This window comes from Pelagibacterium lentulum, assembly GCF_003992625.1.
GTDB lineage: Bacteria > Pseudomonadota > Alphaproteobacteria > Rhizobiales > Devosiaceae > Pelagibacterium > Pelagibacterium lentulum.
Map to the genome: position 1 here is coordinate 1 of NZ_RZMW01000012.1, position 43,499 is coordinate 43,499.

Sequence of the window (43,499 nt, forward strand, 5' to 3'; positions counted from 1 at the left end):
CTGTTGATTTCCATTGAGAAGTGACCCGGTTTTTTCACCGAGAATTGACCCGCTTCATTGATATGATTTGGGTTCGGTCACGTGGTCAAGTTCGGTGTTTTCTCCTTTTTGGTTTTGTCGGTTTTCGCCGAGCTGTTTTTGAACCGGAAGCTGTCATTGCCGGTTTCGAGGATGTGGCAATGATGGGTGAGCCTGTCGAGCAATGCCGTTGTCATTTTGGGATCCCCGAACACGCTGGCCCATTCGGCAAAGCTCAGATTGGTGGTGATGATGACGCTGGTGCGCTCGTAAAGCCTTGAGAGCAGATGGAAGAGCAAGGCGCCTCCAGACGCGCTGAACGGCAGGTATCCGAGCTCATCGAGAATGACCAGGTCGGAATGAATGAGCCTGTTGGCGATCTGACCGGCCTTGCCCTGGGCTTTTTCCTGTTCGAGCGCATTGACCAGCTCAACGGTTGAGAAGAAGCGCACCCGTTTGCGATGATGCTCGATGGCTTGAATGCCCAGGGCCGTTGCGATGTGGGTCTTGCCTGTTCCCGGACCACCCAGGAGGACGACGTTGTCGGCTTTCTCGATGAAGGCGCCGATATGGAGCTGACGCACCAGAGCTTCATTGACCTCGCTGCTGGTAAACTCAAAGCCCGAGAGATCCTTATAGGTGGGAAAGCGGGCGACCTTGAGCTGATAGGCGATCGACTTCGTCTCGCGTTCGGCCATCTCAGCCTTGAGCAATTGCGAGAGGATGGGCACAGCCGCCTCAAAGGCTGGAGAACCCTGCTCGGTGAGTTCACTGACCGCCTGAGCCATGCCTGCCATTTTAAGGCTCTTGAGCATGATGACCAGAGCTGCACTTGCCGGATCATGACGCATGGCGCACCTCCCGATCAGTGCGAAGGGTGTCGTAGCGTTCGACATTGGCCTGCGGCTCCTTGCTCAGGGCAAGCGCCTGCGGCGCCTGGACCGGAGGAACGGTTCCCGGTTTGGCATCGATGAGCCTGTGCAGCAGATTGAGAATATGGGTCTTTGTGGGCACCCCGGCGTCGAGCGCCATCTCGACAGCTGCGAGCACTGCCTGTTCATCATGATGAAGAACGAGGGCCAGAATCTCGACCATCTCCCGATCACCACCGGGTTTGCCCAAAAGATGGGTCTGGAGGTGACGGAACGCTGCCGGCAGTTCGGCAAAGGGTGCACCATTGCGCAATGCACCGGGCTTGCGCTGGATCACGGCCAGGTAATGACGCCAATCATAAACAGTTTGCCCGGCCCCATGATGCCGCTCGATGATCCGCGTGTGCTCGCAAACAATTTGCCCTTCGGCGACAACAACGATGCGGTCTGGATAGACCCTGACGCTGACGGGTCTGTTGGCAAACGAGGCGGGTACGCTATAGCGCACGCGCTCGAGGTGAACCAGGCAGGTGGGCGAGACGCGCTTGGTGTGCTCAACAAACCCATCGAAGGCCCGCGGCACGGCCATCAGATATTGGGCTTCAACCCTCCATGCATCGGCAACCGTTCCCGGTTCGGTGCCATGAGCCATCTCTTCCCATAGGGCCACGCAGCGCTGCTCGAGCCAGAGGTTCAACTCATTGAGCGAGTTTGCACGCGGCAGGGGTTGGAAGAGCCGGTGACGAACATCCTGCACGTTCTTTTCCACCATTCCCTTTTCCCAGCCGGCTGCGGGATTGCAGAACTCGGGCTCGAACAGAAAGTGGCTAGCCATGGCCGAGAACCGGGCATTGACCTGACGCACCTTGCCGCGCCCGACCTTGTCGACCGCACTTCGCATATTGTCGTAGATCCCCCGACGCGGAACGCCACCAAAAGCCTTGAAGGCCTGGTTATGGGCATCAAACAGCATCTCGTGGGTCTGGAGCACATAGGCTCTCACGACAAAGGCTCGGCTGTAGCAGAGCTTGGTGTGGGCCACCTGAAGCTTGATGCGCTCCCCTCCAATCTGCGCCCAGTCCTCGCTCCAGTCGAACTGGAAGGCCTCTCCGGGATCAAAGGCCAGAGGAACGAACACGCCCCTTCCGGTCGTGTTCTGTTCGCGCAGGCGCTCCTCTTTCCAACGGCGGGCAAAGGCTGCCACACGGCCGTAAGAGCCATCGAAGCCCAAAGCCACGAGATCAGCGTGGATCTGCTTGATGGTGCGCTTCTGTTTGCGCGGCTTGCGGCTCTCAGACCGCAGCCAAGCGGAAAGCTTCTCGGCGAAAAGATCGATCTTGCTCGGTCGATCGGGAACACGAAACTTCGGCTCGACAGCCTCAGCCCTGAGGTATTTGCGGATGGTATTCCGGGACAAACCCGTGCGCCGTGCAATCTCCCGGATCGATAGGCCGTCTCGGAAATGCCAGCGCCGGATAACGCTCAAAAACGCCATGTCCAACACTCCATAAACTCCCGCCCAAAACGAGCAGGATAGCGTTCAAACATGGGTCAGTTCTCAGTGAAAATACCCCCCAAAACCGGGTCACTTCTCAGTGGAAATCAACAGGCGACAGGGATGGAACGGGCGCACGCAGCGGAGGTGCTGCTACGGACAGCTATTCCGCAGGCTAGAATCGCGCGTGTTTGGCCAGGTATTAGGGTAGCCCGGCCGAGTCTAACATCCGCTTCTCGCAGTTGACGCCCAGAAGCTGCCCGTCCGCGTTCAGCCCCGAACACGCCATTCGGCGACCGGCTTGGCGACGGCGGCTCTGCCCCAAGCGTCGGCTTGCCACTACGTCTGAGGCGATCTGAGGACCCTGTCGCTCATGGTCAATCCCCATGGCGCTCGATGCGTGACAAAAGAATCACTTCCAGGACGACAGCCGCCCGATCTGGCGTCCCCTCTGGGCCGGGCTGTTGGCGGAGCTGAAGCCCCAAATGGGTCTTCACCCATTCGGGCGGCCATCCCTGACGGGGGGAAGGAAATGGGGGGCACATTCGAGACGGCCATCCCCAACACTTAAGCACATCGTCGACCAGATAAGCGTCGCAGCCGTCCAGTGAGGCGCCGTGCCGCTTGCGTGCTGCAACGCGCAAGGGAAGCTGACGCCGCGGCGGTCGCTTCATTGTCGACCGGCACAATTGCCGGATTGACCCCCGCGCCCTTGCCCGCCTTGCTCTTCGCGGCCTCCGGTGTCCGCCCCCGAATGATCGGGAGCGGGAATCGGATAAGAGGAGCACGAGAGGTGCTGGCACGAAGAATGGAAAAAGCAGATCTGGAAGAGTTGAGGGGGAAGGTGCCCTGTAACGCCGTGCTGGAAGAGGCGGGGTTCGCGCTCGACCTCAAGGAAAGCACGCGCAAGGCGATCAAATATCGCCGCGAGAGCGAAATTATCATCGTCATCCATGAGGGGAAGGGCTGGTTCGACCCGCTCGGCGAGGGCAAGGGCGACGTGTTCAGCCTTGTCGAACACCTGCAGGGCGTGCGCTTCGTGGACGCCATGTACGAGGTTGCCAGCCTGGTCGGCTTCGTGCCTTCGGAACCGGTCTGGAAGCGGGATTCCAATGATCGCACGCCGGACCTGTCTATCCCCGAACGCTGGTCGTCCCGCCGCAAACCCTGGCGGGGTTCTGCAACCTGGCGCTATCTGCGCGACGCGCGCGGTCTGCCCGAGCGCATCATCCGCATGGCGATCTCCACCAATTTGCTGCGGGAAGGTCCCCATGGCAGCATGTGGGCCGCTCATACCGATATCGACGGCGCCGTCACCGGCTGGGAGGAACGCGGACCCGATTGGCGCGGCTTTGCCTCGGGCGGGGCCAAGGTGCTGTTCCGCCTTGGCCAGCGGGACGCCCTTCGCCTTTGCGTAACCGAAGCGGCGATCGACGCTATGAGTCTTGCCGCAATCGAGGGCATGCGGGAGGGCAGCCTCTATCTCAGCGCCGGGGGTGGTTGGTCGCCGGCCACGTCCGATGCCCTCCGTCTGCTCGCCGCCCGGCCGGGAACGCAGCTTGTCGCGGCGACAGACGCCAACAGCCAGGGCGAAGTGTTCGCCGAACGCCTTCGTGAGATCGCCGAAGAGGTCGACTGCGACTGGTTCCGACTGACGCCGCCAGCCGAGGACTGGAACGATGCGCTGCGCGAGCAGGTGAGGGAAAAAGAGAAGAGGGAGGAGGGAAAAGGCCTGCCGCATGCCCGCCGGCCGCGTCAAGGGTGAAGCTTCGCCCGGCTGACGCCGGCCCTTGACCCGCCCGGACGGAGAGGCGGCCGGGGTGGAGGGGTCATCGAAGGGCTGAAAGATGATGGTGATCCACGAGGGATGAACCGCGCTCCGGCCCGACAAGGCCAAAGGAGCCGCCAATGACCGTCTCTCCGATCCGCAAAATCTATCAGGGCGTCGCCGACCGCCGGCAGATGTTCCGCCTCTTTGATCGCCATGCGCAACGGCCGAACCGTTGGGATGGCGATGACGGCGCGCTCTATTGCGGCGAATGGTTCGAGATCGCCCCGCCTGAGCACGATTACATGCTGGAGATCTTGCCGCCGCTCTGGATGCGCGGGGAAATGTTCGCCCTGCGCGAGTTCCTTACCGCCTCGATCACCAGCATCTTCTATACGCTCAGGATCGACGGTCGCACGCGGCATTTCCACGGCTATTGCGATCTGTTGCAGGCCCGGTCCCCGGTCGAGATGCGCAACGCCATCGTCGAACGCGAAAGCTGGCCGGTAAAGGCAATGACGCATCAGGAGCGGCTCGAACACATCTGGAGTGCGACCCATGACGACTATCGTGGCTATGCCGGCGAGCGCTGGATGCCCGAGCATCGCGGCAAGCGCACCGTCCTTGTCTATGGCCGGCGTGCCGGCACAGCGCTGAAGCTGCTGGAGGACCTCACCGAGGACGAAATCCAGGCCAAGCTGCCGGTGCATCTGCGGCACCTGCCCAACAGACAAGCGGCGTGAGGTGCGAGGAGATGTTCACCTTTCCCATCCTCGGCGTTCGCAAGGTCATCGAACGCGGAATCAAAGATGCCGCCGCCAATGGCGGGTTCCGCAATCCCTATTACGGCACCCGCCCAGGCGAGGGCGAAAAGCCCGGCCTGTGGCTGGTCGGGGACCAGGGCGTCTACATCATGTCCAATGGCAAGCTTGGCGAGGGGCAGAAGGCCCTCGTCATCTATTCCGCAGAGTGCCACCCCGCCGGTAACCCGGATTGGTGGGACTACAAGCGCCGCTGGTTCGGGGGCGATGACGGCATCGAATTCATCGAGGCCGACCAGCTCATCCCGGACTTCGACCGCAATTTCCGCGCGACACACCTGCAGGTGTGGCTCAGCGAGACCGAGATCAGGTTCTCGCTGATCACCCGCTGACCTTCCCCAAAAAGAAATGCGCTGCCGTCGCCAGCCGACCCGATCGGCTGGGCGCTTTCGCACGCATTCGCACATGGAGAAATCCCAATGTCCCACGACGATCCCTTCACGCTCTCGCCTTTGGGCAACACCTCGCTCTCGCCTGGCCTCGGTCTTGGCGTCACGGCGTTCGGCGGAGATATTTCCGCCGACGACATCGATGACGACCCGCCGACGGCCGCACCGGCGCCGAAGACGACATCGACGGTACGGCTAGCCGCGACATCGGCTCCAGGCGTCAATCTCTATCTCTCCGGCAGCCGCACCCTCGCGAAGGGCTGGAAGGGCCGAGCGAAGGACAATCTCACGGCTATTCGCCTCGCAGCCGAGATCGAGGCGCAGGACCGTCCGGCGACGGCGGACGAACAGGCGCAATTGATCCGGTTCACCGGATTCGGGGCCTCGGACCTTGCCAATTGTGTCTTCCGTCGACCCGGCGAGAACGCCTTCCGCGACGGCTGGAACGAGATCGGCATCAATCTCGAAGAGGCTGTCTCCGGAGCTGAGTATGCGTCGCTCGCGCGCTGTACGCAGTATGCGCATTTCACACCGGAATACATCGTCCGGGCGATCTGGTCCGCCCTCGCGCGGCTCGGCTGGCGCGGGGGCAGGGTGCTGGAACCCGGCATTGGCACAGGCCTGTTCCCGGCGCTGATGCCGGAAACCTTCCGGGACGCTGTCCATGTCACCGGCGTCGAGCTCGATCCCGTGACAGCCCGTATCGTCCGGCTGTTGCAACCGCGGGCCCGCATCGTCAACGCCGATTTTGCCCGCAGCGATCTGCCGGCCAACTTCGACCTCGCCATCGGCAATCCACCCTTCTCCGACCGCACCGTGCGCTCCGACCGAGCCTATCGATCGATGGGGCTGCGCCTCCACGACTACTTCATCGCCCGGTCGATCGACCTGTTGAAGCCGGGCGGGCTGGCGGCCTTCGTCACCAGCTCCGGCACTCTTGACAAGGCGGACAGCACCGCGCGCGAGCACATCGCCAAATCAGCCGATCTCGTTGCGGCCATCCGACTGCCCGAAGGCAGTTTCCGGGCGGATGCCGGCACCGACGTCGTTGTCGACATCCTCTTCTTCCGGAAGCGAAAGCCGGACGAGCCGATAGGCGACTTGTCCTGGCTCGACCTCGATGAGGTTCGTCCCGCCGATGGGGAGGAGCCCGCGATCCGGGTGAACCGCTGGTTCGCGCGCCATCCCGATTTCGTGCTCGGCACCCATGCCACCACGTCGGGGCCGTTCGGGGAAGCCTATACGTGCCTTCCGCGACCCGATGTCGATCTGGAGCAGGCGCTCGACGCCGCGATCTCCCTCCTGCCGGAAGCGATCTACGACGGCAAGCCGGAAGAGGTCGATCTCGATGCTGACCATGATGCCGATCGGCCGAGCAGTGAGGTTCCCGAGAGCGGTTCGGTTCGTGAGGGCAGCTTCTTTGTGGCCAGGAACACTGCCCTCATGCAGATGATCGACGGTGTTCCCGTCGCCCTTGTGATCCGCAAGGGCCGGGGTCATGAGGGGATTTCCGACAAGCACGCCCGGATCATCAGAAAACTGATCCCGATCCGTGAGGCCGTGCGCGAGGTCCTCAACGCCCAGGAGTTCGACAAGCCCTGGAAGCCGGCGCAGATCAAGCTGCGTATCGCCTGGTCGAACTTCGTGCGTGAGTTCGGCCCTATCAACTTTACCACGGTCTCTGTCTCGGAAGATGCCGAAACCGGCGAGGTTCGCGAAACCCATCGCCGGCCGAATCTGCAACCTTTTCTGGATGACCCGGATTGCTGGCTGGTTGCCTCGATAGAGGATTATGACCTCGAGACCAATACAGCCAAGCCCGGCCCGATCTTTTCCGACCGGGTCATCGCGCCGCCCTCGGCGCCGGTCATCACCTCCGCGGCGGATGCTTTGGCTGTGGTGCTCAACGAGCGCGGCCATGTCGATGTCGATCACATTGCAGAGCTGCTGCATGCCGATGTGGACACCTGTATTGCCGAACTTGGCGACGCCATCTTCCGCGATCCCGAAACCGGGTCATGGCAGACGGCCGATGCCTATCTTTCCGGCCAAGTCCGCGACAAGCTCAAGGCGGCCGAAGCTGCCGCGGCACTCGATCCGGCCTTCGAACGCAATGTCCGGGCCCTTGTCGAGGTCCAGCCCGCCGACCTTGGACCTTCCGATATCACCGCCCGTCTCGGCGCACCGTGGATACCGGCCGCCGACGTCGTTGCCTTCGTCAAGGAGACGATGGGTGCGGAAATCAGGATTCACCACATGCCGGAACTGGCGTCATGGACCGTGCAGGCAAGGCAGTTGGGCTGGATGGCCGCCGGCACATCGGAATGGGGCACCGAGCGCCGCCATGCCGGCGAGCTGATTGCCGATGCCCTCAACAGCCGGGTGCCGCAGATCTTCGACACCATCAAGGACGGTGACAGCGAGAGACGGGTGCTCAATGTCGTCGACACCGAGGCGGCCAAGGAGAAGCTTCAAAAGATCAAGACCGCCTTCCAGAGCTGGATCTGGTCCGACCCCGATCGCACCGACCGGCTTGCGCGGGTCTACAACGATAGGTTCAACAACATTGCCCCGCGAAAATTCAACGGGGATCACCTGCAGCTTCCGGGCGCCTCTGGCGCCTTTTCTCTTTATGGGCACCAGAAGCGCGGCATCTGGCGCATCGTCTCGGCGGGCTCCACCTACCTCGCCCATGCCGTCGGTGCCGGCAAGACCATGACCATGGCGGCGGCCGTGATGGAGCAGAAGCGCTTGGGGCTGATCGCCAAGGCGATGATGGTTGTGCCTGGACACTGTCTGGCGCAGGCGGCGCGCGAGTTTCTGGCGCTCTATCCGACGGCCCGCATCCTCGTCGCCGACGAGACCAACTTCACCAAGGACAAGCGACACGGATTCCTGTCGCGGGCGGCGACGGCCAAGTGGGACGCCATCATCATCACCCATTCGGCCTTCCGATTCATCGACGTACCTTCTGCCTTCGAGCAGCAGATGGTCCACGATGAGCTGGAGCTCTACGAGAGCCTGCTCACCAAGGTCGACAGCGACGACCGCGTGTCGCGCAAGCGGCTCGAGCGGCTGAAGGAGGGTCTGAAAGAACGGCTGGAGTCGCTGGCGACCCGCAAGGACGATCTTTTGACCATCTCCGAGCTCGGCATCGACCAGATCATCGTCGACGAGGCCCAGGAGTTCAGGAAGCTTTCCTTCGCCACCAATATGAGCACCCTCAAGGGCGTCGATCCGAACGGCTCGCAGCGGGCGTGGGACCTCTACGTGAAATCGCGCTTCGTCGAGACGAAGAACGCAGGCCGCGCACTCGTGCTGGCCTCGGGCACGCCGATCACCAATACGCTGGGCGAGATGTTCTCGGTGCAGCGGTATCTCGGCCATGCAGCACTCGCGGAGCGCGGCCTGCACGAGTTCGACGCCTGGGCGAGCACGTTCGGCGATGTCACCACCGAGCTCGAGCTGCAGCCTAGCGGCAAATACAAGCCGGTGACGCGGTTCGCGACCTTCGTCAACGTGCCTGAACTCATCGCCATGTTCCGCTCCTTCGCGGATGTGGTGATGCCCGAGGACCTGCGAGACTATGTGAAGGTCCCCGCGCTCTCGACGGGCGCACGCCAGATCAGGACGTCAAAACCGTCCGCCGCCTTCAAGCGCTACCAGATGGTGCTCGATGCCCGCATCAAGGCCATCGAGGAACGTGACCGTCCACCCGAGCCCGGCGATGACATCCTGCTCTCGGTCATCACCGATGGCCGTCATGCGGCAATCGATCTGCGGCTGGTCGATCCCGACAATGACCATGAGCCGGACAACAAGCTCAACGACCTGATCGCCAATGCCTACCGCATCTGGACGGAAACGGCCGAGAGCACCTATACCCGCTCCGACGGCAAGCCGTTCGAGTTGACCGGCGCCGCCCAGATGATCTTCTCCGATCTCGGCACCATCAGTGTCGAAAAGAGCCGTGGCTTCTCGGCCTATCGCTGGATCAGGGATGAACTGGTCCGTATGGGCGTTCCGGCGACGGAAATCGCCTTCATGCAGGATTTCAAGAAGTCGGAGGCCAAGCAGCGGCTCTTCGGCGATGTCCGCGCCGGCAAGGTCCGCTTCCTGATCGGGTCCTCCGACACGATGGGCACCGGCGTCAACGCCCAACTCCGGCTCAAGGCACTGCATCATCTCGATGTGCCCTGGCTGCCCTCGCAGATCGAGCAGCGGGAAGGCCGCATTCTGCGGCAGGGCAACCAGCACGATGTCGTCGACATTTTTGCCTATGCCACCGAGGGCTCGATGGACGCACAGATGTGGCAGAACAACGAGCGCAAGGCCCGGTTCATTGCCGCGGCGCTTTCTGGGGACACGTCAATCCGCCGCCTTGAGGATCTGGGTGAGGGCCAGGCCAACCAGTTCGCCATGGCCAAGGCGATTGCGAGCGGAGATCCACGCTTGATGCAGAAGGCGGGTCTGGAGGCCGATATCGCCCGTCTCGAGCGCCTCCGGGCGGCGCATCAGGACGATCAGTTTGCCATTCGCCGACAGATCCGCGACGCCGAACGGGACATCGAACATGCGACACGGCGCATCGGCGAGATCGGGCAGGATATCGAGCGGCTGGTGCCGACGACGGGCGAATCGTTCCAAATGGTGGTCGGCAATGAGTCGTTCACCGAGCGCAAACCCGCCGGTCGGGCGCTGATGAAGGAAATTCTCACCCTCGTGCAGCTCCAGCAGGAGGGTGATGCTGTCATCGCCTCGCTTGGCGGCTTCGACCTCGAATATGCCGGTGAGCGTTTCGGCAAGGATGGCTATCGCTACACCACCATGCTGATGCGCACCGGCGCCGATTACGAGATCGAACTCCCGGTGACCACGACGCCACTCGGCGCCATCTCCCGCCTCGAGCATGCGCTCGATGGTTTCGCAAGCGAGCAGGACCGGTATCGCCGGAAGCTGGCCGACGCCGAGCTGCGCCTCTCCACCTATCGCTCCCGGCTGGGTGGCCAATTCGCCTTCGCCGACGAACTGGCGGCCAAGCGCCTGGAACTGACCGGGATCGAGACGTCACTCTCGGCTGATGGCGAGCGAATATATGCCATCGACCAGCAACGAGCGGCGTGACCGGCTTGGCCCCCACCAGTCAAGACCGCAGGGCATTGACTGGTGGGGCCATTGCGCTACCCTCGTGCGGTCCGAGCTAATGACGGCGCCGGACATTGATTGAAGCCGTCCTGATAACCGGCGATCGGGTTTGCCCGAAACGCCGAAGATAAAAAGAAACAGCACCAGCCAATGCTGGCCGCGCTGCGCACCGATTTCCATCAAAGAGAACAATCTGGCTGCTGCCAACATGGCGGTCGCCTCAACCCATATGGAGATTCCATGCGGTACGCATTGGTACGAGACGAACGGCGCGAAGCCGAACCCGGCCTTTCCGGTACCTGTCCCGGCTGCGGGCAGGCGATGATCCCGAAATGCGGTGATTATCGTGTTCATCATTGGGCGCATCGGGGTGCCCGAAACTGCGATTCCTGGTGGGAGCCGGAAACGCCGTGGCACCGGAACTGGAAAATGCGGTTCCCCAAAGACTGGCAGGAGGTCCTCCTGCGCGCGAGCTCAGGCGAGAAACACATCGCCGATGTGCGGACAGAGCATGGACTCGTACTTGAGTTCCAGCACTCGCATATTCGTCCTGACGAGCGCCGCGCGCGCGAGGCGTTCTATCCAAATCTGGCGTGGATCGTTGATGCCACGCGCAGAAAGCGCGATCGTCCGCGCTTCGAGGAAGGCCGGCGATCACTCCGGCTCACAGCGTGGCAAGGCATCTATACAACGCCCTTTCCCGACGGGTGTTTCGCGCAAGACTGGCTCGACAGTCGTGCTCCCGTCTTCTTCGATTTTTCGGGAACGGAGCCATCCGGTCCCCGCGCTCCCGCCGACCGAGAGGTCCTGTGGGGATTGCTGCCCGGCCGCGCGGCGGGCAACGCGGTAGTGATCGCGATGCCTCGCAGGCAATTGGTCCAGGCCGCGCATCGGCGGCCGCAGATCCTCGCCTCCCGAAGAATCGTCGAGACAATTGATGCGTTGTTCCGCGCCCAGGCAAGGCTCGACGCACGCCGCGTCGCGGTCAGATCGTCATGGCGCTTTCGTGGATCGGGTCCACGACGGCGGAGGGCGCGGTTCTAGACCCAGGAGGGGAGGCGGGAAGAAGCAAGAGAGGGAAAGATGGCCCGCTCGCAGATCGGGCAAGCCGCTGACGCTGGCGCTCAATCGCGGCAAACGCGATCCCGGCCCGTCGTCCTCTCGCAGGGCTCACGAGCCCCGCTGGTCCGGCCGGGCAGGGATGCTCGGCCGCAATTGCACCGGCCCGCCCCCTCCGCTGGCCGGGGGAAGTCTTGGAGAAAAAGACGAGACAGGGACCGGCGTGGTGCCGGTTCCCGACCCCGAACAGGAGCATCCCTCATGGAAATCAAGCTGGTCGATCCGCGTTCGCTCGTGGAAAACCCCGACAGAGCCCGCCGTTCGAAGTCGAACCCGCAGTCCGACGCGCTGCTGTTGGCAACGATCAAGGCTGTCGGCATCGTGCAGCCGCCAGTCGTGGCGCCGCAGGCCGATGGCGGTAATGGTTATCTCATCCAGTCCGGCCATCGGCGCGTCAAGCAGGCGATCGCGGCGGGTCTTGAGGAGATCGCGGTTCTTGTCGGCGAGGCGGCCGAGGATGGCGGCGCCATGCGCTCGATGGTCGAGAACATTGCCCGCGAGAACCTCAACCCCGTCGATCAGTGGCGCGCCATCGAGCGGCTGGTTGCGCTCGGCTGGACCGAGGAGGCGATCGCCGTCGCATTGGCTCTGCCCGTGCGCCAGATCAGGAAGCTGCGCCTGCTCGCCAACGTGCTGCCGGCCATGCTCGATCATATGGCCAAGGGCGATATGCCGAACGAGCAGCAGCTGCGCACCATCGCTGCCGCCTCGCTCGAGGAGCAGAAGGAAGTCTGGAAGGCGCACAAGCCTTCCAAGGGCGATCCCCAAATCTCCTGGTGGAGCCTCGCCAATGGCCTTGCCAAGACCCGCATGTATGCGCGCGATGCCAGCTTTGGCGACGATCTTGCTGCGGCCTACGGCATCGCCTGGGTCGAAGATTTGTTCAGGCCCGCCGACGAGGACAGTCGCTACACCACGGATGTCGAGGCCTTTCTCGGCGCCCAGCAGGAATGGATGACGCAGAACCTGCCGAAAAAGGGCATCATCACCGAAGCCAACACTTGGGGCCACCCGGAACTGCCCAAGAAGGCGGAGCGGGTCTATGGCAAGCCGGCAAAATCCGACCACGCGGCCATGTATCTGGACCGGGACGGCAAGGTGCAGACGGTCCACTACCGCATGCCCGAAGACAGGAAGAAGGCCAAGGGCAAGGGCCGATCACCGGAGGCTGTCGATGAACCCGTTGTGGTGTCCAAGCCCCGTCCCGATGTCACGCGCTTGGGGCTAGACATGATCGGCGATCTGCGCACCGATGCCCTGCATGAGGCGCTGTCGCGGGCGCCGATCGAGGACGACACGCTGATGGCGCTGCTCGTCCTGGCGTTTGCCGGCCAGAATGTGCGCGTCGATTCCGGCGCCGGCGGCGATTTCCGGTTCGGGAACCGCTTTGGCCGGCATGCGGCGGCACTGTTCGATTCCGATGGCAAGCTCGCCTTCGACATGGACACGCTGCGCATTGCCATCCGTGGCGTGCTGATCGATGTGCTCTCGTGCCGGGAGAATATCAGCAAGTCGGGGATTCTGGCGCTTGTCGCCGGCGAGGTCGTCGGTGCGGACGGGTTCCTCGCCAATATGGGCACCGAGGAGTTCCTCTCCTGCCTGTCACGCCCGGCGCTGGAAGCCTCGTGCGAAGGCACGTCCGTTCTGCCGCGGCAGCGGGTCAAGGACACCCGCGCGGCTCTGGTCGAGCATTTCAAGGAGGGGCATTTCGTACATCCGTCGGCGCTCTTTGCGCCAGACGCGACCGCACTCGGCCAATGGCTCACCGACCATAGCGTCAACGATGACGAAGACGGCGGGGACGGCTCGTTGCCCGATCAGGACGAGGCCGGCGGCGATGTGTCCGTCGAGCCGATGCACGACCACGTCGAACCGGCCTCCGAGGCCGTCGCCACACGCGACCCCGATGAGGAAGGCGACGAAGACTACTCCGAGGGTTTTCGCGAAGCCGCCGAGTAACGGCTCTCCTTTTCCCTTTCGAATGCCCTTCTCCGCCGCCGGTCGTCCCGGCGGCGGTTTCGTTTCCACCATCACGAACAGGAGGACAAGATGTCCGCACTCACCATTTTCGACGACGCCCCGATCGGCTCCATCATTGCCTGGTCTGACGGCACACCACGCCCGCCGGAGCGACACCGCAAGAAGCTCTCGGCCTGGCGGAACAACAACAGCCAGGGCCGGCTGATCCGCAAACAGGGCGAGCAGGGCAATGGCACTATTGCGCTCGCTGCCTGCTTCACCCTGCATGAAGCGGATTTTGGCGCGGGCGGGGTGATCGCCATCCGTGTGCATCGCACCTTCTCGGTGGAGTCGGATCTGCAGTTCGCAATCGTCGAGCGGCCCACCGTGGGTTCGGTGCGCGTGTTCGACCGGGCCGGGGACAATGCAGAACTCGTCCATCTGGCCCCGCATCGCGCGGCGGCAGAGGAATGGCTGTCCCGGCACGGTTATCCGAATGCGGTCCTCGACGAGGCAACGGCCGATGAGGTTGCGGCCGATGAAGTTGAGGGAAGGACAGCAGCATGAGCGCTCACTCTTGTGCTGCAGGCACCACACACACCACCCCCGGCACGCCGGGGGTTTTGTTTGGCCGCAGCGCCGACGGCATGCTGGTGGCGTTGATCGGCGATCATGCCTTCGCCATGGCGCCGGCGCGTGATGGCCGCCACTATCTCGTTACCGGCTGGCGCATCCGTCGCCCGATGACCGAATGGACCCGTGACGATTTCTACGGTCATTCCGGTGAACTCGCCGACGAAGATGCCTTCCGTGCCAAGGTGCTCGAACAGGCCGAGCACACCCAAGAGAAGGCTGCACTCGGGCGCCGGGATATTCGTTCCTCGGCACATACGCCGTGGGGGTCGTCGCAGGGCGCCACCGTCTTTGCCGAAGGCGTGATCTGCCATTCAACCGCCGGTCACGGTGGTTTCCACCTCTCGGTAGAGCGCAATGCCAAAGTCCATCCGTTGCTGCGCGCGGCGGATGGCTTTTACGAAGAGGACGCGTGCTGGTCGATCGTCGCCATCACCTTCCCGCATCTGTTCACTGCCTTCGAGCGGCGCTGTGCGGAACGCACCATCAAGGACGGCTTTCCCGATGCGTGGGAGTCGATCACCGGTACCGTGCTCCAACCTGGGGAATCCCGAAGGAAGGACGAATTGGCCTTCTACCGGAACCATGCCAGCGATTGGATCGTCATATCCGCCATCCGGTCCGATCACCATCCGGGCTTCACAGAAGTCGTTGCAACGCGGGGCGGCAAGCGCGAGCGCGGCGCGGACGAACGGCGATTCCTTGTTCCGTCCGGCGAGTACCGTGTCGGCCGCTTCGGTTTCATCGTCGATGAATCGCGGCACCGGCCCTATGACGGCCCATCCAGCTTCATCGGATGGCAGGGGAGGGGGAAGTGAGTATCCGCCCCGATATCGAAGGCCAGCTCTTCCGCATGGAGGAAGCCCGTCGCCAGACCCAGCGTCAACTCGACATCATCGATCTTCAGATTATCCGCCGCATGACGGCATTGATCCCCAGGCTCCAACCGAAGCGGACGGCCTATCGATGTGGGAAGGCGCCTGATCCGGAGGCCTTCCTTGAACGCTATCGGTCGCATCTGGCAGCGCTCACCGCCGAGCGGCAGCCCGAGATCGACGCCCTGTCGCGCAAGCTCGCGCGGCAGGACCGGGCGATTGCCGCTCTGCGCGCGCGGCAGCACCTTCACCACGAGCGCGCCGCCTGATCGCAGGCCGCACTCAGCGTTTACGGACGAACTCCGTGCGCAGTACAAGGCCCTTGATGGTGTCGTGCCGGCAATCGATTTCCTCGGGATTGTCGGTAAGGCGGATCGCGCGAATGACCGTGCCCTGCTTCAGGGTTTGTCCGGCGCCCTTGACCTTGAGGTCCTTGACCAGCACCACGGCGTCGCCATCGGCCAGCACAGTGCCGGAGGCGTCACGGACTTCACTCATTGCCGCGGCTTCAGCGGCAAGCTCCGCGGCCGGCCGCCATTCGCCCGTCACGTCGTCATAGACATAGTCATCATCATCGCTGCTCATGGATGCCGCTATCGCAGATGCGGATCTGCTTGCCAATCCTCATGTCACAGTTGAGGTTGAGGCAGGCCGGATCAGATCAGGGCGTGGTGCGGTCAAGCCGTCATCCGGGAGAACCGTGTGACGCGTGCGATCCTGTTCCCGGTCCTTTCCTGTTGCAGCCGGTCCGCTCACGCACCCGTGGCCGGTCATCCCCTCGGGTTCTGGAGCGGTCTAAACCGGCGGGCGTCGCCTTCAAGGCCGCGTTCCGCGCCGCGGTGCGGCCGGGCCCGCCGGTCTCGGCACGCCAGGCCCCGCGTCCTTCGCGAGGGCTATCGCCCTGCTGGTCCGCAAACCTGGCCTGCTCGCCCCTGGCGCCCCCGGACCCTGAAGCCGCCGCCGTCCCGCCGGTTTGTCGAGACCGCACCCGAAGGGAAGACCGGCACGGGGCCGGTCCGAGCCTTGGGCAAAGAAAAAGGACCACCCACATGACCAGAACCGCCCGCACCACCCGCTCTTCTTCCAAGGTCGTCCAGTTCCGCAAGGGCACGACCCTCGAAATGGTCCGGCTCGCCTGTCCCGACAGTGCGCAGGCCTCGCTGATCTCGGAAAGCTTCGGCCTTCCCGTCCTCGATAGCGACGGCATCCGTGAGCTGCATCAACGCCTGATCATCGAGACGGCGGACAGCCTCGGCGAGGGGCTGGGCGACCGGGCCATGCAGATCCATCTGCAGCGCATCGTCGGCGCCTATGTCGGTTCCGCCCATGGCGCCGGCCAGTTCTACTCGCGCGCGGTGAGCGAGGCCCGCGATGCCACGGCCAAGTCCGCCAACGACGCCCGCGACGAGGACCTCGACGGCCCGGTCGGCTTTGACAGCGCCGCCCAGCGCAAGCGCGAATTCGCGGCCGACATGGGCATTCAGGCCCATGCCCTTCGGATGGCTGCCGAGGGCGCCGTCGCAGCCTACGAGACCGTCGTCGGCGAAGGCTGGAAGCCTTTCGAGCGTGCCGTCGAGAACCCCGGCCAGACCGTCGACCGCAAGGCGGCCGAACTCCAGATGGCGGCTCTCGGATAGCGGATCGTCAGAGCGGAGCTTCGGCTCCGCTCTACTTCATATCCGCGTGGGGTATTGACCAAATGACGTAAATTACCTACTTTACGTGAAACGATGGAGTTGCCCAATGAAGCAGTTCACGTTCTCGGAAATGAACCGATCCTCCGGAGAAATCCTGGAGGCGGCCCTGATCGAGCCGGTCGTGCTGACCAAGCACGGCAAGGAAAAGCTCTACGTGCTTTCGGCGCGAGAATACCACCGGCTGCGCGGTGAACCCAGCCCCGCCAGGGCCTATTCCCTGCATGACGCGCCCGAGGAGGTCCACAACGAGCTCATGTCGGGGATAGACGCAATTCTCGAGAACAAGAAGCCCGATGTTTGAGCAGGGGGACGTCGCCGAGTTCTATTATCTCTGGCATCGAGAAGCACAACAGGGCGAGGAGTCCGGTCGTAAGCCTCGTCCCGTCTGCATCGTCATCAGAACGCCCGGCAATCCGGATGTCCTGTTCCTTTTTCCCTTCACCTCAAAACCACCCCTGCCCGGGCAGTTGACGTTGAGCGTACCCGAAACGGAATGCCGCCGCATCGGACTGGCCGCTCCCTGCTGGATCATCCTCGATGAATACAATCGCGTCGAGATGGACAAGGACTACGATTTCACTTCGACCGAGCCAATGGGATCGGTGAGCGCGGCCTTTCTCCGCGAGATCGCCGCAACCATCAAGCACGCGGCCCGAACCGCTCCCCTCAAGGCTGTCAAGCGCACTTGATATCGCCATCGGCGTCTCCCGCGACGGATCCGGTTCTCCAATTGGCGCTCCTGATGCGCAGCAGAGCGGGGCGCTGGTAAGCAGGTCTCGATGCAAGTGTCTCTGCGTCTCCAGTGGCGCGCATAGGGGGCTCCATGTCCCGAGGCGCTCCAATCCCGCTCTCATGCGATGGCGTCCTGGTCCGGCCCCGGATCTTCCACGATCAACCCATGAAGGGTCCGCTACGCAAAGCGTGCGGCCGCGCCGGCTTCGCCTCTGCGGTGATCGCGCCCGGGTGCCGGACCTTTGAGGAGCCATCGAGCGGGATTGGCCCGCTCCAACGATGGAGCCCTCAGATGTCGCACAACCTGGAACTCGCCCAGAAGCACGCCTGGAACCTCGCCCGCACCCTGATGACCACCGTCATCCTCTTCAAGTCCGACGACGAATACGGCGTCCTGCCGGCCGACGAGATCGAAGACGCCGAAGTCACGCCACTCTTCGAGTACGATCCTTTCGCCGGTGCGCGGTCGGTTCACTGAACCGGCCTCGCCCTTGATGCAGCCGGCATCTGCTGCACGCCGCGCCAGGCGGAGCGCCCCGGCGCCCGCCAATGCCCCCCTCATGGCCGCGCCTTCGAATGCGTATCGAACCGATGAGAGACAGTTTGTGGGTTCTGCCGCTCCACGCCCCCGTCCCGGACGACGCTCCTGCCGGGTCCGGTGTCGCGCGCAACGGCTTCGCCGTCCTTCACTGACGTTCCGGCCCGTAACGGGTGCGCCCGCCTCCTGATTCCCCCGGCTGACGGATCGTCGTGACGGGGCCGCGATCGGCGCGGCCTCCAGAATGGAGGTTCATGAAAATGAGCAGGAAAGACAAGCAGTCCCGCGTCGATCTTTACGCGAAGATCACCGACCGTATCGTCGCGGACCTGGATAAGGGCGTGCGCCCGTGGGTGAAGCCATGGAGTGTGGGCAACGGAACGGGCCGCATCACGCGCCCGCTACGCCACAACGGCCTGCCCTACCAGGGCATCAATACGCTGCTTTTGTGGTCGGAAACGGTGGCCCAGGGTTTCATGTCGCCGATCTGGATGACGTTCAAGCAATCCGTCGAGCTTGGCGGTCACGTCCGCAAGGGCGAAACGGGCACGACTGTCGTCTATGCCAGCCGCTTCACGCGCACCGAGGTTGACGCGCAGGGCGATGAAGTCGAGCGGGGCATCCCGTTCCTCAAGGCGTACACGGTCTTTTGTGCCGACCAGATCGAGGGTCTGCCCGCACATTATTATGCGGCGCCTGAGCCCGTCGCCGATCCTGTCCAGCGCATCGAGCATGCCGACCGCTTCTTCGACAACACCGGAGCGGTCGTTCGCTATGGCGGAGACAAGGCTTATTACGCGCCTTCGTCCGACCATGTGCAACTGCCGTCGCCGGAATTCTTCCGGGATGCCGCTTCTTTTGTCGCCATCAGAGCGCACGAAACCCTGCATTGGACAGCCGCTCCCCACCGGCTGAACAGGGATCTCAGCCGCTACCATAAGGACGCCACAGACCGCGCGCGCGAAGAATTGCTCGTGGAACTCGGTGCCGCCATGCTGTGCGCGGACCTCGACATCGTTCCCGAGCTTGAGCCGAGGCCCGATCACGCCGCCTATGTCCAGAGTTGGGCGCAGGTTCTTGGCTCGGACAAGCGCGCAATCTTCCAGGCCGCGGCCCATGCGCAGCGCGCGGTCAATTACCTCCACGACCTCCAGCCGCAGGCGGAAGAATTGGGGAGGGCGGCCTGATGCTGCACGCTCCTGTTGCACAAGGGGAGGGCACCCAGCCCTCCTCGATCCGCCTTCGCGTCCTCAGCCTGGGCGCAGGCGTCCAATCGACCACGCTCGCCCTGATGGCCGCGCATGGTCAATTCGGGCCGCTCGATTGCGCAATCTTTGCGGACACTGGCTGGGAGCCTCGCGCCGTCTACGATCATCTGGAATGGCTGATGTCGCCCAACGTCCTGCCGTTCCCGGTTCACATCGTCTCGGCAGGTAACATCCGCGAACAGCTTATCAATGCAGGGCAGGGCAATCGTTGGGCTTCAATCCCGGCCTTCGCCAAGACCGTGACACCGGCCGGTGCGGAGGTTCCCGTCCTCGACGAAGACAAGGAGGGCGAGCTGGTCGAGGTCGCCACGCGCCGAACGACATCCGAAACAGTTTCCATCGGCATGATCCGCCGCCAGTGCACGACCGAGTTCAAGATCGTGCCAATCCGTCGAAAGGTGCGCGAACTCGCGGGCCTGACACGCAAGCGCTCTCCTTCCTTCCCGGTCGTGGAGTCCTGGATCGGCATCTCGACAGATGAGATTGTTCGCGCAAAGCTCAGCTTCGAAGCATGGCAGGTCAAGCGCTTCCCGCTGATCGAAATGCGCATGAGCAGGCGGGACTGCCTCGCCTGGCTCCGACGGCACGACTATCCCGATCCGCCGAAAAGCGCCTGCATCGGATGCCCATTTCACTCCGACAGCCTTTGGCGATCCATGCGAGACAATGATGCGGAAGCATGGGGCAGATGCTGTCGAGGTGGACCGGGCGATACGAACAGGCGTTCGTGGTATTCGTGGCGAGATCTTTCTGCATCGCTCCGGCATTCCCTTGGATGAAGTCGATTTGTCGACAGCGGCCGACCATGGCCAGCTCGACCTCTGGGTGAACGAGTGCGAGGGCATGTGCGGTGTCTAGTTCTGTTCCCTCGCCATTTTCGGAAAGCAATCCGCGGTCCACGCGTCCCGAGGTTCGCAATCCTCTCCTTCGCCTGCCGACCGCACAACGCATCCGAGACTTGCCGGATCCGGTTCGGCAAAACCTGGCCCAGCTTCTCCGTGAGCTTGCCCACGACGCGCGTGGGCGTGCCGAGTCAAGCTGGCGAAGCAACAAGGCTCCGATGGCCGCCTATTGGAAGGCCGTCAGCGTCTATGCCATGCACCTGCACCGCATCATCCGCAGGTGAACACCTCGTGATGTTGTCGCACGCGTTGTCCGGTTTCACGGATGCCGGCTGCATGACGGCGCTGAGCTCGGGCGCCGACGGGCGCAAATCCCTGCCTTTGGTCTGATTGGGACCGAGATGTCTCGCTGGTCATCATTCGCGTTTTCGCGAGAGCCGGGTCCATCTGCGTCCTCGATGTGACGGGTCTGACCGAACGCCGATCCCGCTGCGCGGGCTCTCGATCTTGTCCCGGCAACGGCCTTGGCGACTTTCTTCCCCTGCCGGCTGCGCCGCCATTCCTCGCGGTATCCAAGAAAGTCTCCCCCGGCCGCCTTCCACTCTCGTTCCAGCCCCTTCGGGGTGCAGGTCGATCGCCCCCGGTCTGTCGACCGTCATCGAGGTCGCGATGGGCGCGGCCCGAGAAACACAGGAATGAGACACATGGCTACTATCGGCACCTTCACCTCCACGGGCAACGGCTTTACCGGCGCCATCAAGACCCTCAACCTCAACGTTAAGGCCAAGCTGGTCCGCGTCGAGAACCCCTCCGACAAGGGCCCGCACTTCCGCATCTTCGCGGGCGCCAATGTCGAGCTCGGAGCCGCCTGGCAGAAGACCTCCAACGAAGGCCGCGACTACTTGTCGGTCAAGCTGGACGATCCGAGCTTCCCCGCCCCGATCTACGCCACCCTGATCGAGGTGGAGGGCGAAGATGGCCTGCAGCTGATCTGGTCCCGGCCGAACCGGGACTGACCGGTACGGCGGCGGCCCCGCTCAGAAGCGGGGTCGCTTTGACTTATCGAGCGAGAGATCCCGGTCGATAGCCCCGCATCCTTTTGGTGCGAAGCAGTTTGAGGAAGAGGTCGACCGCCTTCATTTCATCGTCGAAAGAGTGTTGTACCGTCTGCCCGCGCGTTCCGATCCGTCCCCAGCGGCGGATGAGACAGGCCTGGCAGAATAGTGTGCGCTCAATCGACAAGGCGTAGAACCGGGCCAAGTTTCGGTCCCTGTCCCTGCGTTCGATATAGAGGCGGAAGTGCTGTGCGATCATGGCGGACACAATCGCGCTGGTAGGGTTCGTCGTCCAATGACAGTTTTGAATCGGCTGACTTGGAGCGATTCATTGTGGTGATGGGACGCATGATCCAAACTGTTGGCTCCGACGTATCGAAACTGAACGGGTTTTCGTGTTCCTCATCTGGCCGAGACATGTGTTTATCCATCTTCAAAGGTGGGGTGGACTAGGTCATCGCAAGCGCGGAGGGTCTCCTAGTCTATGGGAGTAGAGATCATGATGTCAGCAGCGGGTGATACGCCATCGTTTGGCAAGTCGAATTTGTCCAGTATAACAAAGAGATAGAAATGCAAACGATGACCCAGGAACCCGAAATCGTTGGGCGGGGAGCCGCGGAACAGGCGGTACGCGAACTCGCCCGTAAGCATAAGGTCAGCGTTTCGCGCAGCGGCCTGGATGATTGGGCGGACCAGATTACTCGTCTTGCTGATGACAATGTGACACTGGACGAAATCGAAGAACTGATCGTCGCTTTGCGCCGGGCCGGGGTGGCGGACGGCGTCGAACTTACACACTTGCATTCGCGCTATCTGGACGAGCGCGAAGCGCCTGATGATCGATCCTGTCGGTGACGTTGCATCCCGCTGAAAGCATACCGAGAAAGCCCCCAAGGTCCGGCTCTTCACCAAGAGCCCGCGCAGTCGCCGTGTCGAGATCGGCGGCATTTGGCAGCGCCTCAACCGGCATGAAGAGCCATACTACACGTTGACCATCAGCACCGGCCACTCGCGCCATTACGCCAATCTCGACCGCTACCCCGGTCAGGACGATGAAACCCTCTTCGCTGTCATAGCCAACGAATTTCCCAACGCCGAGCGCCGGTCCTGACGGACCGGCCCATCCTGCGGCCTTCGGGTCGCCGGGACTGGGCCGTGGTCAACAAAATGTGCTATGAAGATCGCGGATTTACGAGGATCAATCATGGCCGCAAAGACTGTATCCCGCTTCGCCTCCAGCGACCCTGAGGACGTTGCATGGCGTGTCGAGCAGATGCACGCCAACAACGCCATCGAGGGAATAGAACGGAATCTGGTTCTCAAGGCTTACGTCGAGAAGATGCAGCCCGCCGGATTGACGGTGGAGGAGAAAATTCAGCGGATCGTCGACTTCGATATCGAGGCTGGAGAAACCTGACTGTCAGCACCGGATTGTTCCGTTGCCGCAGGCCCCGAAGACTGGCCTTCGACAAGGAAATGTGCTAAGAATTTCGCAGATTTACGAGGATTTTGACAATGGCTGTCGCAGTCGCCAGGAAGCCTGTTTCCCCGATCTCCGAAACGGAGAAAGAGCGCCGTCGCAGGATCGTGCGTCGTGCATTCCGCTCGAACGCGATGGAAGGCCTTCGCCCGAATCCGGACTGTCAGCCGGTGTTCGACGCCTATATTGCTGGTGAGATCGAGTTTGATGAACTCGGTCCGAGGATCGACGCGATACTCGCATTGCGTTGATGTCATTCACACTACCGGACGGGCTGACCTTAAAGAACAAGCTCGGAGCCACAAACCACGACCAGCTCGAGCAACGGGAGCACCCTAAGCTCGCCCAGCGGTTGATCGAGCTCTACGAGGGGCATGGCCCGGAGCCGACATTCGACACGGCCCATTTGCAGGCGCTGCATAAGCATCTGTTTCAAGATGTGTATGAATGGGCCGGTCGCTTCCGCCACGAGAGCTTTATTTTTGCCGACGGTACGCGGGCATCCATGCCGGCGATGCACAAGATCGGCGGCAAGGATTTCGCGATTGGCAACGAGATCGACAGAGGCATGAAAAGCCTCATGTCAGGTCTTGAGTCTCGGAACTATCTTCGTGGGCTGGACCGTGAAACCTTCGCGCGTGAGGCGGCCGCAGCTTTCGCGCGCCTCAACGCGATCCATCCGTTCCGCGAGGGCAATGGCCGAGTGCAGCGCGAGTTCTTTTCGGCTCTTGCCGAGCGGGCGGGACATTCCCTCGAATTCGGTGTTATCTCCGCCGAACGAATGGTTCAGGCGAGCATCGCAGCACACGAACGCGGCGATCTCGGTCCGTTGCGGCGAATGTTCATAGAGATCGCCGATCCTGAGCGCGTTCGTGCGCTCGAGACGGCACAGGACGCCATTGAGCGTTTCCGACCTGTCCAAGCGCCCCACGTTACGGCGTGGGACGGCATCTACATGGCAACGACCGAGCCTCATCAGGAGTATGAGGGCCGCTTTGCCGGCGCCGCTGGACAGCATTTCATGGTTCAACCCGATGACGGTTCGATCATCATCGGCCGCATTGTCGATCTTCCCGATCCTCCGCCAAATTCGGGCGCTCGCATCCGATTCACTGCACGTTCAGAGCTGGGGCGCGGACATTTCGCCAGGACCTCTCGTTCCCGCCCGCGATGTCGCACGCGAAATCGGCCCGTCCGAAATCAGAACCCGGATGGATGCCGCGCCCCATATCGTTGAGGCGAGGGCGGCACTGGCCGCCGCCAGCCGTCAGGCTGGTCGCAATGAGGGCGATGTTCTGCACGTCATAGATCACGCGGCGATAAACGGTAGGGTAGGGGACCGGAACATTGTCGAAACGCTTGGCGCCGGCCGCGCACCGGGATCGGCAGGGCATCGCCTGGTTTCGGCGGCCGGCACCTATCTTCGCCATGTCCATGCTCTGAGGCAAACGATGACCCACGAGCGCACCGACCTGGCTGACCGCGCCGGCACGGTGATACCAAGGCCCAGCCAAGAGCTGATCGACGCCATATCGCGAGGCAACCAGATGCCGGATACGCTTCGCGGCGAACTGCGTTCAATCACCGGCGCGTTTGACCGGCGGTTCGGCGAGGATCTTGCCGCCCTTCGTGCCGGCAAGGCCATCGACCAGCTCGCTCAACGTCATGGCCTGGACCCGAATGTATTGGCTTCGGCGCGAGACGTGCTGAGCCAGCTCGACAAGGGGATCAAGCAAGCGCGTGCCCAGGACCGCGCGCAGACGGTCAGCCGTGGGGGACCCGTCCGCTAGCCTCCAAAACGCCATCCTGCCCCTTGTTCGATCCGCGCCGGAGGCGGATCGAACTTCCCCGAGCGGGGCGAGGGGCGATGCCCCTCGTCCCGATGCTATCAGCATGGCCGCAGCGCGCAGGGAAGGGCAAGGGCGGCCAAGCCGGGATCGCAGCCACGCGAAAGGCGCTTGAGCGCCGAGCATGGCGAGACCCCACCCCTTGCCCTTCTCGAGCACTGTGGCATTGCCTCTCTCAACATATGTCCATTGAACCGCGGCCAGCCGTCCGCGTCCATGATGACCGGTCCCCCCAATTGTGCACCGGCGCCGCTGGCGCCGGCACACAATCGGCTCCCCCGGTCCCCGAAGGCGGCCTTCGGCCGTCATGGACCCGGCCACCTGGTCACGGACCGTTGATCCTGTTTTCAAACAGGAGAATTAACGATGACGACCTACGATCATATTCAGGAGCTTCGGGCGGAGTTGGCGACGATCATCGACGCCGGCGAGCGTGCGGCGATCGCGGCCGAGCTGGAGGCTGCGCGTGAAAAGTTGGCCCAGGAAGAGGCCGCGCTTGACGTGGCATTTGAGCCGCCCGTTTAGGGCGGCTCCAGATGAGGGACCACCGGTCCGTCCCCGTTTTCCACCCCGCCCTTGGCGGGGCGGAGCGAAGCGGAGCAGGCGTAGGCCTGAACGCGCTCCCCACATAGCGCCGAAGAGAAGGCCGAAGCCTGTGGTAAACGGGGGCGGAACGGCTGCCGCTTATCGCTTGGCTTTCTCAAGCGGGATCAATACGAAAAGGGCGATGAAGGCCGTATAAGTCCATTTGGCGATGATGATGCTGGCCAGGAGCCATCCTTGGGCAAAAGTGGCGGCATATTCGGAAATGGCTGCGAGAACTGCGAAAAACAGAACTCCTGCGATCATGAGCTTGAACGGCATTCATCTACTCCTTGGGTTGAAAGCTGTTTTGCCCGACGACCCGCAGCATCTCGGGTCGCCGGAAATAGACCGCGCGGCCGCAACGTAGCGGCGGGTTGCCGCTGGTCAGAACGATCTGCTCGTCAGCGCGCATCTGTGTCACCTCATGGGGCAGGATCAGCGGCCGTTGGGAGAGCTGCATCGAGCGCGTGCGGGACGATCCCATGTCCCGTGATGTTCGTGAGACCTGGCCGACCTCGACGGTTGTGGTGCCGCAGCGCTTGGAAATGTAGTCGGCGGTCTCGGGATCGTTGATGGCCGAGAACGATACCCAGGAGGCGCTTTCGAACCATTTGCTGGTCGCATCGCGGCCGCCGAAGGCCTCCCGCATCTGTCCGAGGGACTGGAACAGCATCAGCAATGTGATGCCATACTTACGGCCCGCATCGCGGGCCGTCTCGATGATGCGCATATAGCCGAGGCGGGCGGCCTCATCGAGAAGGAAGAGGGCGCGTTCGGTCATCTCGCCATTGCGGTTGTAGATCGCCGTGAGAAACGCCCCGATAATCACCCGGGCGAGCCCAGGGTGATTTTCGAGGGTGGACAGGTCGATGTTGATGAACACGGTCGAACGCGCGTCGGCGATGTCGTCGGTCTTGAACGAATTGCCCGAAACGATCGCCGCATAGTTCTCGTAGCTCAACCAGTGGGTTTCCTTGGCAGCGGTCGCATAGACGCCAGAGAAGGTTTGCGGTGTCATGTTGATAAAGGGGCCGACGACCTCCTTGACGAAGCGGGAGGAGGTTTGCTCATGCAGCTCTTCGAGCTTGGCCTTGAGCGTTTCTTCGGGTTCAGCCAGACGCTTGCGAACGATCCGCAAGGATCGTTCGCGCGTCGTGGTGCCATCGGGATTTTCATCCGCTTCGGGATTATCCCCCAGCACCACGTCGGCAATGATCGCGGTAATGAGCTGCTCGCCCATCGTGCGGAAAAAGTCGTCGGAGCCGGAGGTGACGCGCGGCTTTTCGCTCATCAGCCACGCGGCGACCGAGGCGATATCTTCCTCGGGATTGTTGCCGTGCTGGCCGATCCAGTCGAGCACGTTGAACCCGAAATACGGCGTCCTGGGATCGAGCGTCATGACCTTTTGCCCGTTGCGGTCGCGATGTTCGCTGACCATCGGCGCAATTTCGGTCGAGGGATCGAGGACGATCAGCGAGCCCTTGAATTTGAGGGCAGTCGGGATGACGACGGATGTGGTCTTAAAGCCTCCCGACCCGGCGAAGACCAGCCCGTGGGTCGAGCCGAAACCGGCATCGAAACACAGGAGCGGCGCGGCCCCGCCACGCCCCCATGTTTCCTTGCGTCGAGGGTCGAAATTGACGGCGGCGACACTATCCTTGTCGGGCCTGTAGGCTTCGCCGACGACGATGCCGCCGGAGGCCTGGAAGAGTTTTTTGGCGGTCGCATCGTCCATCCAGTTGCTGTCGCCATGAATGGCGCGATTGCCCTTCAACCGCCTCGGTGCAGAGTTGCCGAAGGCAGCGTTTCCCTTAATTGCAACCCGCAACGCGAAGAGGGCAACGAATGCGCAGGCGATCATGCCCCCGGTCGAAAAATAGTCGAGATAGGTCAATGGCGCATCGGCCGGCATGCCGACAAAAACGAGCCGGCCATATTCAAACCATGCACCGAGCAGGGCAGGGACCAGGGCGCCCGCGAGGACGCCCTGGCCGACGGATTGAATGAACAACGAGCCCTTCGAGCCGAACAGAAAGAGCAGCCCGATGAGGGCGGCGGTCAGAAATGGAACGGTCAGGCCGACCCGTCCCCAGGTCTGGAAACTTTCGGGGGTAGATCCGAATTGAGCGAACCATGCTTCGCTACCGCGCAGGGCGAAGAACGCCCCGATCATCAGCAGTGCCGGTGCGCTCGCCAGCAAGAGCCGTTTATTGGTCATCCTCGAAGATTGCCTTCCCGCGACGCCGGAAGCGTTCGCGTGTCTCATTGTCTTTCAGTGCTTCGGCAGCTTCGACCAGGAGGCCCAGCAGAACGGCCTTGTCCTCGTGGCGAAGGCCGGCCTTGGCGATCAGTCCACCGAGTTGGATTTTCTCGCGGGTATCGCGCTTGCGTTCGTCGGTTCGTTGCCGCTGCAGTGCCATGGTCGAGCGGATGATCTTTGCTTTAAGCCGTTTGAGCGGTTGGCTTCTGCGTTTGCCGAAACCGGGCCGTCACCTCCTGCAATGCCTCGATGATCGCACTTTCGCTGGCGTCGACCTCGTGCAATCCGGCTTTGACGGCGAGCATCCCGAGCCGTTCGGCCTCACGGACCTCAGCCTGCCTGAGCTGTTGTTCGAGTTTGGCGATTTCGTCCTTGATGCGTTTTGTCGACTTGCGGTTGGGCGCCATCAGATCTTTTCCTTCCGATCGATTTTGGAGACAGCAAGGTCGGCCAGCGGCCGTCCAAATGCCACTGTGGTTTTCCGAAGTGGCCGGGCGCGAAGCGACCGGAGATAGTCCCTGCATTCGAAGAATGCGTCCAAAGGCGCGCTTATACGTCGCTGCGCGACGTGCCCGGAGGATCGCTTGGCCCGTTTGACCAATCACCCCCTCAATCTCGTAGGTGCTATCGCACCGAGCGAGGGCTGATGGCGATCTACCATTTTGAAAGCCAGATCATCAGCCGGGGAGATGGGCGCAGTGTCGTAGCAGCGGCAGCCTACCGGCACGCGGCCCGGATGGAGTTCGAGCGCGAGGGCCGCGTAGCGGACTTCTCGAACAAAAGACACGTCGCCCATGCGGAGTTCATGGCGCCCGAAGATGCGCCCGAATGGCTATCCTCAATGATGGAGGATCGGAGCGCATCCGAGATTTCAGAGGCGTTCTGGAACAAGGTCGAGCATTCCGAGGCGCGGCGTGACGCGCAACTCTCGAAAGAGTTCGTCCTAGCGCTGCCAAAGGAGCTGACCAAAGAGCAGAACATTGAGCTGGTGCGCGATTTTGTTGGCCAGCAAATGTTGGCCCGCGGCATGGTCGCCGATTGGGTCTTTCACGATGTCGAGGTCAATCCGCACGTCCACATCATGACCACCTTGCGCCCGCTCACAGAAGAGGGTTTTGGCGCAAAGAAGGTTCCGGTGCTCGCTAAGGACGGAACCCCGCAGCGCGGCAAGGACGGCAAAATCCAGTACCGGCTATGGGCCGGAGATCGTTCAACGCTCAACGACATGCGCGCGGCCTGGGCCGAGGTTCAGAATAACCATCTGGCGAAACACGGCATTGATGCCCGTGTCGATCATCGCTCCTATGCCGAGCAAGGCATTGAGCTGACCCCACAAGGCAAGGTCGGTGTCCGGACGCGCAATATTGCCAAAGAAGCGCAGGCCGAGGGGCGAGAAGCCGACCTTGATCGTATGGCGCTGCACGAGGATCTTCGGCGTGAGAATGCCATGCGCATTGCCCGCCGTCCCGAGATCGTCATCGATGCCGTATCGCGCGAAAAGAGCGTCTTTGACGAGCGCGATATCGCCAGACATCTGCATCGCTGGATCGATGACGGCCAGCAGTTCCAGAACCTTTTGGCGCGGATCATGGCGAGCCCCGAGCTGGTGATGCTGGCCGGGGAGGGGGTCGATTTCGAGACCGGCGAGGTCAAGCCGGCGCAATACGCCACCCGCGAAATGGTCCGCATCGAAGAGACGATGGCGCGGCAGGCAGCGCACCTTTCGACGCATGGAAGGTTCGGTGCTGCGGATCATATCCGCAACGAGGTTCTGGCCAATCATCGCCAGCTTTCCGATGAGCAGCGCAATGCTATCGAGCTTGCAACCGGCAATGAACGCCTTGCCCTGATCGTCGGCCGGGCAGGGGCCGGCAAGACCACGATGATGAAAGCCGCCCGCGAGATATGGGAGGCGTCTGGTTATCGCGTCGTCGGCGGCGCGCTCGCCGGCAAGGCAGCCGAAGGGTTGCAAAAGGAAGCCGGGATCGAGAGCCGCACGCTCGCCTCATGGGTGCTGCAATGGGAGCGCGGAAAACTGCACCTGGACGACAAGACCGTCTTCGTCATGGACGAAGCGGGCATGGTGTCGTCGCGGCAGATGGCCGATTTCATATCGGCAGCAGCCCATGCCGGGGCCAAGATTGTTCTTGTCGGCGATGCCGACCAGCTTCAGCCGATCGAGGCGGGCGGAGCGTTCCGGGCGCTCAGCGACCAGATCGGTTTTGCCGAGCTCTCGACGATCTACAGGCAGCGCGAGCAGTGGATGCGCGATGCCTCAATGGCGCTTGCGCGCGGCAATGTCAGCGATGCCCTCGCCGCCTATCAGGATCATGGTCATATCATCGAAAAGGCGACCAAGGACGAGGCCCTGGCCGCGATGGTGGACGATTGGGTTGCCGATTACGATCCGAATCGCACCACCCTCATGATGGCCTTCATGCGCAAGGACGTGGCGGCGCTCAACGCGCTCGCCCGGGAAGGCTTGCGCGACAAAGGCGTGATCGAGGAAGGCCACGCCTTCCGCACGGCTAATGGCGTTCGCCACTTCGCCGCCGGTGACCAGATCGTGTTCCTCGAAAACGAGGGTTCGCTTGGCGTGATGAACGGCATGATCGGTCGTGTGGTCGCGGCCGAGCGCGGCAAGATCGTCGCCCAGATCGGCGACCCACATAGTGGGGACCCACGTAGTGGGCAGGGCCTGCGCCGCGTCGAGATCGAGCAGCATATCTACAATAAGATCGATCACGGCTACGCGACCACGATTCACAAGAGCCAGGGCGTCACCATCGACAAGGTGAAGGTGCTCGCCTCATCCATGTTCGACCGCCATCTGACCTATGTGGCGCTGACCCGGCATCGTGACGAAGTGCAGCTCTATGCGGGTGCCGACGAGTTCGCCCGATCGATCCGCGTCGATCACGCTGCCGGCGTCACCGGCGAAATGATCGATGCCGGCCAGGCGCAATTCCGCGAAGGCGAGGACGTCAAGCCCACCCCCTATGTCGATTTGCGCGACCCGTCGGGGATCGTGCATCGCCTGTGGGGCGTCAGCCTTCCCGATGCGGTTGCCGACGCCAATGCGAGGATCGGCGACACGATCACGCTGCGCCGGAACGGCACCGAGGACGTGACCGTGAAGGTCGCAGTCCTCGACGAAGAAACCGGCGAGAAGCGGTTCGAGGAGCGGCTTGCCGAGCGCAATGTCTGGACGGCCCGCGTTCTGGAGGCCGGCGATCCGGCGTTGAAGTCCGTTGGCGCCGATGTGCTGTTCGGATCGCGGGGCAGGGTGGACCACACCCAGGGCGTCACCGGTGAACTGGTCGAGACCGGCGAGCTACCATTTGGCAATGATCCAGAGGCCAAGGCGACCCCTTATGCCGATGTGAAGAGCCCCGACGGCACAATGCACCGGCTTTGGGGCGTGGCCTTGCCTACCGCCATTGCCGGGGCCGGGATCGAGGTCGGCGACACGGTGATGCTGCGCAGGGACGGGACCGAGACCGTTTCGGTTACAGTGCCCGTCACCGACAATGCCACCGGCAAGGTGCGGTTCGAGGACAGGACCGTCGAACGCAATATGTGGGCTGCCGCCCGGCTGGAAACGGTCGAGGAACGCGCCACACGCTTCGAGCGGGAGCCGGAAAAATCGGCCCTGTTCGGCCAGCTCGTCGCGCGCATGTCGCGGCCGGCCGGCAAGGCGACGACGCTCGATTTCGTGGGCACCAAGCTCTATGACCAGGCCGTCGCCTATGCCACGCGGCGCGGCCTCAAGGGCGCGCGCGTGATGAAGGCCGCGGCCCTCAATCACACCCGCTGGCTGGCCCGGCAACGCGAGAGGCTGGCGGCCGCCAGCCGAAAGCTCGCTGTCTTTGTCGAACGGTTCGGCCGCGATCGGTCCGTTTCGCCGCAGGCGGCGCCTGCTCTCTCACGGCCCTGGTTGCGCGGCCGCGCGACATGGCGCCTTTCGATTCCCCAATCCGTGGAGGCAAAGATGCAATCGGACGCACAGCTCACCATTCATTGGTCGCAGATCCAGGAGCGCATGAAGAACGTCTATGAGAAGGCGCAGGAGGCGATGGCGTCGATGGGGCTCGAGAAGGCGCTGCAGGGCGACCAGTCCGCTGCCGAGGCGATCAGGGATCAGCTCTCCCGCGATCCGGAAGCCTATGGGCCATTGCGCGGCAAGACCGGCATGTTCGCATCGAGCGCCGCCAGGGCCGAGCGCGACCGCGCCATAAACAATGTACCGGCGTTGCGCGACCAGATCGGCAACTATGTCCGATTGCGAGCCGAGATCGGCGATTTGCGCACCGTCGAGCTTTCGCGCGAGCGGGATCGTCAGCGGATCGATGTCCCAGCTATATCCGCCGTCGGCAACAACGTGCTTGAGCGCGTGCGCGATGCGATCGACCGCAACGACATCGATTCGGGGCTCGCCTACGCCCTGGCCGACAAAATGGCCAAGGGGGAGATCGACCGGCTCAACAAGACGCTCGAGGAAAAGTTCGGCAAGCGCGCCTTTACCTCAAAGGAGCCTAGCGGCCCGGCCTTCGAGGCGGCCGCTGCAAAGGTCGCCGAGGGGGATCGCGGCAAACTGGCATCGGCCTGGCCGCTGTTCCATGCCAGCCAGAAGATTGCCGCCCATGAACAGAAGCAGGCCCGTCAGGAAGCCCGCGCCCAGACGCAAACTCGCGACCAGGGCATGACGCGATGAGCGGACGGCGGGCAGCCCTTGCGGTGCTAGGAGCAGGGGCGATCATGCTGGGAGCGCTTGCGGCCGCGTTCGCCTATGGTGGCTACCGGGTGAATTTCACGCCCAGTTACGCCTATGGCCTGTGGCGCATCGAGCCGCTGGACCGGGAGGTGAGGGCAGGGGACAGAATATTCATCTGTCCGCCCGCCGACACGGCGGCCGAACTGGCGCTTGAGCGCGGCTACCTGCCGCGCGGGCTTTGCCCTTCGGGCACCGGTCCGCTCATCAAAACGGTTGTCGCCCTGCCCGGCCAGTCGGTCGAGATCGACGGTCAGGTCATCATCGATGGCGAACCCCTGCCATTCTCGCGCGTGCTTTCTGCCGATGCCGAAGGCCGCGCCATGCCGGTCTATGCCGGCGGCCAGATAGGCGAGGGCGTCTTGTTCCTTCATTCAGATTTTGTTGGTTCCTATGACTCGAGATATTTCGGACCCATCCCGGCCGAGGGCGTTCTTGGCCTCGCCCGGGAAGTTCTCACTTTCGCGCCGTAGCGTCGCGGTTTCGGTCGCTTTCATCGCGGGCGGCATTTTCACCGGCTCTATCGGGTGGAGCGGGTACACGCTCGCCCTTGCGGCGGGCGTCCTGTTTCCAGCGCTTTGGGCCTTCGCCCCGTCGCGGACGGTTGCCGGCCTCGTTTCGCTGGCGCATTTCCTTGCCGCTTCGCGCGGCCTGCCCGAAGGCGTAGCTATTTTCTTCGGGTCCGACATGAGCATGGGTCTTGCCCTGTGGCTTGTGGCTTCGCTCATGTTCGTCATCGTCCATGCCGGTCTCTGGACGTCGAAAACCGGATGGCATCGGCCGCTGCGCTATGCCATTGCCGCGATCCTCATGAGCCTGCCGCCCTTTGGCATCGTCGGGTGGGCCAGTCCGATCACGGCGGCCGGCGTCTTGTTTCCGGGCGCGGGATGGTATGGTCTGGCGGCGACAGCGATCGGCCTTCTCGCCATGACCACGCGATATTGGACGATCACCACGCTCGTCATGGGCGGAGCGTTTGCGTGGTCCGCCACGAGCTGGACACCGCCGTCAGCTCCTGAGGGCTGGGTGGGGATCGACACCAGCTTCCAGTTCAGCGAAGCCGGCCAATATGCCGATTACGCCCAGCACATGGCGACGATCGGCATGGTCAAAGGGGCCGCGGGGCAGGGGGGCACAACCGTTGTCTTGCCCGAGAGCGCTTTCGGAATCTGGACCGCGACCGCCGAGCGGCTTTGGACCCGCGAGCTGGCCGGGCTCGATGTCGTCGTCAATGGCGGCGCCATCGTCATCGACAGAGAAGGCTACGACAACGTCATGGTCGAGGTCTCAGCCGAGGGCTCGAGGATCCTCTACCATGAGCGAATGCCCGTCCCGGTCTCGATGTGGCAGCCCTGGACGAGCGGCGGGGCCAACGCGCATTTCTTCGCCAATCCGGCCGTCGCGTTTGCCGGTGTCCGGATTGCCCCATTGATCTGTTACGAACAGCTCATCATCTGGCCGGTCCTGCAATCGATGCTCTATGGCCCCGAGGCGATCGTTGCGACCGGCAACGGCTGGTGGACTGGCGAGACCAATATCGTCGCCATCCAGAAAGCCAGCGCCGAAGCCTGGGCTTCTCTTTTCGGCCTGCCTCTGGTCATGGCCTTCAACCACTAGCGAGGACCGTCCGATGATCGATCCCGAATTGATCCAGCTCTGCGCAGACCCCCGGCTTGAGGTCGAAATCGTGCAGCAGTTCGTTTCCGAGATGAACGCTGCCGATCATTTGACCGTCCATGTTGCCCAGGGCAACCGGACGATCCTGGTGCCAAAACCGGAAACCGTCGAGCAGGCGATTGCCACAACCCGGGAATGGGTTGGGCAGGCGACCGTGCGCGTCGGCCTCACCCAATATCCCGCCGGCTTCGGCATCACCGATCCGTCCGAGGTCGGCTATGAGCTGTTCGACAATTGCGAAAACCTGCGCATGGGCACCGAGCTCTTCGGCAAGGTGCTGCGCGTTGTCACCCAATGGTATGGCGGTCCGGCCGAACCAGCCTTTGATGACGCGATCCATGCCTATCGCACCGGCTGGTTCGAGGGCGAGCGCATCTTTTACGCCGAGGATCCAGGTGCCGTTGACGTTGCCGCACCCGGCCGCTCGACTGTGGAGATTGAGGCGAGCGTCGGGGCCAACACTGGTCCCGGCCCCGAGGGCGGACCTTCCGAACCGCAATTCATCGATCAGGATCCCAACTCCGCAGGGATCAGGATCGATCTTTCGGGCATTCGCGCCCATAATCAGGAGAACCTGTCGAACCAATGAACAGCCACATCATCGTGTCCATCCTGCTTTGCACCCTGTCATGCGAACCGGCCGAGGTCCGGGTTTGGGATGGCGATTCGATCCGGCTTGGCCTCACCAGCGAGGCCGAAGCCATTCGTATCTTCAACATTGACGCGCCCGAAATCGACGGGCAGTGCGTCTATGAGAGTGACCTGGCGCAACGGTCCAAGAACCGTTTGGCCGAACTTCTACTGGGACAGCAGGTGACAATCCATCGGCAGGGCACCGACCGCTATGGCCGCACCCTGGCCGCCGTGATCGTCAACGGGGTTGACGCCGGCGACGTGCTGGTGAGCGAAGGCTTGGCGCGGACCTGGAGCGGCCGCCGCGAGCCGTGGTGCTGAACCATGATCGGCGCGATCTCGCGATGGATCGAGCGGCGGGCACGAATCCGGGCGGCCTGGAAGGAGGATGCCAGGATGCTCCTCGAGCAGTTCGGCACGGAGGCCTATTACACGGCGCAAAGGCTCGCGGCACGGTCGCGGTTTCGTGGTGATCGCGACGGGTTCTGGCATTGGGCCAAGGTCGCGGCCGAGGTGGCGCGGATTTCGCCAGAGGTCGAGATGGATATGGCCGTGGTTGAGCGGATCGTGGAAGAGGAGCGGCAGGCGCAAGCCGGGTAGAGAACACGACGACTGCCAATCAGGAGGCACTGATCTCCGGTTTGCCCGGACGAGTGTGAATGACGGGTTCCGACGCCATTCCGGTCATCCGCAGACTGAGTTAATGTTCCTGAAAGCCGACATTGACTCTAGCGCTGTAGAAGCGAGCTCTTTGCGGTATCGACGACACGCCTTGTCAACTCGGGAAACTGGTTCTGAGCCCAACGACTAACTTGCCAGTAGAGCGGGATATCCGTGGTTGCGCCGGGGACTAGCTCAACGAGACGCCCAGCCGCGATATGGGCCGCAACTAGATCTATCGGGTTGAGGCTCCAGCCGATCCCAAGAATACAAGCGTCCACAAATCCATGCGTCGACGGGAGCCAATGCGTCGGCGGCGTTGGGTCTGATCCAAAATTGGCTACGAGCCAATCCTCTTGCATGGTGTCCTTATTGTTGAATGTGAGCACAGGTGCTTGCGACATGGCTTCGGCTGTGACCCCGTCGGCGAAATACCTGTGCATGAACTCTGGGCTGGCGGTTGAGACGTAGCGCAGATGACCTAGCGCCGTAACGGTGCAGCCAGCCGCTGGTTTCGGCATCGACGTGACGGCGGCAAGAACCCGGCCTCGCTTCAACCAATCCACCGTGTAATCCTGATCATCTACGGCGATGTTGAACATCACATTGGAACGCCCGGTGAAACCCGCCATTGCCGGCAAGAACCAGGTTCCGAGGCTGTCCGCGTTCACAGCCACATCGACAGTTACTGGTCCGCTCGAAACATCGCCAAGCTCGGGTATTTGCGCGACCAGTTCGTTCTCCAACTGCCCGACCAATTCCATGTGCCGGCACAGCCATGCCCCCTTGTCGGTGGCGCGGCACGGTATGCCTCGTTCTACCAGCACCGCTCCCATACGTTCTTCAAGCTGCTTCACGCGCTGCGAGATGGCGGAGGGCGTAACGTTGAGGGCTTTCGCAGCCTTTTCGAAGCTGCCCGTGCGCACGATCGCCGCGACGGCCGCGGCGGCATTGTAATCAAGCATGATTAGCCAGCCTTATGCTGCGTTAGCTACTTTAACTGGTCTAATGCAAGTTCGGCGTTTACGCCAACGGGCATGAAGCATGACCCTTCACCATGAACCCATCGATTTTCTTGACCGGCCTCGGCATGGGCTTGAGCCTCATTGTCGCTATTGGTGCGCAAAATGCCTTCGTCCTGCGACAAGGGCTCAAAGGCGAGCATGTGCTCGCTGTCAGTCTGACTTGTGCAGTCTCTGACGCTGTGCTGATCGTGATCGGCGTTACCAGCTTTGGGCGGATAGCGGCCTGGCTACCCTGGGTCGATCCGGTGATGAGGATCGGGGGCGCGGCGTTCCTGGCCTGGTATGGTGCAAGAAGCATGATGTCCGCCTTGCGCTCCACGAGCACTCTTTCTGTCGAGAGCGACCAAGCCACCAAGCCGCTTTTGCCGACGCTTCTAACGTGCCTCGCGCTGACGTGGCTTAACCCCCATGTCTACCTCGACACGGTGGTCCTGCTGGGTTCAATTTCCACCCAGTTCGGTGGGCAACAATTTGCCTTTGCCGCTGGCGCAGTCACAGGATCGTTTATGTTTTTCTTCGCCTTGGGCTTCGGCGCTTCGCTGCTGCGACCGATCTTCGCGCAACCTGCGGCATGGCGTATTCTGGAAGTTGTTATTGCGTTAGTGATGTGGGCGATCGCCCTCAAGCTCATCACCGGCTCATAACCTGAAGGTCGCAGGTTCAAATCCTGCCCCCGCAACCATTCCAAGTCCTTGCAATTAAAGGGCTTTTTCGGACCTTCCACTCTCCGAAAATTAGGTCAAAATTCCTCGCTGGAAGCGTACTGGAAGCGCCGGGACCAAGGTTCCGGGAGGCGCAACCCGTCCTGGGTGCGACAATCTGACCCGCCCGGCCCTTTGCCGGCCATCCTCAAAGCACTATTCCTCGTTCCGCTCAGCGCAGAGATGGTTTCGCCCATGTCTGCTCTGCACGCCGTTTCCGGCATAGTCCGCCGGCGCGCTTAGAGGTAGAGGGCGGGTGTGGTGTTCCGTGACGGGTTGAGGATCGGGAGAGAGGCTCCCGAGGCCCGTCGCGGAGATCATCCCGATGGCCAGGAGCAGTCACAGTCGCCACGCCGGAAATGACCGGGCGAACCTATACGATGAAATCACCCACAGGATCATAGCCGAGCTGGAGGCGGGCCGTGTGCCATGGGTCCAGCCCTGGGGCACCGCCCACGCCAAGGCCGCGCTCGCCATGCCGAGCAACGCCGCCACCGGCCGGCAATATTCCGGTATCAACATCCTCTTCCTCTGGGGCGCCGTTGTCGAGCACGGCTTTCCCACCCAGCATTGGGTGACCTTCCGGCAGGCGCTCGCGCTTGGCGGCAATGTGCGCAAGGGCGAACGCGGCACGACCGTCGTCTATGCCGACCGCTTCACTCCACAGGACGAGAAGCGCCGCGCCCGCGAGACCGGCGAGGACGCCCAGGCGATTGCTTTCCTCAAGAGATTCACCGTCTTCAACGCCGCGCAGTGCGAGGGTCTGCCCGAGGATATCGCCGTCGAGGCGCCACCCTCGCCCAAGGGCCTGGTCGAGCCCAGGGTCGAGGCCCTCATCTGCGCGACCGGGGTCGATTTCCGCATAGGCGGCGGCAAGGCGTTCTATGTTCCCGCGCTCGACTATGTGCAGGTGCCGCCTCCGCAAGCCTATCACGAGCCGATCAATTGGCACCGAACCGCCCTGCACGAGCTGGGCCACGCCACCGGCCACCGCTCACGCCTCGGCCGCGACCTCGCCGGCAGCTTCGGCTCGAAGAAATACGCCTTCGAGGAGCTAGTGGCGGAGATGAACGCCGCCTTCTGCTGTGCCTCGCTCGGTATCACGCCCACCGTGCGCCATGCCGACTATATCGGCGAGTGGCTGGATGTTCTGCGCGAGGACAACCGCGCCATCGTCCGCGCTGCCTCGCAGGCGAGCAAGGCGGCAGACTGGATACTGTCCTTCCTGCCAGAAGATGAGGGGAGCCGCGACCGCCGCGCCGATCAGAATGACAGGAGGGCCGCATGATGACCCATGCCCGCTTGCGTGCTGCGCTCGGCCGTATGGAAGTCCGTCTCGCCTACACGCGCAGCAACCTGATGCGCGTCGAACACGCGCTCAGCAATCGCGCCGAAGCTGAGACGATCCGGCGGCGCCCGAAGGCACGGTACTATCACCGGCGAATGAGCCGATGGTCTGGAGCGGACGAAGCCGAGTACCGGCGCATTCTCGAGCGCCTGCTCGATACGTCCCAGCCGGAGCTGGACCGCCTGCGCCGGAGGATCGCGCGGCAGGACGCCGCCATCGCGGCGCTACGCGCGAAATACCGCGTCAATGCCCAGCGCCCGCCTCGCCCGGCCTAGAGATAGTCGTCAGCAGAACCGGCATCGCGCAGCGCGCAGGAATGTAGAGGGAGAGGAGGGTCGGTTTTTTGCGACGGGTTGGAGGTCGCGAGAGAGTTTTGCGGCCGCCCGTCGTGGAGAAACCGACATGGCGAAGTCGCCCAAGAAGATTGTCTTTTCGCGCTCGCGCGATATTCCGTTCGATAAGCTGGTCATCAGCGAGGCCAATGTTCGTCAGATCCGGCCAGAAAGCGGGCTGGACGAGCTGACCCAGGACATCGACCGCCGCGAGGATCTGATCCAGGGCCTCAATGTCCGTGCCCTTCTCGATGAGAACGGCGAGGAAACTGGACGTTTTGAAGTACCCGCCGGCGGCCGCCGCTATCGGGCGATCGAGCGTCTGGTCGAGGCCAAGCGCTTCCCCAAGGACGGCCTGGTGCCGTGCGTCGTGCGCAAGTCCGACACCAATATCCTCAAGGAGGACGACTCGCTTGCCGAGAACGTGCAGCGCGCCGGGCTCCATCCGCTCGATCAGTTTCGTGCATTCAAGAGCATGGTCGACCAGAACATGTCGCGGGCTGAGGTTGCTGCCGCCTATTTCACAACCGAACGGTTCGTCGAACAGCGGTTGCGCCTCACGAGCGTTTCCCCCAAGTTGCTCGATGTCTATGCAGATGGGGGAATGACGCTCGAGCTGCTCGAGGCGTTCACCGTTAACCCAGACCACGACCGCCAGGAGCAGGTTTGGGACGCTATCCAGCATACCTATCGTCAGCCTTGGCAGGTTCGGCAAATGCTGACCGAAGCTGCGGTTCCTTCTTCCGACAAGAGAGCCATTTTCGTCGGAACTCAAGCCTATGAGCAGGCTGGCGGCGGCGTGCTGCGCGATCTTTTTTCCGAGCAGGTCGGCTTCTGGCTCGAAGATCCGGCGCTGCTCGGCAGGTTGACCACCGATAAGCTCAAGGCGGTCGCCGACGAGATCGCAGCCGAGGGCTGGAAGTGGATCGCCGTCGACGTCAACCTTCCCTACGGATACAGCAATGGGTTGCGCGCCCTCTCGCGCGCCACGGTCGAACTCACCGAGGACGAGCGTGCCGAGCGGGAAAGTCTGCGCGACGAGTACGCTAAGATCGAGGGCGAATACGAGGACCATGACGAGCTTCCCGACGAGATCGACCAACGCCTTGGCGAGATCGAGACGGCGCTCGAAGCGTTCGAGAACCGTCCGGTCATCTTCGAGCCGTCGGACATTACCCTTGCCGGTGTCTTTCTCGGCCTCGACCGCGATGGCGAACTGATCGTCGATCGCGGGTATGTGCGCCCCGAGGATGAAGCGCCGGTTGACGCCGACGCCGAGGAACCCGACACCGATATCGGCGACGACGAGGGGAACGGTGCCACGACACGCGCCGTCATCACAGTCGGCGGCGAGCCCGCCCAGCCTGAGGATGACGACGATGAAGGCGAGGCGGTCAAGCCTTTGCCCGAGCGCCTCGTGATGGAGCTGACCGCCCATCGCACCCTCGCCCTGCGCGATGCTCTCGCGCCTGGGCTTTAAGCTCGTGCCCTGGACACCATCGGTCGAGCAGCATCTTGGCAAGCACGTCTCCGGCTTTGTGCGCGCCGATGGTGGAGTCGATTGGAGTTTTGAGCGAAAGAGAAGTTTGGGTCTCTAGGATGCTCAGCGCACGGCGATCATGTTCGCAAGCCCCTACCGCGAACGTTGGTCGAATGCAGTGGCTCGATTTGTGCCCACTGGGTATCGGAAAAACAAGAGGAACCGGCCAGACTTCGTTATGCTTGGAGGCCATGTTGAAAACTCATATATACTGATGGCCATTGTGGCAGAAGAACAACACTCAGATGCTTTAGCTTGGTTTCACAAAATCGTGGGTAAAGTCCGCCATGTTCATGCCACGATCGAAGTCCCATCAACGTAGCATGGTTCGTCACTTAACTTTGTGGGCTCTGAGGGCCGCGGCAATATGGATGCTAACGGTAGGGTTTGCGGTAGCCCAAGCTGCTGCGCCACTCCACTACACGTGCGCCACTATCTCGGCCGACGCTGGCCAAGTCGTGGCAACCATTGCGTCCTCATCGGCTGCTTCAAGCCTTCAGAGCCAACAAACGAAGCCAACGCCGGCGATGCCAGCGACCGGCTGTCATTACGACATTCAATTCTCCGGCACTGAGGAGCCTGAAAGACTTCGGCTGCGCTCATCCTGGGACTTGCCTGTCTCTCCTGGCCACAACTATTTTTGGTTGCGCTCGCTCGACGGCCCCCCTCCGCGCGCCTGATCCCAGGCATCGCTGTGGGCTTCGGACTTTGGCTCCTCACGCCCCGGCACCCTACCTAAATTCTTCACCACGATTGGGGCGGTAAGGCCGGAGCGCTATGCCGCCTGAGCCTTAGGAGCGCAATGCTATGGCACATTCCTTTTCTCTTTCACGTCGCCACTTTCTGGTGGGTACGTCGAGCCTCTTGGCATTAGGGGCCGCTGGTTGCACGCCATACAGCAACGATATCGCCCAACAGCAGGTAGCGCTGCCGCCTCCTATCTCACCTGAGGTAGTCATGATGTACTCGGCCCTTCCAGATGAACAGTTCGCTGTGCCTCCTGTCGATCTGCGCTATCTCGATCAGAGATATTACCGGCAGCGCGTGCACTACCAAACGATCGAAGAGCCGGGCACAGTCGTCGTCGATACTGCCAACTTCTATCTCTATCATGTAGAAGAGAACGGCATGGCAATGCGCTACGGTGCTGGATTGGGCCGAGCCGGCTTTGAATGGTCGGGACGCGGGCGCATCGCCTATTCACGCGAATGGCCTGTCTGGACCCCTCCCGCCGAAATGATCGAACGTGAGCCCGAGCTTGAAAGGTGGCGCAACGGCCAGCCGCCGGGACTCGACAATCCCTTGGGGGCACGGGCGCTCTATATTCACCAGGGTAACCGCGACACGCTTTACCGTATCCATGGCACAGGCGAAGCCTGGACAATCGGTCATGCGGTGTCGTCCGGTTGTGTCCGCCTCTTGCATCACGATGTGATCCATCTGGCCGACAGGGTTAAATGGGGCTCGCCGATTGTTGTCCTTGGAGGCGATGTTACATTCGAAGGGTGATGTATATGACGGCCAGGAGCGGACTCGAAACAATTTATGAGGGTCGCGAAGCCCAGACTGCCGATGCTCAGGAGTAGATAGTTTTGGATTTTACACTTATCGGCATCGTGACAGTATTTGCGGCAGGAACGATATCATTCCTTTCGCCGTGCGTCTTGCCGCTGGTTCCCGGTTACATCTCGTTCGTCGCAGGCGGCTCCCGCAGGGAATTTGCTGCGGATGACCGTTTGGGTGCGAACTGGCATACGCTTATCAATAGCCTGTATTTCGTCCTGGGGTTCACGACGATCTTCGTCTTGCTGGGAGCGACCGCGACTGCCATGGGGGCCATCTTTCGCTCTTATCTCTATGAGGCGAATCTCATCGGCGGCGCAGTCGTTATCATTTTTGGCGTGGTAACGACCGGGTTGGTGCCGATTCCATGGTTCGACCGCGAAATGCGTTTCCACCCACGACCCCACGTCGCTGGTCCATGGACGAGCTACTTGCTTGGGTTGGCATTCGCCTTTGGCTGGACCCCATGTATCGGACCTGTACTCGGTTCGGTTCTCATGCTGTCGGCCTCGAATGCGACCGTCGGCACCGGGGTAGTGCTATTGTTCGTCTACTCATTGGGGCTGGGCGTCCCGTTCATTCTTGCCGCCCTATTTATGCACCGTTTCCTTTCTGGGCTTCCGACACTGCGATGGGCCGGCCGTTACCTACGTATTCTGGCAGGCGTGATCATGATCGTGATGGGAATTGCCATGATGACAGGGCAACTCACCCGCTTCGCCATCTGGCTCCTGATAACTTTCCCCGCCTTAGGACAGATCGGCTGAGAGATAGCTGTAGTGCTAAAGCATGCGCTGACCACAGCCGCCATTGGCCTTGGATCTGATCAGCTATCCAAATGATGGGTACTCAGCGTAATGGAGAGCCATATTGTGTGACGGGCTTTTCAACCTGGTCTAGGGCGCAAAACGGGCATCAGTTTCGGACTTTTCAACGAAGCTTCGAAATCCTTCGTACACACACGTTCTTCTTTGATAGTGCGTCTTTAGCGAATAGTTTTCTAGGGTCGAGACTCAATCATAGCCAATATGCGACTGCGGCCGCGAGCATGACAGCGGAAAGGTAATTCCGGGCGAGTTTGTCGTATCGTGTTGCGACACGGCGGAAATCCTTGAGGCGGCAGAACGTGGCTTCGACACGCCAGCGGTCCTTGTAGCGCTTCTCATCGTAACGGATTATGCGCTTGCGGTTCTTGCGGCCAGGGATCACGGGGATAGTGTTCTGGCTGCGCAGAGTGGTCCGAAGTCGATTGGCATCATATCCCCGGTCAGCGATGAGCCGCTTCATGCCCATCGTATGAGTGATGAGCAGATCGGCACCCGTCATGTCCGAGGCGTTGCCGGGCGTCAGGATGAGGCGGAGCGGCCTTCCCAGAACATCGACGAGCGCGTGGACCTTGGTGGTCCGGCCACCACGCGAGATGCCAATGGCATTGGCTTTCGCCCCCCTTTTCCCCCGCCTGCACAGCGATGGGCCTTGATATAGCTGCTGTCGATCTGGGCTGTTTCGGCTATCCAGCCCTGTTCGGTTAACGCGGCCAGGATGCGTGCCCAGATGCCGCGACGGCTCCAGCGGTTCCAGCGATTATAAACGGTTGTCGCAGGGCCATACTCGACAGGGCAATCAACCCAGCGCCCGCCGCACTTGAGCATATGTATAATTCCCGAAATCACCCGCCGGTCATTAACCCGGCGCGCCCCAGGTTGGTTCTGAGGGAGGTGCGGCTCAATGGCCGCCCATGCTTCATCGCTCAACCAAAACAGTCTGCTCATCAACGCCTCCAGCTCAATCCAAAGCCAAAGAATCTGATTTGCAGCATCTATTCAATAAGCTGATTGGGTTTGGACCCTA

Annotated in this window: 43 protein-coding genes and 3 pseudogenes; 36 read left to right on the forward strand and 10 right to left on the reverse strand. The window is 62.3% G+C overall.

Features of this window, described 5'->3' with window-relative positions; genetic code table 11:
* Window positions 1–77: 77 nt before the first annotated feature.
* Entirely contained in the window at window positions 78–869 is a 792-nt protein-coding gene (istB, locus tag EO133_RS04185) for an IS21-like element helper ATPase IstB (RefSeq protein WP_127071376.1), read from the reverse strand.
* Complete coding sequence (gene istA, locus EO133_RS04190) at window positions 859–2,385, reverse strand: IS21 family transposase (protein ID WP_127071377.1); 1,527 nt, start codon at window positions 2,383–2,385, stop codon at window positions 859–861. Before istA ends, istB begins: the two co-directional genes overlap by 11 nt.
* 808 nt (window positions 2,386–3,193) lie before the next feature.
* On the opposite strand from istA, the gene EO133_RS04195 reads away from it, so the two are divergent.
* The 9 genes from EO133_RS04195 to EO133_RS04235 all read left to right on the forward strand — a co-directional run bounded on the left by EO133_RS04195 (window position 3,194) and on the right by EO133_RS04235 (window position 15,363).
* The gene (locus tag EO133_RS04195) at window positions 3,194–4,150 is read left to right on the forward strand and encodes a DUF3991 and toprim domain-containing protein (protein ID WP_127071426.1); all 957 of its coding nucleotides are present in this window, start codon (window positions 3,194–3,196) and stop codon (window positions 4,148–4,150) included.
* Window positions 4,151–4,293: 143 nt separating this feature from the next.
* Entirely contained in the window at window positions 4,294–4,896 is a 603-nt protein-coding gene (locus tag EO133_RS04200; protein WP_127071427.1) for a DUF1419 domain-containing protein, read from the forward strand.
* A gap of 11 nt (window positions 4,897–4,907) precedes the next feature.
* A complete protein-coding gene (locus tag EO133_RS04205) occupies window positions 4,908–5,306 on the forward strand; it encodes a DUF3085 domain-containing protein (RefSeq protein ID WP_127071428.1) in 399 nt (132 codons plus the stop codon).
* Between the two features lie 87 nt (window positions 5,307–5,393).
* Window positions 5,394–10,487: an N-6 DNA methylase gene (locus EO133_RS04210; RefSeq protein WP_127071429.1), complete on the forward strand. Its 5,094-nt coding sequence runs from the start codon at window positions 5,394–5,396 to the stop codon at window positions 10,485–10,487.
* A gap of 261 nt (window positions 10,488–10,748) precedes the next feature.
* Window positions 10,749–11,552 (forward strand): competence protein CoiA, encoded by an 804-nt coding sequence (locus tag EO133_RS04215; protein WP_164734884.1) that lies wholly within the window; start codon window positions 10,749–10,751, stop codon window positions 11,550–11,552.
* Between the two features lie 276 nt (window positions 11,553–11,828).
* Window positions 11,829–13,586: a ParB/RepB/Spo0J family partition protein gene (locus EO133_RS04220; protein ID WP_127071431.1), complete on the forward strand. Its 1,758-nt coding sequence runs from the start codon at window positions 11,829–11,831 to the stop codon at window positions 13,584–13,586.
* A 90-nt stretch (window positions 13,587–13,676) separates the two neighbouring features.
* A complete protein-coding gene (locus tag EO133_RS04225) occupies window positions 13,677–14,153 on the forward strand; it encodes a hypothetical protein (protein WP_127071432.1) in 477 nt (158 codons plus the stop codon).
* Complete coding sequence (locus EO133_RS04230; protein ID WP_127071433.1) at window positions 14,150–15,037, forward strand: DUF7007 domain-containing protein; 888 nt, start codon at window positions 14,150–14,152, stop codon at window positions 15,035–15,037. Before EO133_RS04225 ends, EO133_RS04230 begins: the two co-directional genes overlap by 4 nt.
* Window positions 15,038–15,072: 35 nt before the next feature.
* Entirely contained in the window at window positions 15,073–15,363 is a 291-nt protein-coding gene (locus EO133_RS04235; protein WP_248297983.1) for a hypothetical protein, read from the forward strand.
* A 13-nt stretch (window positions 15,364–15,376) separates the two neighbouring features.
* Here the strand turns inward: EO133_RS04235 and EO133_RS04240 are convergent, their stop codons facing one another.
* The gene (locus tag EO133_RS04240; RefSeq protein WP_127071435.1) at window positions 15,377–15,679 is read right to left on the reverse strand and encodes an alkylphosphonate utilization protein; all 303 of its coding nucleotides are present in this window, start codon (window positions 15,677–15,679) and stop codon (window positions 15,377–15,379) included.
* Window positions 15,680–16,143: 464 nt separating this feature from the next.
* On the opposite strand from EO133_RS04240, the gene EO133_RS04245 reads away from it, so the two are divergent.
* The 7 genes and pseudogenes from EO133_RS04245 to EO133_RS04280 all read left to right on the forward strand — a co-directional run bounded on the left by EO133_RS04245 (window position 16,144) and on the right by EO133_RS04280 (window position 21,187).
* On the forward strand, window positions 16,144–16,731 hold the full coding sequence (locus tag EO133_RS04245; protein ID WP_127071436.1) for a hypothetical protein: 588 nt from the start codon (window positions 16,144–16,146) through the stop codon (window positions 16,729–16,731).
* Window positions 16,732–16,837: 106 nt separating this feature from the next.
* Entirely contained in the window at window positions 16,838–17,092 is a 255-nt protein-coding gene (locus EO133_RS04250; protein WP_127071437.1) for a type II toxin-antitoxin system prevent-host-death family antitoxin, read from the forward strand.
* On the forward strand, window positions 17,085–17,480 hold the full coding sequence (locus EO133_RS04255; protein ID WP_127071438.1) for a hypothetical protein: 396 nt from the start codon (window positions 17,085–17,087) through the stop codon (window positions 17,478–17,480). Before EO133_RS04250 ends, EO133_RS04255 begins: the two co-directional genes overlap by 8 nt.
* Before the next feature lie 335 nt (window positions 17,481–17,815).
* Window positions 17,816–18,001, forward strand: a complete 186-nt coding sequence (locus tag EO133_RS04260; RefSeq protein WP_127071464.1) for a hypothetical protein — start codon at window positions 17,816–17,818, stop codon at window positions 17,999–18,001.
* Between the two features lie 320 nt (window positions 18,002–18,321).
* Window positions 18,322–19,248 (forward strand): ArdC family protein, encoded by a 927-nt coding sequence (locus tag EO133_RS04265; RefSeq protein ID WP_127071439.1) that lies wholly within the window; start codon window positions 18,322–18,324, stop codon window positions 19,246–19,248.
* A pseudogene (locus tag EO133_RS04270) lies at window positions 19,248–20,187 on the forward strand (hypothetical protein). The gene EO133_RS04265 and the pseudogene EO133_RS04270 overlap by 1 nt, the downstream one beginning before the upstream one ends.
* 688 nt (window positions 20,188–20,875) lie before the next feature.
* Complete coding sequence (locus EO133_RS04280; protein ID WP_127071441.1) at window positions 20,876–21,187, forward strand: DUF736 domain-containing protein; 312 nt, start codon at window positions 20,876–20,878, stop codon at window positions 21,185–21,187.
* A 43-nt stretch (window positions 21,188–21,230) separates the two neighbouring features.
* On the opposite strand, the gene EO133_RS04285 is transcribed toward EO133_RS04280, so the two are convergent.
* On the reverse strand, window positions 21,231–21,485 hold the full coding sequence (locus tag EO133_RS04285) for a WGR domain-containing protein (RefSeq protein ID WP_127071442.1): 255 nt from the start codon (window positions 21,483–21,485) through the stop codon (window positions 21,231–21,233).
* A 311-nt stretch (window positions 21,486–21,796) separates the two neighbouring features.
* On the opposite strand from EO133_RS04285, the gene EO133_RS04290 reads away from it, so the two are divergent.
* From EO133_RS04290 to EO133_RS20160, 7 genes are all read left to right on the forward strand, one after another.
* A complete protein-coding gene (locus EO133_RS04290; protein ID WP_244640907.1) occupies window positions 21,797–22,081 on the forward strand; it encodes a hypothetical protein in 285 nt (94 codons plus the stop codon).
* Window positions 22,082–22,214: 133 nt separating this feature from the next.
* Window positions 22,215–22,337, forward strand: coding sequence for a hypothetical protein (locus EO133_RS20675; RefSeq protein WP_280516143.1), 123 nt, complete (start codon window positions 22,215–22,217; stop codon window positions 22,335–22,337).
* Window positions 22,338–22,430: 93 nt separating this feature from the next.
* Window positions 22,431–22,643: a hypothetical protein gene (locus tag EO133_RS04300; protein ID WP_127071443.1), complete on the forward strand. Its 213-nt coding sequence runs from the start codon at window positions 22,431–22,433 to the stop codon at window positions 22,641–22,643.
* Window positions 22,644–22,741: 98 nt separating this feature from the next.
* Window positions 22,742–22,957, forward strand: coding sequence for an antitoxin VbhA family protein (locus tag EO133_RS04305; RefSeq protein WP_127071444.1), 216 nt, complete (start codon window positions 22,742–22,744; stop codon window positions 22,955–22,957).
* Window positions 22,957–23,943, forward strand: coding sequence for a Fic/DOC family protein (locus EO133_RS04310; RefSeq protein WP_127071445.1), 987 nt, complete (start codon window positions 22,957–22,959; stop codon window positions 23,941–23,943). Before EO133_RS04305 ends, EO133_RS04310 begins: the two co-directional genes overlap by 1 nt.
* A complete protein-coding gene (locus EO133_RS04315) occupies window positions 23,918–24,496 on the forward strand; it encodes a hypothetical protein (RefSeq protein WP_127071446.1) in 579 nt (192 codons plus the stop codon). The genes EO133_RS04310 and EO133_RS04315 overlap by 26 nt, the downstream gene beginning before the upstream one ends.
* Before the next feature lie 423 nt (window positions 24,497–24,919).
* Entirely contained in the window at window positions 24,920–25,078 is a 159-nt protein-coding gene (locus EO133_RS20160) for a hypothetical protein (RefSeq protein WP_164734885.1), read from the forward strand.
* Between the two features lie 159 nt (window positions 25,079–25,237).
* Here EO133_RS20160 and EO133_RS04320 read toward each other — a convergent pair whose 3' ends face one another.
* The 4 genes from EO133_RS04320 to EO133_RS04335 are packed head-to-tail and all read right to left on the reverse strand — an operon-like array spanning window position 25,238 to window position 27,805.
* Window positions 25,238–25,417 carry a hypothetical protein gene (locus EO133_RS04320; RefSeq protein ID WP_127071447.1) on the reverse strand — a complete coding sequence of 60 codons (180 nt, stop codon included), beginning with the start codon at window positions 25,415–25,417 and terminating at the stop codon, window positions 25,238–25,240.
* A 4-nt stretch (window positions 25,418–25,421) separates the two neighbouring features.
* Window positions 25,422–27,356, reverse strand: a complete 1,935-nt coding sequence (gene traG / locus EO133_RS04325; protein WP_127071448.1) for a Ti-type conjugative transfer system protein TraG — start codon at window positions 27,354–27,356, stop codon at window positions 25,422–25,424.
* A complete protein-coding gene (locus EO133_RS04330; RefSeq protein WP_127071449.1) occupies window positions 27,346–27,558 on the reverse strand; it encodes a conjugal transfer protein TraD in 213 nt (70 codons plus the stop codon). The genes traG and EO133_RS04330 overlap by 11 nt, the downstream gene beginning before the upstream one ends.
* Before the next feature lie 22 nt (window positions 27,559–27,580).
* Window positions 27,581–27,805, reverse strand: a complete 225-nt coding sequence (locus EO133_RS04335; protein ID WP_164734886.1) for a TraC family protein — start codon at window positions 27,803–27,805, stop codon at window positions 27,581–27,583.
* 239 nt (window positions 27,806–28,044) lie between these two features.
* On the opposite strand from EO133_RS04335, the gene traA reads away from it, so the two are divergent.
* From traA to EO133_RS04365, 6 genes are all read left to right on the forward strand, one after another.
* Window positions 28,045–32,112 carry a Ti-type conjugative transfer relaxase TraA gene (gene traA / locus EO133_RS04340; protein WP_127071451.1) on the forward strand — a complete coding sequence of 1,356 codons (4,068 nt, stop codon included), beginning with the start codon at window positions 28,045–28,047 and terminating at the stop codon, window positions 32,110–32,112.
* On the forward strand, window positions 32,109–32,642 hold the full coding sequence (gene traF / locus EO133_RS04345; protein ID WP_127071452.1) for a conjugative transfer signal peptidase TraF: 534 nt from the start codon (window positions 32,109–32,111) through the stop codon (window positions 32,640–32,642). The genes traA and traF overlap by 4 nt, the downstream gene beginning before the upstream one ends.
* Window positions 32,605–33,786, forward strand: a complete 1,182-nt coding sequence (locus tag EO133_RS04350; RefSeq protein WP_244640906.1) for a conjugal transfer protein TraB — start codon at window positions 32,605–32,607, stop codon at window positions 33,784–33,786. The genes traF and EO133_RS04350 overlap by 38 nt, the downstream gene beginning before the upstream one ends.
* 13 nt (window positions 33,787–33,799) lie before the next feature.
* Window positions 33,800–34,435 (forward strand): lysozyme family protein, encoded by a 636-nt coding sequence (locus EO133_RS04355; protein ID WP_127071454.1) that lies wholly within the window; start codon window positions 33,800–33,802, stop codon window positions 34,433–34,435.
* Complete coding sequence (locus EO133_RS04360; RefSeq protein WP_127071455.1) at window positions 34,432–34,800, forward strand: thermonuclease family protein; 369 nt, start codon at window positions 34,432–34,434, stop codon at window positions 34,798–34,800. Before EO133_RS04355 ends, EO133_RS04360 begins: the two co-directional genes overlap by 4 nt.
* 75 nt (window positions 34,801–34,875) lie before the next feature.
* Window positions 34,876–35,079, forward strand: a complete 204-nt coding sequence (locus EO133_RS04365) for a hypothetical protein (protein WP_244640905.1) — start codon at window positions 34,876–34,878, stop codon at window positions 35,077–35,079.
* A 128-nt stretch (window positions 35,080–35,207) separates the two neighbouring features.
* Here EO133_RS04365 and EO133_RS04370 read toward each other — a convergent pair whose 3' ends face one another.
* Entirely contained in the window at window positions 35,208–36,104 is an 897-nt protein-coding gene (locus tag EO133_RS04370) for a LysR family transcriptional regulator ArgP (protein WP_127071457.1), read from the reverse strand.
* Between the two features lie 92 nt (window positions 36,105–36,196).
* Between EO133_RS04370 and EO133_RS04375 the strand changes: the two genes are divergently transcribed.
* The 7 genes and pseudogenes from EO133_RS04375 to EO133_RS04405 all read left to right on the forward strand — a co-directional run bounded on the left by EO133_RS04375 (window position 36,197) and on the right by EO133_RS04405 (window position 42,415).
* Window positions 36,197–36,808: a LysE/ArgO family amino acid transporter gene (locus EO133_RS04375; RefSeq protein ID WP_127071458.1), complete on the forward strand. Its 612-nt coding sequence runs from the start codon at window positions 36,197–36,199 to the stop codon at window positions 36,806–36,808.
* Window positions 36,809–37,190: 382 nt separating this feature from the next.
* Entirely contained in the window at window positions 37,191–38,153 is a 963-nt protein-coding gene (locus EO133_RS04380) for an ArdC family protein (protein ID WP_127071459.1), read from the forward strand.
* Window positions 38,150–38,488, forward strand: coding sequence for a hypothetical protein (locus EO133_RS04385; protein WP_127071460.1), 339 nt, complete (start codon window positions 38,150–38,152; stop codon window positions 38,486–38,488). The genes EO133_RS04380 and EO133_RS04385 overlap by 4 nt, the downstream gene beginning before the upstream one ends.
* Before the next feature lie 127 nt (window positions 38,489–38,615).
* The gene (locus tag EO133_RS04390; RefSeq protein ID WP_188681930.1) at window positions 38,616–40,025 is read left to right on the forward strand and encodes a ParB/RepB/Spo0J family partition protein; all 1,410 of its coding nucleotides are present in this window, start codon (window positions 38,616–38,618) and stop codon (window positions 40,023–40,025) included.
* Window positions 40,015–40,143: pseudogene (locus tag EO133_RS04395) on the forward strand (DUF3363 domain-containing protein); the annotation flags it as partial. The gene EO133_RS04390 and the pseudogene EO133_RS04395, both read left to right, overlap by 11 nt.
* A gap of 749 nt (window positions 40,144–40,892) precedes the next feature.
* Window positions 40,893–41,594 carry a L,D-transpeptidase gene (locus tag EO133_RS04400; protein ID WP_127071462.1) on the forward strand — a complete coding sequence of 234 codons (702 nt, stop codon included), beginning with the start codon at window positions 40,893–40,895 and terminating at the stop codon, window positions 41,592–41,594.
* 83 nt (window positions 41,595–41,677) lie between these two features.
* Entirely contained in the window at window positions 41,678–42,415 is a 738-nt protein-coding gene (locus EO133_RS04405; RefSeq protein ID WP_127071463.1) for a cytochrome c biogenesis CcdA family protein, read from the forward strand.
* 250 nt (window positions 42,416–42,665) lie between these two features.
* On the opposite strand, the pseudogene EO133_RS04410 reads toward EO133_RS04405, so the two are convergent.
* Window positions 42,666–43,420 (reverse strand): annotated as a pseudogene (locus tag EO133_RS04410) (IS5 family transposase).
* Between the last annotated feature and the right edge of the window lie 79 nt (window positions 43,421–43,499).

Bases quoted from the DNA above. Each gene is read 5' to 3' on its own strand.
- EO133_RS04235 (WP_248297983.1), top strand. From the start codon at position 15,073: ATGGAGGAAGCCCGTCGCCAGACCCAGCGTCAACTCGACATCATCGAT.
- EO133_RS04255 (WP_127071438.1), top strand. From the start codon at position 17,085: ATGTTTGAGCAGGGGGACGTCGCCGAGTTCTATTATCTCTGGCATCGA.
- EO133_RS04400 (WP_127071462.1), top strand. From the start codon at position 40,893: ATGGCACATTCCTTTTCTCTTTCACGTCGCCACTTTCTGGTGGGTACG.
- EO133_RS04195 (WP_127071426.1), top strand. From the start codon at position 3,194: ATGGAAAAAGCAGATCTGGAAGAGTTGAGGGGGAAGGTGCCCTGTAAC.
- istB (WP_127071376.1), bottom strand. From the start codon at position 869: ATGCGTCATGATCCGGCAAGTGCAGCTCTGGTCATCATGCTCAAGAGC.
- EO133_RS04390 (WP_188681930.1), top strand. From the start codon at position 38,616: ATGGCGAAGTCGCCCAAGAAGATTGTCTTTTCGCGCTCGCGCGATATT.
- EO133_RS04385 (WP_127071460.1), top strand. From the start codon at position 38,150: ATGATGACCCATGCCCGCTTGCGTGCTGCGCTCGGCCGTATGGAAGTC.
- EO133_RS20160 (WP_164734885.1), top strand. From the start codon at position 24,920: ATGACGACCTACGATCATATTCAGGAGCTTCGGGCGGAGTTGGCGACG.
- EO133_RS04360 (WP_127071455.1), top strand. From the start codon at position 34,432: ATGAACAGCCACATCATCGTGTCCATCCTGCTTTGCACCCTGTCATGC.
- EO133_RS04375 (WP_127071458.1), top strand. From the start codon at position 36,197: ATGAACCCATCGATTTTCTTGACCGGCCTCGGCATGGGCTTGAGCCTC.
- traF (WP_127071452.1), top strand. From the start codon at position 32,109: ATGAGCGGACGGCGGGCAGCCCTTGCGGTGCTAGGAGCAGGGGCGATC.
- EO133_RS04365 (WP_244640905.1), top strand. From the start codon at position 34,876: ATGCTCCTCGAGCAGTTCGGCACGGAGGCCTATTACACGGCGCAAAGG.
- traA (WP_127071451.1), top strand. From the start codon at position 28,045: ATGGCGATCTACCATTTTGAAAGCCAGATCATCAGCCGGGGAGATGGG.
- EO133_RS04320 (WP_127071447.1), bottom strand. From the start codon at position 25,417: ATGCCGTTCAAGCTCATGATCGCAGGAGTTCTGTTTTTCGCAGTTCTC.
- EO133_RS04315 (WP_127071446.1), top strand. From the start codon at position 23,918: ATGGATGCCGCGCCCCATATCGTTGAGGCGAGGGCGGCACTGGCCGCC.
- EO133_RS04240 (WP_127071435.1), bottom strand. From the start codon at position 15,679: ATGAGCAGCGATGATGATGACTATGTCTATGACGACGTGACGGGCGAA.
- EO133_RS04380 (WP_127071459.1), top strand. From the start codon at position 37,191: ATGGCCAGGAGCAGTCACAGTCGCCACGCCGGAAATGACCGGGCGAAC.
- EO133_RS04280 (WP_127071441.1), top strand. From the start codon at position 20,876: ATGGCTACTATCGGCACCTTCACCTCCACGGGCAACGGCTTTACCGGC.
- EO133_RS04370 (WP_127071457.1), bottom strand. From the start codon at position 36,104: ATGCTTGATTACAATGCCGCCGCGGCCGTCGCGGCGATCGTGCGCACG.
- EO133_RS04335 (WP_164734886.1), bottom strand. From the start codon at position 27,805: ATGGCGCCCAACCGCAAGTCGACAAAACGCATCAAGGACGAAATCGCC.
- EO133_RS04200 (WP_127071427.1), top strand. From the start codon at position 4,294: ATGACCGTCTCTCCGATCCGCAAAATCTATCAGGGCGTCGCCGACCGC.
- EO133_RS04210 (WP_127071429.1), top strand. From the start codon at position 5,394: ATGTCCCACGACGATCCCTTCACGCTCTCGCCTTTGGGCAACACCTCG.
- EO133_RS04225 (WP_127071432.1), top strand. From the start codon at position 13,677: ATGTCCGCACTCACCATTTTCGACGACGCCCCGATCGGCTCCATCATT.
- istA (WP_127071377.1), bottom strand. From the start codon at position 2,385: ATGGCGTTTTTGAGCGTTATCCGGCGCTGGCATTTCCGAGACGGCCTA.
- EO133_RS04205 (WP_127071428.1), top strand. From the start codon at position 4,908: ATGTTCACCTTTCCCATCCTCGGCGTTCGCAAGGTCATCGAACGCGGA.
- EO133_RS04285 (WP_127071442.1), bottom strand. From the start codon at position 21,485: ATGATCGCACAGCACTTCCGCCTCTATATCGAACGCAGGGACAGGGAC.
- EO133_RS04310 (WP_127071445.1), top strand. From the start codon at position 22,957: ATGTCATTCACACTACCGGACGGGCTGACCTTAAAGAACAAGCTCGGA.
- EO133_RS04330 (WP_127071449.1), bottom strand. From the start codon at position 27,558: ATGGCACTGCAGCGGCAACGAACCGACGAACGCAAGCGCGATACCCGC.
- EO133_RS04290 (WP_244640907.1), top strand. From the start codon at position 21,797: ATGCAAACGATGACCCAGGAACCCGAAATCGTTGGGCGGGGAGCCGCG.
- EO133_RS04355 (WP_127071454.1), top strand. From the start codon at position 33,800: ATGATCGATCCCGAATTGATCCAGCTCTGCGCAGACCCCCGGCTTGAG.
- EO133_RS04250 (WP_127071437.1), top strand. From the start codon at position 16,838: ATGAAGCAGTTCACGTTCTCGGAAATGAACCGATCCTCCGGAGAAATC.
- traG (WP_127071448.1), bottom strand. From the start codon at position 27,356: ATGACCAATAAACGGCTCTTGCTGGCGAGCGCACCGGCACTGCTGATG.
- EO133_RS04245 (WP_127071436.1), top strand. From the start codon at position 16,144: ATGACCAGAACCGCCCGCACCACCCGCTCTTCTTCCAAGGTCGTCCAG.
- EO133_RS04215 (WP_164734884.1), top strand. From the start codon at position 10,749: ATGCGGTACGCATTGGTACGAGACGAACGGCGCGAAGCCGAACCCGGC.
- EO133_RS04300 (WP_127071443.1), top strand. From the start codon at position 22,431: ATGGCCGCAAAGACTGTATCCCGCTTCGCCTCCAGCGACCCTGAGGAC.
- EO133_RS04265 (WP_127071439.1), top strand. From the start codon at position 18,322: ATGAGCAGGAAAGACAAGCAGTCCCGCGTCGATCTTTACGCGAAGATC.
- EO133_RS04260 (WP_127071464.1), top strand. From the start codon at position 17,816: ATGTCGCACAACCTGGAACTCGCCCAGAAGCACGCCTGGAACCTCGCC.
- EO133_RS04230 (WP_127071433.1), top strand. From the start codon at position 14,150: ATGAGCGCTCACTCTTGTGCTGCAGGCACCACACACACCACCCCCGGC.
- EO133_RS04220 (WP_127071431.1), top strand. From the start codon at position 11,829: ATGGAAATCAAGCTGGTCGATCCGCGTTCGCTCGTGGAAAACCCCGAC.
- EO133_RS04305 (WP_127071444.1), top strand. From the start codon at position 22,742: ATGGCTGTCGCAGTCGCCAGGAAGCCTGTTTCCCCGATCTCCGAAACG.